The following is a 57,671-nucleotide window of genomic DNA, read 5'->3' on the forward strand; positions in this document are numbered from 1 at the left end:
CTAATTTAGAAGGAGAACTATTTGATTTGAAATTTGAAATTCCTGTCGCAAAATTAAAAAGTAATGAAAGGGTTCCAATAAAGACATCGTTGCAAAATCTAACCGATGAAAAAATTACTATTGAGCATGCTGCTGTAATGGCATTTATTTATGTCTATGATTTAAAAGGGAATGTCGTAAAGATCAATCCTGATACAATCCTCTCAATCGCTGTTGAAAAAACCATTAACCCTTCGGAGATATATGAGCCGGGTACAGAATTGCCGCCAGACGAACAGAGATCAATATCTCTATCTGGCACTGGAGAATACATTCTTCAGGCTAAAAGTGAATTAAGATTAAAGGGAATAATCGAAAACAAATATATCCCCTATACAGTTGTTTCAAAACCTATCTTAGTTGAGGTTTACTAAAAAGCATTTTGCTGAAATGCTAAACCTGGATTGTCAACAGTAAATCAGACAGCTTTTTTAAGGGCTGCATGGCGATACTGAATAGGCGTCATGTATTCAAGTGTCCCATGAATCCGATGCTTGTTAAACCAGTTAACATAATCGTATAGTTCCAGCTCCAGGTAACGAAGACTCTGGAAGTTCATCTGGTTCACGAACTCCGTTTTCATAATCTTGTAGGTCGCTTCCGCAACAGCATTGTCGTAGGGGCAGCCTTTCATGCTCAGGGATCGGCCAATTTCAAATGTCTCCAAAAGCGCATCCATCGTTTGATTTTTAAACTCGCTGCCACGATCGGTATGGAACCATTGAATCTGAGATCAATCACCTTGAACCGTTGCAAAGGCACGAGAAACCAACGCAGCATCCTTATGAGGACCTACGCTATGGCCGATGATCTCTCGATTGAACAGATCGATAAGTACACAAATGTAATGCCACTGGTTCTGAACTTTCACATACGTCAGATCACTGACAACGAATCGTCTAGCCTCCGTTTGATCGAATTCGCGATTCAGTGTATGGGCTGTAGACGCTTCATTGCATGCGCCCTTAAGCGGGTTATATTGGGACACGGTGTACGTGGAAACAAGCCCATGCTCTTTCATGATCCTACCCATTCGACGCCTGGAGACGACGAAACCACGTTCCTGGAGCTTGACTTTTATCTTGCGTGTACCGTAAACTTTTCGATTCTTATGGAAAATGTCCACAATCGCTTCGGTTACATCTTCTTCGTTCGTTTGTTCTTTCGCTTGATAGTAAAACGTGCTTCTTCCGATTTGCACGACGTCACACATTGCTGATACCGAGTATTTATCACGATTGTTCTGGATGATAGCTACTTTCGTCCCATGATCAGCGCGGCTTGCTTTAAAATATCCACCTCCATTTTCAAACGTTGGTTTTCTCTTCGTAAAGCAAGCAACTCATTTTCCTCTGACGAGTGATTGTCCTTCTCCTTGAAGGATCCTGTAGTCGTGGCTTGTTTGATCCAGCGGTCTAAAGCGGAGGCGGTAAGGTCATATCCCTCCACAATTGCTGCTCTGGATTTACCGCTTTCATATAGTCCCACCATTTGTTTTTTGAATTGTGCTGTAAAAGTACGTCGTTGTTGTTTTGGCATTGTAGAGATCCGCTCCTTAGGATGATAGGCAAGCCCTTATTTTTATTGTCCAACTAAGTGTATACGATCCAGTACTCCTATTTCGTGTATCAAGTGCTAATATTGATAATGTGTTATCTTAATAAGGAAACAGGGGCAATGAAGAAAATCGACCAAAATAATCACGTAATCAAATTTACAAAAAAATACATCCCAGCGTCGTCCGGGGAATAGGAACACAATCCACTCCTTTCATTTTTTAAGGACTTTTTTGAATCTGTTTGTGCATTTTGCTTCTGCTTTGAACGCTATTTATGAAAACCTGTCTTATAGACGAAGGGCAGTTGATACGGATCGGATGGGTCTCCAACAATTACTTTGTCCATGATGCTTTCAAATACATTTCGATCAAAAGAGGGAAGAATCTCGTTCGACTGAAGCAACTTGCGAAAAACTCTCAGCCGCTTGCCTAAGTCAGTACAGCGTAGCCGGTATATACCTAGGTGACGGATACACTGACCCATAAGGTGATCCCTGTCATCAAGGAAACCGCCTCATACCCAATGACCAGGTTGATCAGAAACTGTTGAAAATAATTCACCTCAACGGTTGATAAAAAATACAAGGGGTTGCTTTGTATGGGCAAATCCTGCCCAGCGCATAAAAAACGTACCTGGACGCAAGACCGACGTATCGGATGCTGAGTGGATTGCAAAACTTCTCAGGCATGGCTTAATTGAGCCCAGCTTTGTCCCTCAGACAGACCTGCGCGAACTCACCCGTCTTCGCAAGAAGCAAGTGGGTGGACTAACTGCAAAGAAAAACCGGCTTCAAAAGGTACTGGAATGCGCCAACATTAAACTTGGAACGGTCATTAGCGATGTTTTTGGCGTTTCAGGGCGCAATTTGCTCAAAAGGTTAATGGAGCAAGGATTTATCGATCCTAGCGATATTGAGGGCCGCGTCAAAGGCAATGTAAAGAAAAAAGTGCCTGAATTGGCAGATTCCTTGTTTGGGACACTGGATGAGCATCAAATGTTTATGATCCGGTTTCTGTGGAATGAAATCGCCTTTTACGAAGAGTCGATTCGTCAATTGGATGAGCGGATCGAGGAGTATCTAGTCAGCTACAAGGAAGAGATGGAGCTCATGCAAACCATGCCTGGTGTGAAACGAATAACCGCCGCCAGTATACTCGCTGAGATGGGCCATAACATGAATCAATTGCCTACGGCAGCTCACCTGACTTCTTGGGCGGGAGTATCACCAGGCAATCACGAAAGCGCAGGTCAAAAAAAGTACCCGCACAGTAAAAGGGAATCCTCACATCAAAACAGCTTTATGCGAGGCGGCTTGGGCTGCTTCTAAAACCCGTAACACGCGCTTATCAGCTAAGTTCTGGTCTCTAGCCTCCCGTCGTGGCAAGAAAAAAGCACTTGTTGCTCTTGCGAAAAAAACGGGCATTCTATTGCCATTTTTCTGCTATTCTTCAACTTCTAAGACGAGACCCACCATAGGTGTTTCTTTCTTTTCACAGAAAAAGTCTCTTATCACTCCGTAAATACTGCAAGGTTCGCCAACGTGGATCGTAAACCAACGTCATGATCTTCTTTTCGTATCCCTTCAGGAACATCCTCACAAATGACAGTCACTTTTGTTCCTTCTGAATGGGCTTCTAACAGCCATTTTTGGATCATCTCACCAGAGAATCGTGTGTCCTCTGAATGAAATTGAACGGTTTTAACAATTCGTTCATCTGGAATTAGCTCCAAAAATTCGCCTTCAGTGACATCTCTATTTTCTGAGGTTTTTCCCTGTATCTCTTCATCTCCTTCGTAGATAAGCGTCATTTTATAAACACCCCCTTCCCTTGCATCAAATGTATCGATTTGACCAGACATTCCTTCCGGTGGAAGCCATAAAGCGAGCGCTTCTGGATTCAACATTGCTTGATAAATTACTTGTGCTGACGCCCTAATGACTCTTGAAGCAGTATCAATTCTTTTGTTATTATTTGTATCTACCATGTAACTACCTCCTTAGTTCCCCTTTTTCTTCACCTATAAAAATAGGTTTAACAGGATACTCAATCCATTCATTTAATCGCATCATATTTAACATGGATAACTCTCGATTCCTTCATTTGATTCGAGCGTCACACTTCCCTGACTAATATGATCAAATAATCGTGTACCTTTCTCAAGCAATGTTGGCGCGGTATGAAGATCAAGTCTATCTAACAAACCTAATTCGATACATGTTGCAGAGGCCTGTGAGCGATTTGAAATCGTTCATGATCGAATCCCGCACAAAACGCCGAATAAGAACGAACGCCCACATGGAGTCACTCCACATCATACTGGAGTTGGAATGCTATAGACGTCATGAAAGTTACTAGCGTCTTTCTACGCAATCAGTCGAATAAGAAGTTCAGTACGTCCACGCGGGCGACCCCTTACCTCTCAGTCGTTATCCATTTATTCATTCTGCAAAACCTTGTCCATCGCAATAAGCATTCCTAGATGTGTACTTTCATGGGCAAGTAGAACATAAAAAAGTTCACCGATTACACTTGCTTGAAGAAAGTTGTTCTCATATGCTACAGGTTGCTCCAGCAGACCGTCATACTTATTGCATATTTCCACCATCTGATTTTCCAAATCCCTAAGAAGTATTTCAATCCCTGGCGGTTGCCCCGGCCAGCTTGAGGGACTTGTTCCTGAAGCAAAATAAGTTCTATAGTGCTGTGGAATCCTTGCCCCAACTCCCGAAAACTCAAATATTAAATCATCCGCTATCGTTAACACATGACCGACCTGCCAATGTAGATTGTTGTTGAAGCCTTTAGGAACGTGTTCCATTTGACCCTTTGACAGTCTTGTTATTACACTCAATATTTGTTTTCTAACATCTGCAAACAAATTAAATATATACGTATCGGACATGCTAATCACCTATCGCTTCTACGATCTCAATCCTGCCCCCGTATTGTAACTCCGGCCAATCTGAAGTTAATGAGACCACTTCCTCCAAAGAACCAGCTTCGATAATGGAAACGCCGAATATGTCTCCGGAGTAATCAGCAATCAAATCCTTCGAAATGCTTTTACGGCCGCTTCCCGCGAAACGTACCTTCTCATACCCTTTTTCCTTTAAATTGTCGAGCCATCCCCATAGTTCATTAATGTTACGATCAAGATGATCTTCTGGAACGACACCGCCTCTATAAACCAACAAAAATTTCAATTCCATCCCCTCCATTTCAGTTGCATTTTGAAACTGACTTAATTATAATTATAATCAATCTAGGAAGTCAAGGGAGGCCCTATGCAAAATTTCAAACCACATAGAAGATCGGATTGTCCGATCTCATTTTCTCTTGATCTGTTAGGCGACTCATGGTCATTGCTTATCATCAGGGATATCATATTTGCAGGAAAGAAAACGTTCGGGGAATTCCTTGCCTCGGATGAAGGGATTGCTAGAAATATACTAACGAATCGATTGTCTCGTCTTGAGACACTGGGCTTGATTACCAAGAGCCCCCATCCCAGTGACAAGAGAAAAGACCTGTACGCATTAACGGAGTCCGGGTTGGATTTATTACCGGTCCTGTGGGAGTTATCAACCTGGGGAGTGAAGCATGAACCCGAAACTGCAGATACCTTAGCATGGTTGAACGATATCCAGATGGACAAGGACAGTTTAATTCAACTTATACGGAAGACGGTTCAAAATGGCGGATCTGTATTCGCTGGTCCAGGGAGTGTAATTAAGCAAGTGGAGCAGCGGTAGTGGTTTTAGTAACATGTATGTATCTTGAGCGGGTGAATTTGTAAGGTGCTCCCCCTTTAGACCAATAAAAAACGCAACCTTTATTAGAATCCTCATTTATGCTGACGAAGCGTATTCGACAAGGACTTTTAGCGGTAGATTCAGACGGCGTGCTCCTACATTAGAAGTATTACTTCGAAGCCTATTCACTTCTTTCGTCCGCGCGGGCGAACCTATAGGGGTTCATCTCCCCCCCAGGCAATCCATACAAAAAAACGTCACCACTATAAGTGATGACGTTTTTTGTATGGAGCCTAGGGGGATCGAACCCCTGACCTCATCGCTGCCAGCGATGCGCTCTCCCAGCTGAGCTAAGGCCCCATGATATTTAATTCCTTCATTTTCTTGCCCTTGTTTAGCGACAAGAATGATAATACCATGGTGCTGCGGGCTTGTCAACGGTTGGCGGAAAATTAATTTTTCCCGCCATCACCGCCGACTTGGTGCTTGGATAACAGCCCGCTAAGCTCCTTCATGAACATATTGATGTCCTTGAACTGCCGGTATACCGATGCAAAGCGAATGTAGGCCACTTCATCGACTGGGTACAGCTCGGTCATCACAATCTCTCCGATGGCGCGGCTATCCACTTCGGCCTGGGCCGTAGTGCGGACCTGCTTCTCCACCTCGGATACAATCATTTCCAGACGCTCCAGCGGAACGGGGCGCTTCTCGCAGGCGCGAATCAGACCGCGCAGCATTTTCTCCCGGCTGAATTCCTCACGGCTTCCATCCTTCTTGATGACGATAAGGGGCGTTTCTTCAACCATTTCGAACGTCGTAAAGCGTTTCGAGCATTTCTCACACTCACGGCGGCGGCGTATGGACTTGTCTTCATTGGCGGAACGCGAGTCAAGCACTTTCGTTCCGGAATAATCGCAGAAGGGGCATTTCATGTAGTAATTCTTCCTTTCCTTTTTCCAAAGACTCCCTCACATGATGCCAAGCGAAACGAGCATAATAGGATTACCAACCGACAAGGAGGTGAACAGACATGGGTGCAGGTCAATCCCGCAGCAGCAACGCACTGGTCGTGCCACAAGCTAGCGCAGCGTTGGATCAACTGAAGTACGAGGTAGCCCAAGAATTGGGGATCGCAATTCCCCAAGACGGTTACTACGGTAACGTAGCTACTCGTGATACTGGTGCGATCGGTGGTCACATCACACGCCGCTTGGTACAAATCGCCGAGCAATCGCTTGCCGGTCAATACAAATAATACCACGTTTTGCTGAAAACGAGAAGAAGTGCCGGATATTCCTCCTGTAAGGGCGGCTTGTCCAGCGCTTCTTTCTCCATTTACTTCCATTCTTCTCCATATAGCTTATGATATTTATGGTAATAATACGTCACACGCTGAAGGTAATGGCGTGTCTCTCCATAAGGGATTTGCTGCGCATTAGACAAGGTACCATCCCACCGCTTCTCCTGCAGCCAGCGGCTGACCTTCCCATGCCCAGCGTTGTATCCGGCGATCATCGCGTACATATTCCCGCCGAATTGCTTGCTCATCCAGTTCAAATACCAGGCTCCGAGCTCAATGCTAACAGCAGGCTGATCAAGCTGATTACGGTATGTATCATCAAAGGCCGCCTTCTCGATAATCCATGATGAGGTATCCGGCATTAATTGCATCAAGCCATAAGCGCCCTTCTTCGATTCCATATGCGGCTGGTAGTTTGTTTCTACACGGATAACGGCAGCAACCAGAAACGGGTCAAGCTCATACTTCTTGGCGTATAGCCGGATTTCATGCTGATAGGAGATCGGATAGATATACCGGCCGACAAAGGAACTGCTTAGGAATAAGAAAACAAGAAAGGTCACCAGGAGAACGGCAAATACCCGTTTCTTGCGCCAAAACCTCATGAAAGTCCCCTTTCTATCCAAAACTGGTCCAGCTGTCTTTCCGTCTCCTCCAGCGAGCCTGTGTTGTCAATCAAGATGTCGGCGAGCCGCTTCTTCTCTTCAATCGGCATCTGGGCATTCAGGCGCTTCTCTGCCTGCTCCAGCGTCATGCCGTCTCTGGCGATCAATCTGGAGAGCTGTACCTCCCGCGGCACATAGACGACCAGCACCTGCTCCACCATCGCCTGCAGGCCGGATTCGTACAGAAGCGGAATATCTACGACGACCAGTTTGTCTGGATGCTCCTCTTGATAGCTTCGCATCCTCTCCCGCATCGTCGCGCGGATCGGAGGATGCAGCAGCCCCTCCAGATCGCGCCGGGCGGACTCGTCGCCGAATACCCGCTCCCCCAGCTTCTTGCGATTGAGCGAGCCGTCCGGCAGCAGCAGATCAGCGCCGAAGCGCTCGATCACCTGGGCGAGAACGGGCGTATGCGGCTCTACGACTTCCCGAGCGATACGATCCGCATCCACGAGCAATGCTCCGCGGCGGACCAGCATCGCCGCTACCGTGCTTTTGCCGCAGGCGATTCCTCCGGTTAATCCAATATTCATAAACCTGACTCCCCTACTTCATTCGTCATAGATTAGAACAGTTTCATAATACCCATAATAATAAGAAGAAATCCGGGAACCACGGATATCCGGCGCATCCACCAGACACCGGCGAATCTCAGGCCTATGCGCAGGCCAAGTCCGAGGAAAATACCGCTGGCCGCTGCGATGACAGCTGCCGTCAGCCAAGGCGTGAAGCCTAGCAAGGCGGCCCCTATGCCCGCGCCGAACGCGTCCAGAGATAGGGCCAGGCCGAGCAGTGTCGCCTCATACGCGGAGATCGTGCCGGAACGGTCCATGTCCGCGATGGAAGGCTTCCGCAGAATTTGAATAACAAGCCCGAATCGCTTCAGCTCGATATAGATAATCTCCTTGGTACTGGGGGACGCTAGAACGGCAGCCCCAGGATCAGGCAGTGAAGAGATGGTAACCTGCGGTTCGTCCGTAACGGAATCTTCCTTACGCTGCGCATAGAGCTGGTACAAGGCCCATAACCCGATCCCAACCAGAATCAGCGCGCCGATGTTCTTGGCCAGATCCGGGTGTACCCACCCGCTCATCCATACGCCGATCTGCATGGAGATAAATATGATGAACCCCGAGCAGCAAGAAATAATCGCAATCGAAATTAACGGAATCCTGATCTTGCGCAGTCCGTAGGTTACTCCTACGCCAAATCCATCCAAACTAACCGCCAACGCGAGCAGCAACAATGAAAAAACCGGCAGCATGTGCCCTTCCCTCCCAGCAACAAGAAACGCGTGCGACCGCTACTCCAGACAGACCAACGCGCTTCCGTTCATGTTTGCGCACAGCCTGATCGCTACATTTTGCATGGCGGGCACCGGGCTGGGCGGCTCATGGCTTACTATATGGGAGTTCTGGGCGGCTGGTGCATTATTTACGAATAATCCGTTGCTTCTTCGGCTTCTGGCAGTTCGGACAGAAGTGCGTCCCGCGTCCGGCTACAACTGTCTTCTCAATCGCTCCTCCACACCGGTCGCAGGCCTCTCCCTTGCGTCCGTACATGCGGAGCTGATGCTGGAACATGCCGGATTCACCTTGCCCGTTGACATAGGATTTGATCGACGAGCCTCCAACGGCTACGGCGCCCTGCAGCGTCGTCACGACCGCTTCGTGCAGCTTGGCCCATTCTGCGGCAGACAGCGTATTAGCCTCCCGTTCGGGATGAACGCCAGCCAGATACAAGGACTCATCCACATAAATATTCCCGAGGCCCACGATGTATTCCTGATTGAGCAGCAGCGGCTTAATCTTGGTCTTGCGCTTGTCCAGCTTGCTGCGAAATACCTCCAGCGTAAAGTTCTCGTCCAGAGGCTCCAGACCGAGCTTCACGAGCGGCTTCTCCAGCAGATCCTGGTCTTTATCGAAAATATGCATCGTGCCGAACTGGCGCACGTCCTTGTAACGCAGCTCGGTACCGTCTGTAAAATAGAAAATAACATGCGTGTGCGCCTCCACCGGCTCACCGGACGGATAGACGCCGTAACGGCCCTCCATCCGCAGATGAGAGACCAGCGTATAGTGATCAAGCATTAACCGGAGGAATTTCCCCCTCCGTTCTACGGAGCGGACCGTTTCCCCCGCCAGCAGCGCAGCGAACATCTCCGTGTCATCTGGCCGCTGAATAATCCGCGGAAGCGTCACCTTGACGCTCTCGATCTTCTTGCCCGCCACCAGCTGCTCCAGCGTGCGGCGGACGGTTTCTACCTCTGGCAATTCAGGCACTAGGAATCCTTCCTTTCTATATGAACGCAAGGAAACGAGCCTTACGGCCCGTCCCGCTTGCCCCTGTCCTACTTAGCTTCGTACCAGTTAACGCCGTCGTCGACGTCCACCTTGAGCGGCACGTCAAGCTTCAGCGCCGACTCCATCACCTCGGCTATCATCGCCTTCATCAGGTCAACCTCTTCCTCAGGCACCTCGAATACCAATTCATCATGCACCTGCAGCAGCATCCGGCTGCGGACGCCTTCCTCCAGCATCCGCTTGTCCAGCTGTACCATAGCGAGCTTGATAATATCTGCCGCCGTTCCCTGGATCGGCGTATTCATGGCCGTCCGCTCGGCGAACGAGCGCAGGTTGAAGTTAGAGGCCGTAATCTCCGGCAAATACCGGCGGCGGTTCAGCAGCGTCGTCACATAGCCGTCCAGACGGGCGCTCTTGACGATATCGTCCATATACTGACGGACGCCCTGGAAGACGGCGAAATACTGCTCGATAAACCTCGCCGCATCCTTCCGGGTAATATGCAGATTCTGCGACAAGCCATAGTCGCTGATTCCGTACACGATCCCGAAGTTAACGGCCTTGGCCTGGCGCCGCATATTGGAATCAACAGCGTCCTCGGACACCCCGAATACGTCCATCGCCGTCTTGGTATGAATGTCCATATTATCCCGGAACGCCTCGATCAGCTTCTCGTCCTGCGAGATATGGGCGAGTACGCGCAGCTCGATCTGCGAGTAGTCCGCCGTTACGATCCGCCAGCCAGGCTGAGACGGCACGAATACCTTGCGGATCTTGCGGCCCTCCTCCAGCCGGATCGGGATGTTCTGCAGATTGGGGAACTGGCTGCTGAGCCGCCCTGTTGCGGCGATCGTCTGCCGGTAGTACGTATGCACCTTGCCGGTGCCTGGGCGTACCTCCTTCAGCAGACCCTCTACATAGGTGGACTGCAGCTTCGCCAGCGTCCGGTAAAGCAGAATATGCCCGATCATCGGATGGTACGGCTCCAGCTTCTCCAGCACCTCAGCATCGGTCGAGTAGCCCGTCTTCGTCTTCTTCACGACCGGCAGCTGCAGCTTATCGAACAAAATCTCCCCGAGCTGCTTGGGCGAGTTGACGTTGAATTCCATCCCGACAGCAGCGTATACGTTCTGGATGATCTCTTCGATCCGCTTCCCGAGCTCCGCACCGTAAGCCTGCAGCTCTTCCTTGTCCACCTGGATCCCCTTGCGCTCCATCGAGGCCAGGACGACCGCGAGCGGAAGCTCCAGCTCGTAGAACAGCTGATGCATGGAGCTGGTCTCCAGCGCCTCCTCGAGCTTCGGAGTCAGCCGGTGCACAGCTGCGGCCTTCCGGCCCATGAATGCGCACAGTGCGTCTCGCTCAGGCAGCTTGAACTTCGCTCCCTTGCCGAATACGTCCTCGTCCGCCTGCAGAGCAGGCAGACCGTAGCGTGAGGTCAAGCCGCTCAGTGTCAGCGCAGACTCCGTCGGATCGAGCAGATACCCGGCCAGCAGCGCATCGAAGGCTACCCCGTGCAGCTCGATCTCTCTCCAATACAGCGCGATGATGGCACGATGCACATCATACACATGGATGGACTTGTCCTTGCTAGCCAGCCACTCCCGCACAGGAGCCGCGTCAGAAGACGCCAAAGCCTCATAGGGAACGTAATAGACCTTACCTTCATTTAACACAGAGTCCTCATCGGACGATTGGGACGAATCTGCCGCCGCATAGAAGGCGATGCCGAGCAATTCGGACGTGTGCGGGTTGTCCCCGATCGCTTCGACGTGCAAAGCGGTAACCGCAGGCAGCGCCTGAATCAGCTTGGACAGCCCGGCGGCATCCGCCGTCCATAGGCTTTCCACTTGTACGGCCTCTGCGGCCGTCCCGCCCTCCGTTTCCCCGGATTCTCCGCTGCCGACCCCATACAGATCCAGCCGCTCCAGCAGCGACTTGAACTCCAGCTTGCGGAATGCATCGGCGAGCTGACCCTTGTCGTAGCCACCGTAGACCAGCTCCGACAACGGGAAGTCCAACGGCACCTCGCGGTGGATGGTTGCCAGCTCCTTGCTCATTCGCGCGTCGTCAGCATGCGCCGCTACCTTCTCGCCCATCTTCCCTTTGATCTCGGCGGCATGCTCCAGCACCTTCTCCACCGAGCCGTATTCATGGAGCAGCTTAAGCGCCGTTTTCTCTCCCACGCCGGGAATGCCTGGAATATTATCGCTGGCATCGCCCATCAGACCCTTCAGATCGACGATCTGATGAGGCTGGAGCCCGTATTGCTTATCGATATGCGCCGGGTCGAACAGCTCGATCTCACTGATCCCCTTGCGCGTCAAGGCGATATTGACTTTCTCCGAAGCGAGCTGGAGCATGTCCTTGTCACCGGTCACGACAAGGGCCTCGTACTCGTCGCCGGCATCTACCAGCTTGGTAACCGTCCCGATAATGTCATCAGCCTCGAAGCCTTCCAGCTCATACTGGCGGATGCCGAAGGAGGTCAACAGCTCACGTAGCACCGGAAATTGCTCGGACAGCTCCGGAGGCGTTTTATCCCGGGTTCCTTTATACTCCGCATAGCCCTGATGACGGAACGTCTGCTTGCCCGCGTCGAAGGCAACCAGGAAGTGAGTCGGCTTATAATCCTCCATCAGCTTCAAAAGCATAGTCGTAAAACCATATAAGGCATTCGTATGAAGTCCCTTCGAATTGCTGAGCAGCGGCAGCGCGAAAAACGCGCGGTAAGCGATCCCGTTTCCGTCGATGACGATAAGCTTGGATTTGGACAACAAAGACACCCCATTCGTACATACTTTCCTGCTACCTCCATGATAGCATAGGAGCACCTTAGAAAAAAACATGGCAAAAACAAGCAGGAAGGAGGGGTGACCCGCCCTGCCGCCGCATAAAATGAATGGACTCGATCTTTTCCGGGCATGTCGCAGATAGAATGGGAGATGCCGGAAAATCGGAGGGATGACCGTGAATGAAACGATGCCGCTAAGCGGCAAGCAAGTGGTTTTCTTCGATGTGAATCAGACGCTGGTGCTGCAGGGGCTCAGCTTCGAGGGGTGCTTCCGGCAGGTATGGAGCCAGTATGCCGCAAGATGGAGCGCCGAGGAACCGGATGAGAGCGAGCAGCTGTGGCAGGCCTATATCAGCCGCTGGCATCAGCGCAAGAAGGCGAGGGCTACCTTCAAGCAGCTTGACGAGCTGCAGCAGCAGTGTCTGCAGGAAGCCTTCCTCGAGCGCAGGCTGCCGGTAGGTGGCGCGATGACCCGCGACTTCATGCATGAAGTGCTGCGGCTCCAGGTAGCCGCCAAGACCATGCCGCCGCGAACCCACGAAACGCTCTCCTTGCTGGCTCCCCGCTGCACGCTGGCAATCATCAGCAATAGCCCACGGGCCGAGGTGCTGCTGCTGCTGGAGCGCTTCCGGCTTCAATCCTTCTTCCCGCAGGAACGCGTCTATACGGCGACGAAGCCTGCGGACAAGAAGCCGTCCCCGGTGCTTTTCAAAACGGCGCTGAACGCCCTGAAGCTGGCTCCGCGCCAGGCCGTCATGGTCGGCAACTCCTGGAAGCATGATGTGTGCGGCGCCGTGAAGGTCGGGATGGACGCCATCTGGCTGCATGAGAACGGACGCGAGCACGTCCGGGATGACAAAAAAATAGCCCAGCAGCGGCTGGGCAAACGCAAGGTGTACTTGCTTAATCGCATTGATCAGATGCTTGAGCTGCTGCCTCCTTTTTCTTGAGACACCGCCCCGTAAGCAGCAATCAGGATTCAGGCATACCGATGAAGTCGCAGTAGTAAATGCTGCCTCGGTGTGCCTTGGATTTCTTTTTGAGTTGAGCGGCCGCCTGCGAGATCTGCTCGGTCGTCACATTGCGTCCCGTTTCGCAGATCACCAGCGAGAGAGACAGTGTCAGGCCCTCGCTCTCTACCCGGTTGCCGTCACGGTCCTCTACATAGGTCCAGTCTTCCGTCTCATAGAAAGCACTCACACCGCTGTCGAAATGGCGAAGAAGCTCGGCGCACAGCTTCTCGGGCTCACTGCTGGACGTTAACACAATAAAATCATCGCCGCCGATATGCCCGACAAAATCCGACTCCGTGCCCAGCAAGCGAACCGAGCGTCCCAGACATTCTGCCGTGTACTGGATCAGTTGGTCTCCTCTGTGGAAGCCAAAGCGGTCATTGAACCACTTGAAATAGTCCAGGTCCGCATAAACCACCGAGAAGTTTCGTCCTTCCGCAAGCCGCCGGTTCAGCTCCCGGTTGATCTGCAGATTTCCCGGCAGGCCGGTTAGCGCGTTGGCTACCCTTGCGTTTTCCATCTTCGCATTCGTAATACACTCCAGCATCGCCCGAATCGATACCGTCCCATGCATCTGGCCTTGCGCGGTCACGATGACCAGATCGTACAGATTGCGGATATCCCGTGACGTGGCAAGCCGCGATACGGTCTCCACTGTGGAATGCTGGTCCGCGATCAGCGGGCTGTCATCCATCAGCTGCTCAATCGGACGGTTCCAGAACAGCGAGTAGCCGTATTGTCCGGCGAGCTGCTGAAACAACCGTTCTCTCATGATGAGCCCGACGGGCACATTTCCTGTCGTAATAACGGCGCCCAGGGCCGTTTCTATCTTATTGAAATGATCGGCGACCACCGAGATTGGCGTCTTTACATCGAAGCACTGGCACGGAGTGGACAGGTCTCCGATATTGATCACATAGCTGATCGCATCCCGCCGCTTGCCATGCTCGAGCATGCGGCTGACCAGCTCACGCTCCACCTGGGCGGCTTGCGCCTGCGGTCTGCCGAGCAAGTAGCCCTGTCCGTAATGCACCCCCATTCCCGCCAGCTTCAGCAGCTCCTCCGGCTTCTCGATGCCTTCGGCCACCAGCGAGATGCCAAGCTTCTCCGCAAAGGTCAGCAGCGTCTCGATGATGCTTTCTTTGGTCTTGGACTGGTGAATGTTGCTGATCAGGGAGCGGTCCGCCTTCAGGAAGTCCGGTTGCAGCTCGGCGATCGCCTGAAGCGACGAGTACCCGGCCCCCGCGTCGTCGATGGCGATTCGGTAGCCCTGCTTGCGGTAATGCTCCAGCACCCGCCGGGCGGCGTCAAAATCATCGATTGAGCTGCGCTCCGTAATTTCCAGCACCACATTAGCCGGGGACAGCCCTTTTCGCTTGAGCAGCTCCAGCGTCTGTCCGGGGACGAACGACGGATCGTTCAAAATCTCCGCAGACAAATTCAAAAAAAGCAGCTGCTTCGGATGCGTCAGCACCGCATGGCTTATGGCACTCTCCCGCGCCAGTCGGTCCAGGGGGTACAGCAGCTGCTCGGCTGCAGCGAGTCCGAATAAGGACAACGGCCCTTCTAGCCCGCTCCCGCTCGGTCCGCGGGTCAAAGCCTCATACCCTCGGACGACTCCGTCGCTAAGCGAGACGATCGGCTGGTATACGGTATGTATGTTTTTCATGCGCAGTATATCAAGCAATTCTTCACGGAGCGCCTGACGATGCTGTGGCGTCCCGGTGTTGCCGCGCTCTGTGGCCATATGATCCCTACTCCTGGCAATCTAGTCTTAGCTACTTTTTTACTATAGCATAGGACTTTTATCTCCGTGTTAAATCTTACCACTCCCGATTGTAAATTTTCTGTAAACGTAAGCGAAACATAAAAACACACAACTCGTCAACGGAGCTGTGTGCTTCTATACGGACATATCAGATATTCAGATCCTTACGCTTGCCGGTTACCATGTAAATAACGCCTTCGCCGATATTCGTCGTATGATCCGCCACACGCTCCAGGAAATGCGCAGCCAAAATCAGCTGCGTGATTTGACGGTTCCTTACCAGCTCCGAGCCCATCAGCAGATGCAGCTCGTTGACGATTTCACTATAGAGCCTATCGACCTGATCGTCCTTCTCCGCCAGCGAGGAAGCACGATGTACATCCTTCTCCGTATAGGCGATCAGACTTTCACGGAGCATCTCGATCGTCAGCTCCGCCATTTTCGGAATATCCACCAGTGGCTTCACATGCTCCTGCGACCCGATGCGCAGGCAGATCTTGGCGATGTCCACTGCATGATCCGCGATTCTCTCCAGATCCGTAGCCATCTTGATCGCCATGCTGATGATACGGAGATCGCCGGCCATCGGCTGCTGCAACGCGATCAGACGAAGCCCATCCTCCTCAAGCTCCAGTGTGAGCTGGTCGATCACATCGTCCTTCTCAATGATCTGCTTCGCCGTCTGCTCATTGTGGTGCACCAGCGCACCGACTGCCTGCTGAATCGCTTCCTCCGTCAGCTTGGCAAGGACGAGCAGGTCCTCCTGCAATTTCTGAATCGTCTGGTGATAGTTAATTCTATTATCCATCTGCTGCCTCCCTGAATTAACCGAAACGACCGGTAATGTAATCTTCTGTGCGCTGATCCGTCGGATTGGTGAAGATTTTATCCGTTTTGTCCGACTCGACCAGTATTCCATTTAAAAAGAACGACGTGTTATCCGAAATACGGGCAGCCTGCTGCATGTTGTGCGTGACGATGATGATGGTGTACTTTTCCTTCAATACTTGGGTGAGCTCCTCCACCTTGAGCGTGGAGATCGGATCCAGCGCGGATGTCGGCTCATCCATCAGCAGAACATCGGGTTCTACGGCCAGCAGACGGGCGATGCACAGACGCTGCTGCTGTCCACCGGACAAGCCCAGGGCTGATTTGTTCAGACGGTCTTTAACCTCATCCCACAAAGCCGCTTGAACCAAGCTTTTTTCGACGATTTCGTCAAGTACGGATTTTTTCTTGATGCCGTGGATCTTAGGGCCGTACGCGATGTTTTCGTAGATGCTCATCGGGAACGGATTCGGACGCTGGAACACCATGCCTACCTTCTTGCGCAGGGAGACCACATCGGAATCTTGGCCGTAGATGTTCTGACCGTCAACGAAAATATTGCCGGTAATCCGCACATTGTCGATCAGATCGTTCATCCGGTTCAAGGTGCGGAGGAAGGTCGACTTCCCGCAGCCGGATGGACCGATCAAGGCGACTATTGAGTTATCCTCAATAGTCAGCCCGATATTATGAAGGGCATGATTCTCCCCGTAATACAAATTAAGCTGTTCTACTTTGATTTTTGTCTCGACCGGTGCTTGAACTGCCATAGGTTATTTGCCTCCCGATAATTTTTTGGACAACATGCGGCTTGGAATGCCGATCAGCAGGTTGAAAATCAAGACGATGATAAGCAGCAGCGCGGCGCTGCCTTTGGCGATATCCTTGGCATCCGGCACGATGGCTTCGGATTGGACATACCAGAGATGCACGGCCAGCGTCTCACCCATGCTGAGCGGGTTCAAGTCCGGGAAGAACCGGGATACCGACAGTCCCGCGGTATAGATCAAAATCGCCGATTCGCCGAGCGCTCTACCCGCTACAAGTGTTATACCTGTGATCAGACTTGGCAGTGCCGCGGGAAGCAACACGCGGGCAATCGCCTGCCAACGGGTCGAACCGAGAGCCAGGGAAGCCTCCCAGTACGATTCGGGCACTGCACGGATCGATTCCTCCGTCACACGGACGAGGACAGGAAGATTCAACAGCGCTAGCGTCGCGGCACCGCCCAGAATCGAGAATTTCAAGCCCATCCAGTTCACGAACAGCAGGAAGCCGAACAAACCGAATACGATCGAAGGAACAGAGGATAAAGCTTCAACCGAGATGCGAACTATATCGGTGAATTTGTTTTGCTTGGCATAGATCGATAAGTATACACCTGCTCCGAGTCCGATAGGGAGCGAGAACAGTAAGGATAAGAACAGGATATAGAAGGAGTTGAACACCATCGGCCCTACGCCGCCCCCGGCCTGAATCTCCGAAGGCTTGCCGGTAATGAAATTCCAGCTTAGCATATGTAGGCCATCGCCTAGAATGCGGTATAGAAACCAGAACAGAATGATCATGATGAGGAAGCCTGTTCCCCAGAAAAAATAAGTCGCTGCCCGGTCCGTCGTTCTGCTGGTCATTTCAGTTCACTCCTTTTTGCAACAAATCGAATGACGATGATGAGGGAGAGGGAAATTAACAGCAGCAGCAAGGCCATCAAGAACAGCGCATTGTTCCAGGTGCTTCCGAAATGAGTATTCCCCATATCCTTAACGATCGCCGTAGTCAGTACCGTTGCCGAATCAAGCAGTGACTTCGGCATCTGCGGAGAGTTACCGATGACCATGAATACCGCCATCGTCTCACCGATCGCGCGACCCATGCCGAGAATAATGCCCGTAATAATTCCCGGTCTGCAAGCCGGGATCAGAACCCGCCATATCGTCTGCCAGCGGGTGGCACCCAGCGCCAAGGAAGCTTCTTCCAGTCTGCCCGGGAGCGCGCGGATCGCATCCTCCGAGATGGCCAGAATCGTCGGCAGGATCATAACCGCCAAGATGATGGCCGCAGGCAAGATTCCGTAGCCGAAGCCCTCGTTAAATTGCGCCAGCCAGGGAACGATGACCGTCAGACCGATTAAGCCGTATACAACGGAAGGAATACCGACGAACAGGTCCGTAGCAGGACGCATGATTTCCCGCACCCATTTAGGGGCGATTTTCGCCATGAATACCGCTCCTGACAGCGCAAGAGGTACGGCGAAGATGACAGATAATCCGGTTAGCAACAAGGTGCTAAAAATAAAGGAAAAGGCGCCGAATTGATTTTGGCTGGGCGTCCAATCCAGCCCGAAGAAGAAATGAAACGGCGTAATGTCTGCAAATGTTTTGACACCTTGCACGCCGACAAAGGCAATGATGGAGAAGATAATCAGCGTTACCGTAACGGCGCTTGCGACGAATACAAATCTCATCAAGCGGTCCAACTGATTTTGGTAGCCTGTCCACCGATTATTCTTCGGGTTCCTTTCCTTTTCCGTTTTGTTCGTGTCTGTGAATTTCTCGGCTATAGTATTCAAGCCCGAACCTCCCTGCTACTGATTGTCTCTTAACTCCTATCCTAAGCGACAAATGTAATGACAGAACCAAAGAAATGTTAAGCTAATGTAAAATTTATATTTTTTTATCTGGGGATTCTGGTCTCGTCATATCCACGGCAAAAAGGCATGTGAATGATTAAACTCATCCACATGCCACTTTGATGTTATTCCGCCGGCTGGACGCAGCGGATTCTAGGAGGTCTTACTTCTTCAGCAAGTTGGCTGGCAGGAACTTAAGCTCTTCAACCTTCTTATCTTGGAACTCAGGGCTCATGATGTAATCGAGGAATGCTTTAGCCGCACCCTTAGCTTCGCCCTTCGTGTACATATGCTCGATACCGTACAGCGGGTATTTGCCTTCTTTGATTGTTTCTTTGCTGAACGCAACGCCGTCGAATTTAACAGCTTTGATCGTATCGTTCAGGTAAGGTGTGTCCACGTAACCGATCGAACCGGCTGTTTGACCAACCGTTGTAGCTACAGCGCCGCTGGACTCTTGCGTTACGCCGTCTTTCGTGAATTCTTTGCCGTCCAATACGATTTGCTTAACCAGCGTTTTCGAGCCGGAGCTGTCTGGACGATGAACGACGATGATCTTTTGATCTTTGCCGCCGACATCTTTCCAGTTTGTAATTTTACCCATGAAGATATCTGTCGCTTGCTGCTTCGTCAGGTTGTCTACGCTAACTTCCTTGTTCACGATAATCGCGAAAGGTGCGATAGCTACGATGTGGTCAACCAGACCTGCATCTTTATATTCAGGGCCAGCTGCAACGTCAGAGTTCCCGATGTCGGACGTGCCGCCGGCTACGTTCTTCAAGCCCGTGCCAGAACCGCCAGCTGTAGGGTTAATCGTTACTTTAGGGTTTTTCTTCATGAATTCGTCTGCTGCTGCTTTAACCAGAGGAAGCAGGGCGCTGGATCCGGAAGCTGTTACTGTGCCTGTAATTTCTTCGGTCTTAGGCGTTTCAGCAGGCGTGTTGCTCTTAGGTGCTTCTGCTTTAGGCTGGCTGGCATTGGTCGATCCATTCGCTGCTGGAGTCGGTTCTGCTTTCGTTCCACACGCGGACAATACCCCTGTTAAAAGTACAAGTACCATTGCAAATGTAAATCCTTTTTTCGATAACCGATTGAACATGTTCAGCATGTCCTCCCTTTTATGTTATATCATTCTCTCAACTCCTTAAGCATACCAAGCGTTTGTTAAGCGAAAACCTACGAAACGTAAACTGCATGTAAATTTTATTTTTCGTTTTATTTTTACAAAAGGCTAACAAAAGAAAGCTTTTCCATTAATACTTTAGCCCTATATTAGAAGACATAGATAGATCCTAAATTTGGAGGGGAAAAACCATGAAGCTGTTGAATCGTATGTCGATACGACAAAAGCTGCTGTGCGGACTGTCTGGTATGCTGCTGTTCTTTATAGCGGTCGCCTCGTTCAATCTGTACCAAGTGAACCAGATTCAGGCAGAGCTAGACACCCAAAACGATAAAGTAGATCTCAAGCTGATGGCACTGGAACTCAAGGAGATGGTCCAGGAGCTGAATATCATTGCTTCCGGCCTAGAGATCTCCAAGAATACAGATTTTATTCCTAAGTATAATGAGAAGCGAGCAACCTTCGAGCAGATGGTCAAACGCGTGGGAGAGACGGCCGATACCGACGAGAAAACCTTCTGGCGAAGCAAGCTCATTCTGTTGACCGGCGAATATACCAATACCTTTGACGTGGCCGCCAAAGTCATCAAGGACCCGAACCTTTCCAAAACCGATATCGAGAAAAATATGGAGTACCTCTACACGGAATCTCAGGCTTTGATGCACGAAATCTTTATATATGTGGATAACTTCTATAATTCTTACTCTGGGGATGCTGCCGTGGCTGTGGAGAACACACAGAACAAGCTGAATAGCACCGTTTACATCATGATCGCGGCAATCGTCGCTATTGTCTTGATCAGTTTGGCTATCGCCGCTACGCTGATCCGAGCGCTGATCCCTCCAATCCGCCGTCTTCAGTCGGCCGTCCAACTGGTAGCTTCTGGAGATCTGCGGGTCCGTGTGAACCATCAGGGGAATGACGAACTCGGGGCGCTAAGCCGGGATTTCGACCGGATGACGGAACAGGTTCAAGCGATGCTGACCAGCACGCAATCGATTGCGTCCTCCCTATCCTCGCACTCGAGCTCGTTCAAATCATTCTCAGGCTCAACGGCTAGCTCCAATAAAGAAATACTAAAATCCATTCAGGAAATCGCCGTCGGTGCCAGTCAGCAAGCCAGCTACATGGAGCTAAGCACCACCATCATCGGGGAGCTTTCTGAGCAAGTTCGCGGGATTTCCGCAGCGACAGAAACGATGCAGCAGAAGAACCGGATCGTGGCCTTTAATACACATACCGGCTCCAAATCGATGGATGAGCTGAGACAAGCTGCTCAGCACTCCGAGGGCGTGCTGCAGCAGGTGTTCGAGGCCATGAGTACCTTGAACCATAGCTCCTCACAGATCGGAAGCATCGTGGCCAGCATCTCCGAGATTTCGAATCAAACGAATGTGCTTGCCTTGAATGCAGCTATCGAAGCGGCACGCGCAGGGGTCCATGGCAAAGGCTTTTCCGTCATTGCCGAGGAGGTAAGGCAGTTATCCAGTCAGACCCGAGATTCTTCGAAGCAGATCATTCTCATCGTGGGGTCGCTGCAGAAGCAGATCAAGGGGCTGGAGCACAATCTCACGGAAGCGAAGGAATCGCTGGATCTCCAGAACGGCAAGATGAACGAAAATCAGGCGGCCTATAGCGAGATCAGACATTCCATGGACGAGCTCTCGGATCAGATCAGCTTGATTCACGAAAGCATGGCATCCATGGAAGGGAAAAATAATAAAATTGTAGAAACGATCCAGCACGTAGCGGCCATTGCCGAAGAAACGGCTGCCGGCGTACAGGAGGTCAGCGCATCCTCCCAGCAGCAGGACAGCGCTATTCATCAAATTGCCACGGAATCCGACGATATTCTGCAGCTTGCTCAGCAGCTCTTCGCCGAGATTAATCAATTCAAGATTACGGAGCTAACGGATGAGTCGGAAGCGGCGCTGCCCCCTTCCTCGCCTGCAGCGGGTAAACCGGAACCTGAACGTACGGCCTCCCCGATGAGCCAAGCAGAGCAAGAACAGCAAACCGCCGCTCATCCTGTCAACGAGAAGACCAAGGTGAAAGATCCGGCAGCAGCAGCGGACCCGTCGGCGGTACAAACCGAGCAGACGCACACCGAGGAGAACGGCGCAGATTCTAAGACGTCTGAGAAGGATAAAGAAAAAGAAGATGAGAAGAAGCTGCAGCTTGTGTAAGCGAGTCTAAACTTCTGTATGACAAAGAACCCCTGCCTTCGGCGGCTAAGCTCGCCTGAGGCAGGGGTTCTCTATATCGCACGTCTTATGCTTCGTTCAAATAGACAGCCTTACCGGTGCGGGAAGATTCATAGATGGCTTCGAGGATTTCCGATACGACGCAAGCCTGCTCTGGCGTCACGACCGGATCGGTATCGTTCTCGATCGCTTGCAGCCACAGCTTGGCTTCCAGATCAGCCGGACTTTCCTTGGAGCCGTCATAGAAGTCCACACCCTTGGCATCCAGCTGAATTTCGTTCGAGAACAGGCGGCTGTGCTTCTCTCCGTTAATGCGCAGTCCGTCCCACATATCGGCTCCGCCCTCGGTTCCGCACAGTGTCGTCTTGGCCTCTCCTGTCTGCAGCAGGTTGATCGCCCAGCTCGACTCCAGTACGATCGTCGCACCGTTCTCCATCGTGATCATGCCGAATGCCGAATCCTCGACAGTGAATTGCTTCGGATCCCAAGGTCCCCAGGCATTAGCGGCATTCTCACGCTGAGACAGCTTGTGGAAGGCAGTACCGAGTACGGCTTTGGGCTTGTAATTGTCCATCATCCACAGAGTCAGGTCGAGGGCGTGCGTCCCGATATCGATCAGCGGACCTCCGCCTTGCTTCTCTTCGTCCAGGAATACGCCCCAGGTCGGTACGGCGCGGCGGCGAATAGCATGCGCCTTGGCATAGTAAACTTCTCCCAGGTCTCCGTCCTCACAAATGCGCTTCAAATATTGGCTATCTGGACGGAAGCGATTCTGGTAACCAATCGTCAGCTTCTTGCCTGTCCGCTTGGCCGCTTCGACCATTCGTCTTGCATCGGCTGCCGTCTTGGCCATCGGCTTTTCGCACATGACATGCTTGTCCGCCTCGAGGGAAGCGATCGTAATCTCCGCATGGGAGTCGTTAGGCGTGCAGATATGAACAACATCAAGACTGGCGTCATTCAGCAGCTCCCGGTAATCCGTATATACCTGCGCTCCCTCAGCCCCAAACTTGGCAGCCGCATCGCGCGCGCGATCCTCTTCAATGTCGCAAAAGGCGACCATCTGGGCATTCGGCTGATTCTTCAACGCTGGCATATGCTTGCCGTTCGCAATCCCCCCGCAGCCGATAATTCCGATTCTGAACACTTTAGACATCCTGGCTCCTCCTTCGCTTGAAACCGATAATAGATGCACCGCCTGATCACACAGCGCTTTACGTTTAGTATAGACAACCGTGGCAGAAAAAAGATATGCCGGATTTGGCTTTGTTTGCATCCGATTCTGTCATAGATAGGTGAAGAAAGGGCTATCCTGACTGCCATCATCGATGGCAGTCAGGATAGCCCAGACCTTGGATATGGCTCCGTTTATGGAGCGCTCGTGATCGCGAACTCTTCCCAGAGGGACACAGCATCTCTATCCGCATAGAGTATATAGCCCTTGTTTCCGTCTGCACTCACATACTTACTGTTGGCTACGGATTGTAAAGCGACCTTACCGTTGCCGCGGTCGATGAGACGGAACTTTTCCCATTGCTGGATGCTCGTTCCGCGGGCCAGGAGCTGGGACTGCTCATCAATAACAGCCGTTACATATTTGTTATTGGCCGAGGAGAGCAGCGAAATCGTGCCATCTGTGTTATTCACGACTGTGAACTTCTCCCAGCCGCCGACCGTGGTACGGTTCGCTACCAGCGGGCTGTTTCCAGTGTTCTCGGCACTCACATACCGGTTGTTGGCCGACGCTTGAATACTCGAAGTGCTGGTTACCGGATTATTAGCCGGCGGCTGCGAGGAATACTTCTTGATCACATTGATAAGTCCGGTATTGGTCTGGAACTTGGAAGTTACGAATTGATCCCACTTGGACTTGATCGTAGCTGCACTGTCATTGTAGATGTCCGGCAGCGCATTGTTGTTATTGTTATAATACCCCCAGTTTCCTCCGCCTCTTACTTTGTATGACCAGTTGGACCACGAAACATTCAGCGCATTCAGCCCGGACAGCCACTTCTCCCACAGATCCAGTTGTCCGAATGCGAACTCCCCGGAATATACCGGAACATTCCATGCCGTCTGATACTGGGCAATCTTGGCCAGCCATGTATTCATCATGTTGTTGGTTACATTCCAATCGTCGAACTGGGCAAAGTTGTAGTTATGCGTCTCATACACAACGTTCGTCCAGCCGTAAGTCGAAGGCGGAAGCGCTTGCTCGAAATCAAAAAACGCCGCCATTATGAGGATATGATTAGGGTCCTTCGCACGAACCGCATTGTACAGCCGGTTGAAGTAATTGAATTTCTGCTGGATCTGAGCGGCATTCTCCCCAGCACCGCTAGTGAGCAATGGTTCATTCAACAAATCGTAAGCCGCGATGGTCGGGTTCCCGTTGTAGTGGGTGGCGATACGCTCCCAGATCTGGACGGTGCGATCCTGATAGGTGGAGTTGGTCCACAGCTGATTGGAGTTTTCGATACCGCATGAATGCCATGGGCAAGCTCCGCCTTGAACACCGTGGAAGTCGATAATCACATACAGATTTCTTTGCGAGCCTTCGGCCACGATCCAGTCCAGCTTGCGGAAGGAGATCGAATCCGGCTTCATCGTGCCGTCAGGATTCATGAAGTCTTCCCAGTAGATCGGCACGCGTACCGTATTCAGTCCCATGCTCTTGATATTATCCAGATCGCTGGCCTGAATCCAACGGTCCTGATAGTATTGCTGCAGCTCATGATTGACGTCCGTCCCGAAGCGACTCCATAGCGTCTTCGTCAACGTATACTGGTCAGGAGTATTCATAGCCGACATCCATTGCTCCTGCAGCAGCCAGCCGCCCAGGTTGGGCCCGCGCAAGTTCACGATATTTCCCGACCCGGAGTTATTCTTAATCACCTTGCCGCTTGTTTTCAGGAAATCGGAGGGGCCAAACGCAGCCTCAGCTTTGGGCTGCAGGTTGCTTGACAGTAAGGCTCCAACTAAGAACACAAAGGACAGCACAAACGTAGTTACTTTTTTGATCATCATCATTCCTCCTTCAAAATGAGAGTTCAGCCTGCCTTCCAAAGACACCAGCTTCTGCGGAATCCATGAAGTTGTGTGCGGCCACCTCCATTCCATGAAATGAAATCGATTTCAAAAACTTCATCTATGATAAGCTCCGTAACATGTGGAGCGAATCACCACATTCCTCAAGCTCAATAAAATTGTGTTAAACCAAAAAAAGAAAATCGATTTCATTTTAAGTTGAGAACCCTTACAATTTGTCTTCATTATAACAAAACATGTTGAAAACGCAACCATTATTACCCATTTTAGTCCAAATGAACCTGTACAAACCTGCTTCTGCATGGATAAGCAACACAACTTGCGCTTGCATGTTATTAATCCTCTTTACGAGAATACTTGGCTCGTCCCCTCATCCGGATAACTAGACAAACCTACCAGCAGAAACAGAACGTAAAGAGCCCCTTTTCAACGAAAAAGGGCTCTTTCCTTCCAGACCAGACATCCATCCTATCAGGCCTTCTTGACCGGCGTTGTCACCAGCTTGTAGCCAACGCCGCGGATCGATTCGATCTGCACGGACTGCTGATTCATCTCCAGCTTCTTGCGCAGAGAGCTGACATGTACGTCTACGGTGCGCTGGCCTCCGATATAGTCGAAGCCCCAGACGATATTCATCAGATCATCCCGGGTAATCACGACACCAGGCCGCTGCACCAGGTACAACAGCACCTCGAATTCCTTGGGCCGGAGCGGAATCGACTCTCCTCCGAGCACGACTTCGTACTTCTCCGGATAAATATGGAGCTCGCCTGCGGTAATGACCTTCTCTCCGCTAGGCGCCTTCTCCTGCAAGGCTTCATCCGAGACCGTCCGACGCAGCACCGCCGAGACGCGAGCCAGCAGCTCCGCCACGCCAAACGGCTTCGTGATGTAGTCGTCGGCCCCGTACTTCAACCCCTGGACGACCTCTTCCTCAGCATTGCGAGCAGTCAGAATGATAACCGGCGTGCGGTTTCCCTTCTGCCTCAGCTTGGACAATACCTCGAATCCATTCATTCCGGGAAGCATGATATCCAGGACGATCAGATCGAACTGCTGCTGAAGCGCTACCTGCAACCCGTCGCTTCCGTGATCCACGACCTTGGTCTCATACCCTTCCTGGGACAGGTTATAAGAAAGCAAGCGCGCTAAAGTAGGCTCGTCCTCAATCACTAGTATCTTATGCGGCATGAGTATCCCCCGACTCCCTAATCTTTATCTCAAGCTTAACATAGCGTGTAATTATTGACAAACTGTAAATAGAAGCCGGCCTCCTTAATGAATCAACGGCATATCGATGCGGAAGGTGGAACCTACGCCAACTTCGCTTTGTACACGAATAGTCCCTTTGTGCAGATCAGTCAGATGCTTGACGATCGACAGTCCTAGACCTGTGCCTCCGGAAACCCGGGAACGGGCCTTATCCACCCGGTAGAACCGCTCGAAAATACGCGGGATATCCTTCTTCGGAATGCCGATGCCCGTGTCGCTGATCGTGAACCGGACTTGATCCGCCTCAGCGAGACCATCCGCGCTTGGAACATGCCGCACGCTGATACTGACCTGGCCGCCTTCCGGCGTATAGCTAATCCCGTTGGACAGCAGATTGATCAGAATTTGCCGGAGCCGGTCTTCGTCCGCCTCGATAAAGAGATCCGACGGGACATCCATGCTGAGCTTGATGTCCTTGCTCGTGGCTTGAGCATTCAGCACGTTCAGGCAATTGGTGACGAACGGCTGGAGATGAATCGGCGAGAATTGCAGCGGAATTCGCTTGGATTCAATCTTGGACAGCTCCAGAAGGTCGCCGATCAGCCGGTTGAGCCGCTCACTCTCGTCGAAAATAATCTGAAGGAACGATCTGGCCGTATCCTTATCGTTCAGTGCGCCGGCCAGCAGCGTCTCCGCGAACCCTTTGACCGCCGCGATCGGGGTCTTCAGCTCATGAGATACGTTGGCGACGAACTCGCTGCGCATCCGCTCCAGGCGTCTGATGGCCGTGATGTCATGCAGCACGATCAACAGGCCTGACCAGTCCTGACCGGATTGGGAGATCGGATTCAGGTTAATCTCCAGAATACGCTCGGATGGAAAGTAGAATACGACTTCATCCCGGATATGCTCCCTCGACTCGATGCACTCCTGGATGAGCTGTGTGAACTCATACTGCTGCTTCGCCTGGTCAAACCGCTTGCCTAGCAGCTCCTGGGACGAGAAGCCAAGAATATCCTCGGCGGACCGGTTCAGCAGCACAATCTGGCCTTCCCGGTCGATCATCACGACACCGCTGATCATATTCTCCAGGACGCTCTTCAGTCGGCTCTCATCCTCCAGAATACGCTCCATCTGGAGCTGCAGGCTGTCGGCCATCCGATTGATGGCTGTACCGAGCTGACCGATCTCGTCCTTCTTATTCACGGTTACCCGGTACTTGTAGTTCATATCGGTAATCTGCTGGGCTACGCTCGTAATCAGCTCGATCGGACGGGTTACGTTGAACGCAATCCGGTAGCTGATGAGTCCGGCCAGCACAAACACGGCGGCCAGTCCGCCCAGCAGTACGAGCCATACGTTACGGATCGAGTTTTCAATTTCGGTGAGTGACATCGACAGGCGGATATATCCGACATTGTCACCACCCTGTTGAACGGGCAGCGCGACATACATCAGATTCCGTCCGACCGATTCGCTATAACGAGTGGCATAGCCGATACCTTCGCGGCCAGCCTGGACAATCTCCTCCCGGCCTGCATGGGATTCCAGCTCGGACGCAGGACGGTCCGAGTCGCCCAGCACCTTCCCGTCCGCACGGAGGAAGGTTACACGGGCATCCGCCGATTTCTTCAGCAGCTCAGCCTGCTTCGTATAGAAGGCCGTCTTCTCCTGATCGGAGCCAGATTGCTGCATATTGACCGTCGTCATGATAACCCTCAGCTCGCGTTCCATGTTGACCTTGAGCGAGTCCATGTACGAATTGCGGAGCACGTTGGCCATGAAAATGCCTACAGCCAATACCGATGCGCCTATCAGGGCCATAAAAATTAAAGTCAGTCTTGCGCGAAACATATTCATCGTGAATGGGTCCCTCCATGCCAGTTAACCTGCTTAGCTTGTCCCGCAAGAAACCATTTTTACTCAATATCGTACCTGTTCGGCGTGAGGAACACCAGTTATTTTTTTGTAAAGGTCCGTCCGCATGAATGCCTTCATGAACACATGATTCAGCGTAGCGAACGGCTGCTGGATTAATATCGCCAGCACTACCGGTACGGCCGTCAGCGGACTGAAATAGGCAAGCGCGAGCACAAGCCCGAGCGAGATGTTGCGCATACCGGAGCTGAACGTGATAGCGATCATCAGGTCCGGCCTGCGAGTCCACAGGGAGCCCGCGAAGCCGACCAGGTAACATAGAATGACCAGCAGCACGACAAGCGGCACGACGACGATCATATCGTTCTTCAGCTCCACGACATAGGGCGCGATGGCGGCGGCATTGATCATGATCACCGTGCAGAGCGCGACCTTGGAGGAGGGGCCGCATACCGGAGCGGACCATGCCTTGAAGCGGTAACGGGATAGTTCATTGACCAAGACGCCCAGTATCGTCGGCGCAACCATGATCAGGAAGAGATCTGTCAGCATACCTGCATGATCCAATTCGATAGAGGCACCGAACATCGACTCTAGCGCGATCGGGATGACAAATGGACTGAGCGCCGTATCGATCACGATCATAGCCAGCGTGAATGGCACATGCCCTTGAGACAGTGATACCCAGATGACAGACGATACGCCGAGCGGAATGACCGCGAACAGCACGAAGCCTACGACATATGGCGACTCCGCCCCGAAGATCCAGGCCCCGATCCCGTACGCGATCAGCGGTGCCACCACATGCGTGAGTGCGAACGTCAGCAGCATAGCCCCAGGCATCCGCAGCGCATCGCGGATTTGCTGGAGGCTGCAGCCGGTGGCCATGACGAAGGTCAGATAAGCGAACAGCCAAGGTATAGCGTGAGTCCAGGACTTCATAGCTCCAGACAAAAGAAACCCGAGTATCAGCGATACCGGGGTCAAGATGAATAAATATTGCTCAAGCAGCCGGTTCAAACGGTTCCCTTTCTCTCTCATAGGGGTCGCCGCCGTCCGTTACGCAAAAACCGGTTCTTTGAACTGCTCGAGCTTCGCGCGAGAGTCGCTTTCGACATCAGCATGGAGGCTGTTGCCATGCGAGTCCATCGTGACGATTGCTGCGAAGCCTTCGGTTTGCAAGTGCCACATCGCTTCTGGAATACCGAATTCCAAGAAATCGACACCTTCCACCTTCTTGAAGCATTCCGCATAATATTGCGCGGCCCCGCCGATGGCATTCAGATAAACGCCGCCATGCTCCTGCAGCGCCTTGAGCGTCTTGGCTCCCATACCGCCCTTGCCGATAACAGCGCGAATGCCGAATTTCTTGATGATATCGCCCTGGTAAGGCTCCTCGCGGATACTTGTCGTCGGGCCTGCAGCCTTCACGACCCAGCCGCCCTCGCTGTCCTTGGCCATGACCGGACCGCAGTGATAGATCGCAGCGCCGTTCAGATCCACCGGCGAATCATGATCCATCAGATACTTGTGCAGCGCATCGCGGCCTGTATACATCGGTCCGTTGATGATCACCACATCACCTACGCGCAGCGTTCGGATCTGCTCCTCGGATACCGGCATCTGCAGCACGATCTCGCGGCGCTCCGCTCCCTCAGTCACAGCAGCCTCGGCCGGCTCGTCCTTCTGCATCGGCAGCTCATTGCCTCTGCGGTACACCCATTCCGTAATCTCGCCTGTACCCGCATCGATCAGCACGCCTTGACGACGGAATGCCCAGCAGTTATAAGCCACGGAGACGTAGAAGCTGGCTGGCAGACGATTCATCACGCCTACTTTACAGCCGAGCAGCGAAACCTGTCCGCCGAAGCCCATCGTGCCGATCCCCAGCTTGTTGGCATTCTCCATGACGTAATCTTCCAGCTTGCGAAGCTCTTCGTTCGGGTTTACATCGTCAACAGTACGGAACAGCTGATGCTTGGCGAGCTCGTAACCGGTGGTCCGGTCGCCTCCGATCCCTACGCCGATGAAACCCGCGCTACAGCCTTGGCCCTGCGCCTGATACACCGCATGCATGATGCATTTGCGGATGCCGTCCAGATCGCGGCCGGCTTTTCCGAGGCCTTCCAGCTCTGTAGGCAAGCTGTACTGAATGTTCTTGTTCTCACAGCCGCCGCCCTTCAGGATCAGGCTTGCTTCGATCTCAGGACGCTCCCACTGCTCGAAATGGATCACCGGCGTGCCGGGTCCGATATTGTCCCCGCTGTTCGCGCCAGTCAGACTGTCGACGGAATTCGTCCGCAGCTTGCTGTCCTTGGTCGCTTGTGCAACTGCTGCGATAATTGCTTTCTTCATCTCGATCTGATTCGCGCCTACCGGTGTATGCACGATGAACGTCGGCATTCCGGTATCTTGACAGATCGGCGATACATTGCATTCCGCCATGCGGATATTATCGGCGATCGTGGAGAGCGACAGCGCAGAGCGCGTACCGGCATCCTCCTTCGCACGGGCATCCTGAATCGCCTCTCGCACATCGGCGGGCAGGTTGGTGGATGTCTCAACGATCAGGTTATAGATACTCTCTTGGAACTGCTGCATAATGAATGAAGACTCCTTTCGGTCACTGAACTGTAAGCAAGTCATACGATTCTATCATACCATACCGCCCCAGACAGCGGCACACTTTTCGTAAGCGGAAGTCGGGGTTTAGCCAGCTGTCCACAAATTGTCACGGAGGTTTTACAATTTCTCTGGCGCATTGGTCACCCGAATCGTGTATAATTCGTTCTGCGGCCTTGTTTCGCTAGTAACCAGTAAGGATGATGATCTTTGAACAGCCATTTTTTCGCTTATATGTACAGACTGCGCTACATTGAGCGCTGGAGCCTGATGCGCAACGTGATGAGAGAAAATGTCGCCGAGCATTCCTTCCATGTCGCGATGCTGACCCATGCTCTGTGCACCATCGCCAACACCGTGTTCGAGCGCAATGTGCCGACGGACCGCATCGTCAGCATGGCGCTGTTCCATGATGCTACAGAGGTGTTCACCGGCGATATTCCGACTCCGGTCAAGCATCATAATCCGAAGATTTTATCCAACTTCCGCGAGATCGAGCAGCTTGCCGCCGAGCGCCTGCTGGATATGATTCCCGAGCCTCTGCGTCAAATCTACGATCCTCTGGTCGATGTCAAGAAAAATGAAGAGAATGCCGCATACAAGCATTATGTCAAGGCGGCCGATCTGCTTGATGCGTATCTCAAGTGTGTGACCGAGCTGTCCGCTGGCAACCGCGAATTTGCTACGGCCAAGAAGCAGATCGAGGAATCGATCACGGCATTGGATATGCCTGAGCTGGGCTATTTCCTAGAGCATATGGCCCCGAGCTTCGAGAAAACGGTTGATGAGCTGTAGAGGACCCTCTCTGCGTTAATCGCCTTTGCTTATGACTAAGAGCCAGTACGGAAGCTGCTTCCGTCTGGCTCTTAGTCATGGACCCGTCTTTGTGCCGGGGTGATCCTTGAGGCCTATTAGCCGAATAACGTAGGAAATTTCATCAACGTAATGATCAGGAAAAACACAATACCATTGATCAGAGCCAAAGTCTTGATCGAGCCAAGCTGAGCCGCTACGGAATTCCCTGAAGGCTCACCTACAGCCAGACGCATACGCTTACCCATAATGCCGGTCAGGGCAGCCAGGGCCAGGAACAACACAACGGCCAAGATCATCCATACGACCGTATAGCTGCCCTTGCCGACCATATAACCGCCGGTCAGGAACGCCAGAATCAGCGCAAATTGGCCCACCCGATTGGTCGTAAACAGCACGCTCAGAAAGCCGACCTTGGAGGCACCAGATTGAAGCTTGTCCACACGTCCGACCAGAAATGGCAGGACCAGGTAAATCCCCATCAAAATGGCGCTAAGTACATGCAAATACAACAATACTCCCCACACAATGAAGCCACCTCTCTACCTCGAATACGTTCACCCTCAGTATACCGGAAGCGCTTGCCTCTATCAAACCGAACCTGTAAATATTGTGTGAACATGTACAATTTGTCACAGACAAAAGCCTTCTGCCGCAGCGTGCTGCAACAGAAGGCTCGATGGAAAAGGGAATTACACCGTTACGCCGTTACGACCTTGATCACGTTACGGACGGATTCTGCGGATTTGTCGAGCGCCGCTTTCTCTTCGGGAAGCAGCTCCAGCTCGAAAATCTTCTCGATGCCATCTCCGCCCAGCAGCGTAGGCACGCCCATAAACAGGTTATCGTAGCCATATTCGCCTTGCAGCAGTGCGATGGATGGGATGATCCGTTTCTTATCCTTCAGGATCGCTTCGGTCATTTGCACGAGCGAAGCTGCCGGAGCATAGTAAGCGGAGCCGTTGCCCAGCAGGTTGACAATCTCCCCGCCACCCGTGCGTGTCCGCTTCACGATCGCCTCGATGCGCTCGGCCGGAATCAGCTTCTCAATCGGGATACCGCCAACATTGGAATAGCGAACGAGCGGAACCATGTCGTCGCCATGGCCTCCGAGCACGAAGCCGCGGACATCCTCAACGGATACGTTCAGCTCTTGGGCGATGAATGTACAGTAACGAGCCGTATCCAGCACGCCGGATTGGCCAATTACGCGGTTTTTCGGGAAGCCTAGCGTTTGAAAAGCGACATAGGTCATCGCATCCACCGGGTTGGAGAGAATGATGACGATAGACTGCGGGCTCGTTCTCTTGATGTTTTCACAGACGGATTTCACGATGCCTGCATTCGTGTTAACCAGGTCATCGCGGCTCATGCCCGGCTTGCGCGCGATACCGGCTGTGATGATCACGATGTCGGAGTTCGCAGAGTCGTCGTAATCAGACGTACCCGTGATGTTTGAATCAAAGCCTTGAACGGGGGAAGCCTCCAGCATGTCGAGCGCTTTACCTTTGGTCGGGTTTTCGAGCTGCGGGATGTCGAGCAATACGACGTCGCCCAGTTCTTTTTGCGCCAGCATTAAAGCAGTCGTTGCACCTGTGAAGCCTGCGCCTACAACCGTAATTTTCCTGCGTTGGATAGCCATTAGAAAATCCTCCTCGGAACGTTTAGTCGTCTTCTTCCTTTAGGCTTTACCATTTCCGCTGCCTCAAACCCTTGCGTACAAAGCTTTTACGGGGAGGCTCCCGGATAAGTTACTCCGGACCGCCTCCCCGCTATGCACGCTGTAAGACACCCTCTGCCTGGACGACTGGCCGTTAGGCTCAGTCACCGGGCAAATGGCGCTCCCATCACATGTGTCTATCAATTAGAAATTTTTAATGATCTCGTTCGCAAACTCAGAGCACTTCACTTCAGTCGCGCCTTCCATCAGGCGTGCGAAGTCGTAAGTAACGGTCTTGTTGTTGATCGACGTTTCCAGACCTTTGTAGATCAGGTCAGCCGCTTCTTGCCAGCCCAGGTGCTCAAGCAGCATAACGCCGGACAGGATAACCGATCCTGGGTTAACCACGTCAAGACCTGCATACTTAGGAGCGGTACCGTGCGTAGCTTCGAAGATCGCGTGGCCAGTTACATAGTTGATGTTCGCCCCTGGTGCGATACCGATACCGCCGACTTGAGCAGCCAGAGCGTCGGACAGGTAGTCCCCGTTCAGGTTCAGCGTAGCGATTACGTCGAAGTCCGTTGGACGCGTCAATACTTGTTGCAAAGCGATGTCGGCGATCGCATCTTTTACGATGATTTTGCCAGCAGCTTCAGCGTCTTTTTGAGCCTTGTTAGCAGCGTCCGTGCCTTGCTCTTCTTTGATTCTATCGTATTGTGCCCAAGTGAAGGTTTGCTCGCCGAATTCTTGCTCAGCCAGCTCGTAGCCCCAGTTCTTGAATGCACCTTCGGTAAATTTCATGATGTTGCCTTTGTGAACGATCGTCACGCTCTTACGGTTGTGCTGGATCGCATAGTTGATAGCCGCGCGAACCAGACGCTGGGAACCTTCACGGGACACAGGCTTAACCCCGATACCGGAAGTTTCAGGGAAACGGATTTTCTTAACGCCCATTTCGTTTTGCAGGAACTCCAGTACTTTCTTCACTTCTGCGGAGCCTTCAGCCCACTCGATGCCAGCATAGATGTCTTCTGTGTTCTCACGGAAGATGACCATGTCGACCAATTCAGGACGCTTAACCGGGGAAGGTACGCCGTCGAAGTAGCGAACAGGACGGGAGCACACATACAGGTCCAGCTCTTGACGAAGCGCAACGTTCAGGGAGCGGATACCGCCGCCGATTGGCGTAGTCAGTGGTCCTTTGATCGCTACGATGTACTCGCGGATCGCCGTCAGCGTGTCAGCCGGCAGCCAGTTGTTGTATTTATTGAAAGCTTTTTCGCCGGCATAAACTTCGTACCAAGCGATTTTTTTCTCGCCATTGTAGGCTTTCTCAACAGCTGCATCCAGTACGCGCTTGGAAGCTGCCCAGATGTCAGGACCCGTGCCGTCGCCCTCGATGAACGGGATGATCGGTTGGTTAGGTACGTTCAGTTGTCCGTTAGTGATCGTGATGCGCTCGCCTTCAGTAGGCAGTGCATATTGCTCGAATTGTGCCATGTTTATAAAATCCTCCTCGTAAAAGTAGAGTCAGCACGTGCTGACTCAAGAATGAATATACCTCTATAAGACATACGGGAGCCGCCGCAGTCCTCCCTATCCCGTAAGGGTCAGGCGGACTGCCGCAGACAGCCCGTGCGGGTAACGAATGTAAGCTCCATCATCGACGGCATGATTAGCGGTTGTCGATAGGCACGTAAGCCTGGTGGGAAGGCCCTGTATATTCAGCGCGCGGGCGGATCAGACGATTGTTCTCGTATTGCTCGAGAATGTGGGCTGTCCATCCGGATGTGCGGCTGATCGCGAAGATCGGCGTAAACAGATCGCGCGGGATTTCCAGGGATGTATACACGGATGCCGAGTAGAAGTCAACGTTAGGCTTCAGACCTTTTTGTCCGGTTACGATTTCTTCGATTTGGATCGACATGTCGTACCAGTTCATGTTGCCTGTCAGCTTGCCGAGCTCCTGCGACATCTTTTGGAGATGCTTGGCGCGCGGATCGCCGTTTTTATAAACACGGTGACCGAAGCCCATGATCTTCACTTTGTTCTCCAGCTTGTCATGGATATAGCTGGTTACGTTATCGGCTGTGCCGATCTCTTCCAGCATCGCCATCACGGCTTCGTTCGCTCCGCCATGCAAAGGGCCCTTGAGCGCACCGATCGCGGAAGTTACGCCGGAATAGATGTCAGACAGCGTAGCTACTGTGACGCGGGCAGCGAACGTCGAAGCGTTCAACTCGTGGTCAGCATGGAGCACGAGAGCTTTGTCCAGCGCTTGGATGGCAATTTTCTCAGGGTCTTTGCCCGTGAGCATAAACAGGAAGTTCTCTGCAAGGCTTGCGCCGGCTTTTGGAGCGATAGGCTCCAGACCTTTGCGGATGCGGTCGAACGCAGCCACGAGGGTAGGAAGCTGTGCTTGTAATTTGATAGCCTTGCGCAGATTGGATTCCGGAGTCATATCGCCTGCTTCGGCATCGTACAAAGCAAGGCTGGAAACGGCGGTACGAAGAGCCGCCATCGTATTCACATTTTGAGGGTACAGCTTAATTTGGTTGAGTACTTCGGCAGGAACGGAAGCGTTGTCGCTCAGATCCTTAATCAATCCCGCAAGCTCGGAGCGATTTGGCAGCTTGCCGTACCATAACAAATAGACAACTTCTTCGAACGTAGCGTTCTCCGCGAGGTCGTCGATATTGATGCCGCGGTACGTAAGCACACCGTCAATGATGGAGCTAATGGAAGACGTGGTAGCTACGATTCCTTCCAAACCTTTGGTAGCAGTCAAGATAATCTCTCCTTTTGCGTTCAATTCACATATGTCTACTATAAAGGATTTACCAATCAAAGTGAACAAAGTTACACATAAAAGTTGGTTATCGGCTTCATAAAAGATACCTATCCGGGCTTGTTTTTCTGAATATTCAGGGGTTGTCACGAGCCTTCAATATACCTTGATATGACTCACAAAATCAAGCATTCCCATATTTATAAGTATTGATGCCACGTCATGTGTATTCAGAAGTTTTCAGGAGTTTTCACGGGTTTTCAGGGTTAAATGTGGGTAATTTGTGGGAAAACAAACAAGTATACCTGCACACAAGCCATCTAAGATGCATCTTGTTAGGAAGATTCTTATCCTTATCATCTCCGGGGTCATCTTTCATGCGCTATGCTTTCTTTTCCTCGTGAATTTCGAACGCCTTTATTCGGTTTTAGGGTAAATGGCGTATAATAAGTCGCAACATCCCTTTTCCTCACGAAAGTCCGGCCTTCTATTATCCATAATCTTTCTCATGTTCGACTCACCAGGACCTAATATGCAAAGTGAATCAGGGACAGTCCTGTGCTATAATAAATCAATCGTGAAACACCGGGCCTGCAACTTTCTTCGGAACCACACATATAAAGGAATAACCTAAAGAAATGATTGCTTGGCCATGCTTGCCTTACAGTTACGCGCAGACGGGAGGACACACTATGAACAACAGCCGCATTATTGCGATCATTGATATCGGCTCCAACTCCATTCGGCTTGCCATCTATGAATTAACGCCTGCCGGAGGCTACCGGGTCGTGGGTGAATTCAAGGAATCGGCACGCCTCAGCAGCCGAATCAGCCCTGACGGTTCCCTGCCCGAAGAAGAAATTCAAGGACTGGTCCGCATCCTGAATCGCTTCAAGCGGATCGGAGATATGTATAAGGCCTGCGAATATCGCGTAGCGGCTACAGCCGCAGTCCGCAATGCTTCCAATGTGGGCCAAATCCTCGAGATCCTTCGCCGGGATACCGGACTGCCGGTCGAAATTTTGCCCGGCGAAGACGAGGCCCGCATCGGCTTTCTCGGCATGATCCGTACGATGGATATAGCGGATGGCTTTCTCGTTGACATTGGCGGCGGCAGCACCGAGGTCAGCCTGTTCCGGGAGCGCAAGCTGGTCCGCAGCGTTTCCTTTCCGTTCGGAGCCGTGAACACGACACGCAAATTTTCCACCGATGGAGAATTTACAGACGAACAGCTCCAGGGCATCCGGCAAATGGTCAAGGATGCGGTGGAGGCGGAGCCGTGGATCAAGGAAGAGGCCGGCTTACCGCTGATCGGCCTCGGTGGGGGAGTACGCACGCTTTGTAAAATCAGCCAGCGCCGCCGCCGCTATTCGTTCCCGCAAACCCATCACTATATCGTGCAGCCTGAGGAGATGGACGAGCTCGCCGCCTGGCTTCCTTCCTTGTCCGGGGAGAAGCGCAAGAAGGTCGACGGCTTATCCAAGGACCGCAGCGACATCATTGTCCCCGGTGCCCTCATCTTGCAGACCGTATTTCAATTAACCGGCGCGACGCATTATATAGTCAGCGGAGCAGGCTTGCGCGACGGATTGTTCTTTGAATCCTTCGCTCCCGCTCAGCCCCAAGCTGCCGAGGTTGCTGAGAACAGTGCAGCGAACCTTCTGGCGCTGCATTCCACCGCTCCGGCCGCGCATATCCGGCAGGTGCGCTCTACTGCACTGAAGCTCTATGACGTACTGGCCGATGCGGGAGGCCATCGTTTCCCTGAGCGAATCCGGCTTTGCTTCGGCATTGCGGCCATGCTCTACCGGATCGGTGCCTCGCTCCAGTATTACCAATACCCGCGGCATTCGTTCCACATCATCGCTCAAACCCGTATCGACGGGCTGACACACCGCGAGATGCTGCTATGCGCCTTCATAGCTTCGTATAAAACGAAGAGCCGCACTCAGCAGACCATGTCCGGCCACAGCGATATTTTACAAGAAGGGGATCTGGATCTGGTATCCAAGCTCGGCGGGCTGCTTCAGGTAGCCGTCGCTCTGGATGTGAGCGAAACGCAGGCGCTGGAGCTGATGTCTGCCGACTTGCTGGATTTCTCCCTCTATCTGGGTCTGAAAACAAAACACGACCCCTCTGCGGAATACAGAGAGGTCGAGTCGCTGCAAAAAGACTTCAGAAAGCTATGGGGCCTACAGCTCAACCTTCACGAACCGTCGTTTTCCACGAGCTGATGCGCATCGCCTCGAATTGGCTGCGGATCGGCTCGTCCCCTGCAGCCTCTACCCTTTCATAAAGCCCGTTTGGCTGAAGCCGGCGGGCTTTTACATTATCTCTCAAGCTTAGCTGCAAGATGTTGATCACCGTCTCCTGAATGTTCGTATCGAATACCGGACACATCAGCTCAACTCGGCGCGTCAGGTTGCGCGTCATCCAGTCCGCACTGGCGATATACATCTCCGGATCGCCGCCGTTCTCGAAGTAGAAAATACGCGAGTGCTCCAAGAAGCGGTCCACGATGCTGCGTACCGTGATGTTCTCGCTCAGCCCCGGAACGCCCGGCCTCAAGCAGCATACGCCGCGAACAATCAGATCAATCTTCACGCCAGCCTGCGAAGCCAGGTAAAGCTCGTCAACCATATCCTGGTTGGACAATGAATTGAACTTCGCGATAATGCGGGCAGGCTTGCCCTTGGAGGCAAACTCAGCTTCGCGGCGGAACTTGCCGATTAGCTTCTCCATCATATCCGTCGGCGCTACGCCGAAGGCCTTCCAGTTATGGGGAGCGGAATAGCCGGTTACTTCGTTAAACAACGCGGACGCATCCTCGCCGACATCCTTGTGAGTCGTAAACAACCCGATATCCGTGTATAGCTTGGCGGTATTATCGTTATAATTGCCTGTGCCGACATGCACGTATCGCCGGAGGCCATCCTGCTCCTGACGGACAACCAGCGTAATCTTCGCATGCGTTTTGAGTCCCACCAGCCCGTAGACGACATGACAGCCGGACTGCTCCAGCTTGCGCGCCCAAGCGATGTTGCGCTCTTCGTCGAAGCGTGCCTTCAGCTCCACAACGACCGTGACCTGCATCCCCGACTCGGCGGCACGTGCAAGAGCCTGGATGAGGGCCGAATTACCGCTTACGCGGTACAATGTCATTTTGATTGCAAGTACCTGCGGGTCATAGGCAGCCTGACAGACGAAATCCGTCACGGCATCAAATGATTCATACGGGTGATACACGAGAACGTCCCGCTGACGGAGCTTACTGAACAGATCGACGACATCGTCCAGCTCTGCCGGATAAGCCTGCTTGATCGGTGCGTAGCGGAGCTGATCAAATCCCTTGATCGTTCCGGCCAGCTTCATCAGATAGCTGAGGTCAAGCGGTCCATCGATTTCGAATATGTTGTCGGTAATCTCAAATTCGTCCATGAGCTGTGCCAGTGCATACGGATGCATGCCCTTCTGGACCTCAAGACGGACTGGAGTTCCCCAGCGGCGGCGGCGAAGCTGCAGCTCGATCTCCTCGAGAAGATCCTCGGCACCCTCCTCGTTCAGCGTCAGATCCGCATTCCGCGTCAAGCGAAAAGCCTCGACGGAAACAGCTTGGTAGCCGCTAAACAACGTTTGGATATGCTGCTCGATCAGTTCTTCGATGAGGATGTACTCGCGTTTCTTACTGTTGGCCCTCACAGGGACTTCGATAAACCGCGCCAGATTGGACGGCACCTGAAGGATCGCAAAGTACGGTTCTTCCTCCGGATCTTCATCCTCCTTCATCAGCACCACAGCCAGATAAACACCCTGGGTATGTACGAGCGGGAAAGGCCTCGCCTGGTCTACCGCCATCGGAGTCAGAACTGGAAATACGATATCATGGAAATATTCATCCATTGCTTTGCGTTGCGTGACATTCAAGTCCTCGTACTCCGTGAAGTAAATGCCTTCCTTGCCCAGCGCCCGGCAAATCTCGCGATAGGTTTTATATTGCTCTGCAACCATCCTCGATGCCCGTTTCATCACACGCTTGAACAGTCCGGCCGGCGAATATCCCGTAAAATCTTTTTTCATGTATCCCGCTTTGATCTGATCGATGATTCCTGCTACCCGGACACTCATGAATTCGTCCAGATTGGACGACACGATGGATAAAAACTTCACACGCTCGAGCAATGGTGTCGTCGCGTCCTGAGCCTCCTCCAGTACCCGCCGGTTAAATTCAAGCCAGCTCAAGTCGCGATTCAGATAATGATTGACCGTCTCCTTGACAGCCGTTTCTCGGGTTGCCGTCTCACTCATTGGTACCTATACCCCCATGTCAAGCTTCATTGTCCAATTTTTTCTTGCAGGGTTCTGCTTCCTTCATCGTAATTCGACAATGTTAAGAGACAATGCTCCTTTTGTTAATTTTATGTAAACAACGCCGAGATAGACAACTTTTTTTATTTTTTCCACTTTGCTGTCACAAGTTTTAAGGTTTATCCCTGTGAATACGCCAAGTCTAACTCATGAAGAAGCAGCAGTCTGCTCAAGCAAGGCATACAAATCGGCTGCTTCCCGGTCGATCCGTACCGGCTTCCAGCTTCGGTTCACCCATACGTGCCGGGTGCCGGCGCTGACCAGCAGCTCAGGGCCGCGCTTGACCTCATATGCGAAATGCAGCCTCAGATGACTGAACGATTCCAGACGCGTATGCACCGTTACCAGATCGTCATACCGAGCAGGCTGTCTGAACTTAAGATCCGCTTCCACAACAGGCAGCAGCAGCCCCCTTGTCTCCAGTGACTCATAGGAAATGCCTAGCTCACGAATCATTTCCGTTCGTCCCACCTCCAGCCAGGTCAAATAATTGGCATGATATACGACGCCCATTTGATCCGTTTCCTGATAGCGTACCCGAATTTCATGAGAATACCACATGGAATGCTTCACCTCCTATTACCGCAAAAAAACGAAAGGAGCGAAACCGATATTCGATTTCGCCCCTCCCTTTATGATGCCCGAAATGCCTACAATACCCGTGCGCGGCCGGAGTAAATCACGCCCACCTCAGGATAAATGGAAACCTCGGCTCCGTCCTTCAGGATCGTGAGCGCATTTTCAACGCCTACGATCACCGGCTTGCCTAGGCTAATGCCGACTACCGCTGCATGAGAAGTAATGCCTCCGGTTTCGGTGATGACAGCTGCAGCCTTCTCGAATGCAGGCATGTATTCCTTGTCCGTAGTCGGCGTAATCAGAATGCAGCCTTCCGTCGCTTTGGCAATCGCTTCTTCAGCGCTGCGAGCTACGATGACCTTGCCTGTCGCGTTCTGCGTGCCGATGCCCTGGCCCTTGGCGATCATCTCGCCGACCTGATGCACCTTGATCAGGTTTGTCGTTCCGGAGCGGCCTACTGGCACTCCTGCCGTGATCACGACGAGGTCGCCCAGGCTAACATGCCCGTGCTTCACGCTCGCATCGACTGCCATCTCGAACAATTGGTCCGTAGACGTGCAGGATTCGCCGATCAATGGAATAACACCCCAGACCAGAGACAATCTGCGCAATACGCGCTCATCCGGTGTGACGGCAACGATCGGTGCCTTAGGACGGTATTTGGATACCATACGTGCCGTATAACCACTCTCCGTAGCCGTGAGGATCGCACGGGCCTGCAGATCCAGCGCCGAGTTAGCAACCGCTTGGCTGATCGCTTCAGTTACAGTCGTTTGTTGAGCATTGCTCTGACGAACGAGGATTTCACGGTGCTCCAGCGCCGTCTCCGCGCGCTCAGCGATGCGGGCCATCGTCTGTACGGATTCAATCGGATATTTCCCTGCAGCCGTCTCACCGGACAGCATCACGGCATCCGTGCCGTCGAAGATCGCATTGGCCACGTCGCTCGCTTCCGCACGGGTCGGACGCGGATTGCGCTGCATGGAATCCAGCATCATCGTAGCCGTGATAACCGGTTTGCCGGCCTGGTTACACTTCTTGATCATCGCCTTCTGTACGATTGGCACGTCTTCAGCCGGAATTTCTACGCCAAGGTCTCCACGTGCGACCATCAAACCGTCGGAAACTTCCAGAATTTCGTCGAGGTTGTCGACACCTTCCTGGTTTTCGATCTTGGAAATAATTTGAATATGGTTGGCGTTATGACGCTCCAGAATCTCACGGATTTCGATGACGTCGCTCGCTTTGCGGACAAAGGAAGCGGCGATGAAGTCTACGCCTTGTTGAATACCGAAAATAATATCGTTGGCATCCTTCTCCGTAATCCCCGGCAGGTTGATCTTGACGCCAGGCACGTTCACGCCCTTCTTACCGCCAAGCAATCCGCCGTTCTTGATGCGGCATACGATGTCTGTGCCTTGGATATCTTCGACCGTCAAACCGATCAAGCCGTCGTCAATGAGAATCGTCGAGCCGACACGAACGTCCTTGTACAGATCGCGATACGTAATGTGGACGCGCTCGGCATCCCCAACGATCTCTTCCGTCGTCAGCGTGATGAGCTGATCCTGTACGAGTTCGACCTTCTGGTCATCCTTCAGCTTGCCGGTACGGATCTCCGGACCTTTGGTGTCGAGCAGGATCGCAACGTCGCTGCGTCCCAGTTCCTTACACGCTTCACGGACGTTCTTGATCCGGTTGCCGTGCTCTTCGAAATCACCGTGGGAAAAGTTAAGACGGGCTACGTTCATCCCGGCTCCGATCAGTTTCTTGAACATCTCCAGCGATTCGCTCACTGGACCTATGGTGCACACAATTTTCGTTCTACGCATGGTTTCCCTCCTGGATGGTTGTAAATCTACCTATTTCTCTAAACTTGCGGTAACGGTCTTCGACGAGCTGCTCCTCCGACATGGATAATAGCTCCTGCAGATGCTGCCACAGCGTCGTCTTGATCGATTCTGCCTGCAACGCAATATCCCGATGGGCGCCGCCCTTCGGTTCAGGGATGATGGCGTCGATGACGCCCTGCTTCAGGATTTCGTCGGCGGTGATCTTCATCGCTTCCGCCGCTTCCATCGACTTGGAAGCATCTTTATACAAGATGGAGGCCGCGCCCTCGGGACTTATAACCGAATAGATCGCATTCTCCAGCATAAATACACGGTTGCCGACGCCTAGCGCGAGCGCACCTCCACTTCCGCCCTCGCCGATGACGACGCAAAGAATCGGTACCCGCATCCCTGCCATCTCCAGCAGGTTACGAGCGATGGCTTCGCCTTGACCACGTTCCTCGGCTGCATTGCCGGGATAGGCGCCCTTGGTGTCGATCAAAGTAATGATCGGCCGCTTGAATTTATTAGCTTGCTTCATCAAGCGGAGCGCCTTGCGGAAGCCATCCGGATGGGGAGAACCGAAGAATCGGGCGATGTTCTCCTTGGTGTCTCTGCCCTTCTGGTGGCCTATGACGGTAACTGGAATTCCGTTGAAACGGGCAATACCGCCCACGATGGCAAGATCATCGCCATAGAGACGGTCACCGTGAAGCTCCATGAAATCCGTAAACAGATGCTCGATATAATCCAGCGTCGTCGGCCGCTGCGGATGGCGCGCGACCTGCATCTTCTGCTGGGTGGACATGCTCTCGTACAGCTCGCCCTCTAGCTGAGCCAAACGCTGCTCCAGACGGGCAATCTCCTCGGAGAAGTCGATCTGCTTGTCCCGGCTGAACTTGCGCAGCTCCTCAATCTTGGCGCGAAGCTCCGCAAGCGGGAGTTCAAAAGGCATCTCACTGGCCATGAACGACTTCCTCCTTTACCATGTGCATGCTGAGCAGCTTGGACAACATGCCGCGCAAATCCTTGCGGTGGGCGACGAGATCCACTTGTCCGTGCTTCAGGTTGAACTCGGACGTCTGGAAATTATCCGGCAGCTTCTGCCTAATCGTCTGTTCGATAACGCGACGGCCGGTAAAACCGAAGGCCGCACCCGGCTCGGCGATAATATAATCGCCCAGCATCGCGAAGCTGGCCGACACGCCTCCGAAGGTCGGGTCCGTGATGACCGAAACGTACAAACCGCCCTGCTCGTTCAGCTTGGACAAGGCCGCACTCGTCTTGGCCATCTGCATCAGGCTGAGGATGCTTTCCTGCATCCGCGCGCCGCCCGAGGTCGAGAAAATAATCATCGGCTTGTCCGTCTCCATCGCATACTCAATCGCACGCGTGACTTTCTCACCGACGACCGATCCGAGCGAGCCGCCCATAAAGTCGAAGCTCATGACGGCCATGACGACAGGATAACCGCCGATACGCCCCTCACCCGTGATGACGGCGTCCTGCATACCGGTGGATTCCATCGCCTTGTTATACTTGCTCGCATAATCCGGGAAGCTCAGTGGGTCCTCCGAGATCATCTCGCTGTCCAGCTCCGTAAACTCGCCGTCGTCCATCGTCATCTGGATGCGCTCCACCGCGCTCAAGCGGTAGTGGTAGTCGCAGGACGAGCATACCTTCAGGTTTTTGTCCAATTCCTTATTGTATTGAATCGTCCCGCATTTCGGGCACTTGTTCATCAAGCCTTCGGGAATTTCACGTCTTGGCCTTTCTTCAGGCACGTCAATACCGCCGTCCAAGGGTCGATCGACGGCTGGTCTGTCCGTACTGGGGACGGTCGCATATTTTCTTTTTTTCTGAAACAGGTCTTTAAATTGCACGACTACACCTCGCCTTACGTTGTTAGACTTGTCCGTGCGCATCGCGGCTGTTCGCTATCCGCTCAATCAGGATCTATGCAAAATGGTATTCAACACCTCTTGAACTTCTTCCACTTCGCCCTCGGGAACGAGGATTTCAAACTGATTCTTGGTCATGTTAATAGCCCGAACCTGTACCAAAAAGCCTTCTTCGGTCAACTTCAGCTTGATTCTATCGGCTATTTTCGCCGTAGGTGCGATATAGATCACGGTCCACATGAAAAAAGACCTCCCGAACATAATGGAATAATGATATCATAACTCCACTTTTTCCCGCAACCGAGTTCAGGAGGGTCGGTATGATGAGCAATAGGGCGAAAATAAGCGAATTTGCGCGAAATAAGGGGGCTGACTTCTACGTTTGACGGTCCAGATCATCCTGCTGCCGGTGGGCGATTCGGGCAGAAGCCGCGGCCGCAAGGCCTGCAACCAGGTCGTCCAGAAACACGTGAATGCCGCTTGCCTGATCGTTCAGATCGCGAATGATGCCGATTTTATTTTTATCCAAATAGCCGAAGCTTGTCAATCCGATCATCCCATATACGTGCACAATGCCGAGCGCCAGTGTCTCGTCGACCCCGTACAGCGAAGCGTCCGTCTCCATCAAATTCTGCAGCGGCTCCGGCAGCAGCTTCTTCTCAGCCAGCTCATCGAGTGCAATTCCCGTGTAGAGTACATACTGAACCTCACGCTTTCTCAGCACGGTCAGCACGCTCTCCTCGCACGCAGACTTGGATAATGACGGGTTGTAGGGAGACTGCAGCTCGTAGACGATGTCTGCGATCCGCTCCACAGTGACTCCGCGCTTCTCCAGGTAGCCAACGATTGCTTGATGAGACATAACAACAACGCCTCCTTCGATTCATTCGTAACACGCGACAGGTGCATCAGCCGCTCGTTCAAGCGGCCGACAATGGTTCGGGTTACTAAATGTATGCAGAGGAGGCTTGCATTATTTCACCTTTACACTCTGTTTCCCCAGCAGCTCTTCGATTTGTCCGAACAGCTCGGGCGACGGCTTCACATTGAATTCTCCGCTCAGTCCGAGCGTCTTCTGTGTCTTCTCATAGTATAGCACAATTGGCAGCGGGCCGCTGTGCTGAGCGATGAGCTGCTTGAGCGCTGTCAGTACCGCAGGCTGCTCACGCTCGGCCGCAATGCGCACATATACGCGCTGGCCGGCTGGCTGTGAGGCCCTGCCCGGCGAGACTGGCGGAGCCGGGGAGGTACGGCCTGCCCCGCCACCGCCATCAGGAGCGACCGATCGCTCTCGGCCGTTATCCAGGTAGGAGGAAGCTGCGAACGTGCGGTCTGACTCTCGGCCTTCTTCGGAAGGAGCCTTAGCCGCATACTCTGTCCCTCGGCCTCCTGCGGAAGGAGAAGTTACCGCCGGTCTTGGCGGACGGGTTGCGGCCGCCGCAGCGCCCGCAGAACGCGGTGCGGGCCTGCCGTTCTGTTGCCCTGCACCTCCTGAGCCACCGCCGCCCGTTACGGCTGCGGCAGACACCTCGCGCTGGGAACCTGCACGTCCGGCCCTGGAATAGCCTCCCGAGACGGAGCCGGAACGCCCGCCAGCCGATTGGCCCGGCTGAATAGCACTCTTCACGGCCTTCAGCTCGACATGAGGATCGCTAAGCGCCACGAGCCGATCAGCGAGCAGCTTGATCTGCTCGTCCCCGTGCTGGAGCTTCGCAATAACCACCACAGGATTGCCCTTCTGCACCAACGGCGCAGCATGCTTCCATACCTCAGGGAACAGGACGACCTCCGCCTTGCCGACACGGTCTTCCAGCTCCATGAACGCCATAGGCTGGCCCTTCTTGGTGACGATCGTCTTGTTGGACACGACGAGACCCGCCACCATTACCTCGCTGCCTTCGGCATACTCCGGCAGCAGAGCCATCGTATCGAGCTCCAGCTTGCGCAGCAGCTCCTCGTAATCGTCCAAGGGGCTGCCGGAGATGTATAAGCCGAGCAGCTCTCGTTCCAGCTCCAGCTGCTGCATCAGCGTATACGGGGAAATCGCCGGATATTCCAGCTCCCAGGTCACCTCTTCATCAAATCCGTCCAGAACGAGCTGCAGCGCCTCCCGGTCCTTGCGCCACTTGACGGCGGCATCGACCGCTTCCTCCAGCATCGCAAGCTGCTGGGCGCGATGGCCTGGCAGCCCGCCCAGCGCTCCTCCCTGAATCAGCGATTCCATCACGCGCTTGTTGCACACCCGCAGATCAATTCGGCGGCACAGATCGCTCAAGCTATCGTAGGGACCGTCCTTGCGCTCCGCGATAATCGACTCAATCGCATGGGTGCCGACGTTCTTGATCGCCGCTAGTCCGAAGCGGATCGCCGGGGTATCCCCCCCAAACGCGGGCGTGAATAGAAAGCCGCTCTCGTTGACGTCCGGCGGCAGTACCGGAATGCCCATCCGGCGGCATTCATCCACGTACTCCGCCACCTTATGGTGGCTTCCGGTTACGGCAGTCAGCATCGACGCCATGAATTGAACCGGATAATGCGCCTTCAGGTAGGCCGTCTGGAACGCAAGCACGCCGTATGCGGTCGCATGGGCGCGAGGGAAGCCATAGTCGGCGAATCGGACGATCATGTCGTATACGCGGTTGGCATCCTGCTCCGTATACCCTTCCCCCAGGCTCCCTTCGACGAAATGAGCTCGCTGCTCGTCCAGCACCTCGCGCTTCTTCTTACTGACCGCTCTGCGCAGGAGGTCCGCTTCGCCGAGATTGAATCCGGCCATCCGCGATGCGATCTGCATGATCTGCTCCTGATACACGATGATCCCGTACGTATCACGCAGGATCGGCTCCAGATCGGGATGGGGGTACTCCACCTCCGTCTCTCCATGCTTGGAGCTGATATACTTGGGAATAAACTCCATCGGACCCGGCCGGTACAGCGCCACAACCGAGATGATATCTTCAAAATGCGATGGCCGCATGTCCTTCAGCACCCGTCTGACCCCGGGCGACTCTAGCTGGAATACGCCCGTCGTGTCGCCCTTGCCGAGCAACTCGTAAGTCAGCGGATCGTCCGTCGAAATACCGGTCCAGTCGATCGATGTTCCCGTCTGCTCGCGCACCCATGCCAGAGTACGCTCGATGATCGAGAGCGTCCGCAGGCCGAGAAAGTCCATCTTCAACAGGCCGATCGCTTCCAGATGCTCCATCGTGTACTGCGTGAGCGCCGTCTGCTCGTTGCCCTCCTGCAGAGGCACATACTGCGTGAGCGGCTCGCGGGAGATGATGACACCCGCCGCATGGGTGGACGCATGCCTCGGCATGCCCTCGACCTTCATCGCGAAGCGCAGCAGCTCCGCCGTCTTCGGCTGCTTGGCCGCCAGTGTCTGCAGCTCGGGACTGACGCGCAGCGCCTCCTCCAGCGTCATCCCCAGCTGATGGGGAATCGCCTTGGCCGCCCGATCCACCTCCTGATACGGCACGTTCAGCGCACGGCCGACATCGCGGACGGCAGCCTTGGCCGCCATCGTCCCGAAGGTAATGATCTGCGCGACCCGGTCGCGGCCGTATTTGCGGACGACGTAGTCAATGACCTCGTCGCGCCGCAGATCGCTGAAGTCGATATCGATATCCGGCATCGACACCCGCTCCGGGTTAAGAAACCGCTCGAATAGCAACCCATACTTGATCGGATCGACATCCGTAATTCGCAGTACGTAGGCTACAAGACTTCCAGCGGACGAACCCCGGCCTGGTCCGGTAACGATCCCTTGTTCGTGGGCGAAGCGGATGAAGTCCCATACGATCAGGAAATAATCCGAATACCCCATCCGTTCAATAACGCCCAGCTCGTAGGCGAGCCGGTCACCGGCTCCGCTGCGCCACTGCGTATCCTGCCATTCCGGCAATTGCGCGTAACGAGTCTCCATCCCCTGACGGCACAATTCTGCGAGATATTCGCCTGCCGTCATCCCGGCAGGGATCGGATCGAATTGCGGCAGTATGGAGCGGCCGAATTCAAGCTCGACCTGGCAAGCCTCAGCGATAGCTGCGGCATTGCCGACGGCCTCCGGCACGCGGGCGAACAGCTCGTTCATCTGCTCCGCACTCTTCAGATAAAGCTGGGATGTGCCCATCTTCAGCCGGTCTTCATCCTCCACCGTCTTCCCGGTCCCGATACAGATGAGAATATCCTGCACCTCATGATCCGGCTCACGCACGTAGTGCACATCGTTGGTCGCAACCATGCGGATGCCTGTCTCCGCGCTGAGGCGGAGCGTCTCCTGCAGCACCTTCTTCTGCTCGGTCATCCCGTGATCCTGAATCTCCAGATAAAAGTCGTCGCCGAAAATTTGCCGGTAGCGCAGCGCTGCGGCCTTCCCTTCCTCGTAGCGGCTGTGCAGCAGATGCTGCGACACCTCGCTGCCCAGACAGGCGCTCGTGCAGATAAGCCCTTCCGAGTAGCGCTCCAGATGCTCCAGGTCGATCCGCGGCTTGTAGTGAAAGCCCTCCAGATGAGCCACCGAAACCAGCTTCATCAGGTTCTGGTAACCGGTCAGGTTCTTCGCCAGCAAAATCAGATGATAGATCGGCTGGTCCTGGCGGCTTCCCTTCTGCCGCAGCGATCCGGTGGTGATATATACCTCACAGCCGATAATCGGCTTGATGCCTTTTGCCCGGCAAGCCTTGTAAAAAGGAATCGCGCCATACATTACGCCATGGTCCGTCAGCGCGAGCGCCTTCATGCCCAGGGCAGCCGCCTGCTCGACCAAATCGTCGATGCGCGCGGCACCATCGAGAAGACTGTATTCGCTATGTACGTGCAAATGGACAAAATCGCTCACGCGCCCGACGCCTCCCCGTTCATAATCCATTATGTATAGTTTAGCATAATACGAACAAGTGTGCCATAAGATGTAGAGTACCATCCGGCGGTCAAGCCCCGGCTTGGACTCCCGGCGGCCCTGCGCTTACGCCCGATGCAAACAGGCAGCCGCCGCCCCTGAGAGGGAATGGCAACAATCCAACGAATAGGAAGGGTGTTTGTACGTGGCCGCATTTTTGTCCAAATGCATGCTGGATTTCTTTATTGCCTTCGGGGTCGTGCTGGGGGGAACGATGCTGGCCGGCATCTCCTCCGTCATCACCCTGGACCCTCCCGTCCACCGAATGCTGACGGTAGCCGAGCAAATCAAGATTTGGGCCATGGTCGCCGCGATCGGGGGCACGATTGATCCAATCCGGGCGATCGAGACGCATTTTCAGGACGGGCATATTTCTCCAGCCATTCAGCAGATTCTGTATATTGTGTGCGCCTTCGTAGGCGCCCATATGGGCACGACACTGATTCAATGGATCTGCCGGGGAGGGACCAGCGGGTGAGAGTTCCGCAATACGAGCCCGGCTACAGACTTCTGCAGGCTATCGGATTAGTCATCGCCGGGATGGTGATCGGCGCCGCCCTCTTTCTAAGCATCTACAACGAACGGCTGAACATGGTGATCGAGCAGAACCGCAAGCTGATCACAGAGAAAAGCCGGCTGGAGGGCGATGTCACCGACCTGCGGAAAACCAAAAACCAGCAGACCACGATCAATCTGCTGAATGTGTATATAACTCCCGCCGAGCATACGGAAATCGACAAGCTGACGGAGAGCGAGCTGCAGCGCAGGGTTCATGCTCAGCTCAAGCCCGTCGTGGTCGGCCGCAAAATTTCGGAATTCGCTGCCATGCCGGAAGTCTACGAGCAGATCCTGAAGGAAAAGCCGCTGCTCGGCGTGCTGGAGAAGGACTATCTGGTCCAGTCGGTCAAGTGGATCGTCCTGACCCAATCGGAGCTGAAGGTATGGGTGACGGTGAAGGAATGGAAACGAATTCCCGTCTCCCTGTCAGGAGGTTGATTTTCCGGTCGCAGATGGGCTACAGTGTATACAGACACTTGTCCATAAGGATGTGCTTGCCCAATGACTCTGCAAACCGTTCAGCTCTCGCTCAGCACGCTGATCGTGATCGCTGTCGCATTCTCCGTCTATTACAGCTTCCGGTACCGCCGGCAGCTCGACCCGGTCAAGCGGGGAATCCTGGCTTCACGGATGAACATCGCGATGGGCCTGATGCTGATTCTTATTGCTTTGACTCAATTGTTCTTCTTCACCGATTCGGTGACGCGCCGGATCTTCGGAACGATCTGTCTGCTGCTCGGCATCTGGAATTTATTTGCCGGGCTCCGCAATCACCTGCATTACAACCGCAAGGCTTAGCCCGGAGTAGCGCATGCCGGTTCAAGCGCGCAAAAAACCTGACAGTCTGGCTCTGTCAGGTTTTTGTCATGCGGGCCTAAAGTTCCGGCAGCACTACGCCGGTTCGATGACCTGGGCCGTCAGCATCGCCTTGGCAACCATCGATCCATTCAGAAACATCTCCACATCCAGCTTGCCAAACTTGCGGCTCACCTCGATGATTTTGGGCCGGATCTCTACGGTGCTGTCAATCTGCAGCGGCTTGATGAAGTACGACGACATGTTGTCGACCACAAGGTCCACCTTCTTCATGTCCTGGATCGCATGATAGGCAGCCTGGGTCAGCAGCACCGTCAGTACGCCCTCAGACATGGTGCCGAGTCTTCCGGTCATCTGCGGGGTGATCGCCCCCCGGAAAACCAGCTGCCCGGAGGCATCCTTATCCTGGGTGAACCCCGCCCAGATCAGATCCTCGAAGGTCTCTGCGTGCTGCGGCTGCCTCTGCGCATGCTGCATCGCCTTCAGGACATCCTGGCGGCTGATGACGCCGGTGATTTTACGTCCGGCATCCACGATCGGCAGCAGCTCGATGCCCTCCCATACCATCAGATGGGCGGCAGAAGCTACGGACGTATTCGCGAGCGCCGTTACCGGGCCACGCGTCATTAGCTTATCGATCGTCTGTCCGGTTGAAGCGCCGATCAGATCCCGCGGGGTGATCATCCCGATCACCCGGTTCCACTCGTCCACGACCGGGAACCGGCTGTGCCCGGTCTCCTCATGCAGACGCTGCCAGTCCTCCATGACCTGATTGCTTCTGAGCGTATACACCTGCATCGGCTGGACGATAATGTCGTCGATCAGCAATATTTTTTTCTTGATCAGCCGGTCATAGATCGCGCGGTTGATCATCGAAGCTACCGTAAAGGTATCATAGCTGCTGGAGATAATCGGCAAATTCAACTCATTCGCCAGCGTCTTCACCTCTTCACTCGTGCCGAAGCCGCCGGTGATTAGCACGCCAGCGCCCTGCTCCAAAGCACACAGATGTGCCTTGGCCCGGTTGCCCACAATCAACAGGCTCCCGGGATCGATGTAGCGCATCATGGCATCCTGCTGCATCGCGCCGATCACGAACTTATGCAGCGTCTTCTCCAGCCCGTCCCGGCCTCCGAGCACATCGCCGTCCACCATATTGACGACCTCCGCGAAGGTAAGCTTGTCCAGCTCGTCGCGCAGCTTCTTCTCCACACGCACGGTGCCGACCCGCTCCTTGGTCGCCACGAGTCCGATCGCATCGGATTCCTTGATCGCCCGGTAAGCCGTCCCTTCGCTGACACCCAGCTTCTCGGCAATTTTGCGGACCGATATTTTACTCCCGATCTTCAGGCCCTCGATGTATTTGATAATCTGCTCATGCTTGGTTGCCGCATCATGCATAACTGGCTCGAAATCCTCGCCCATCTGTTCTACCTTCCTCATGTTCACTGTATTAGTTCTGTATTATTATCATCATACCATGTCCTGCCTGTAAAATGAACCTCCAGCCTGTCTGTTATTACGGACATATGCGATATAAAAGCTCGCGCCCCGCTACTTTCCTGTCCGATTGACGCCCTGACCAAAAAATTTACCCATAGAGACAAGCAGCACCGCATAGGATGAAAGGAGTTCAATCTTTACGGGAGGTGTTCTGTCCATGTCGAATGCGCCTTTTACCGGGCAACACCAGTCGATTTATGAGCTGGATTCCAAGGAACTGGAGCTTCTGCACAAATGCAAGCAAAAGGTTCATTCCATCTGCTCACAGCATCTGCATAAGCCCGTCCGCGTCCAAACGATCGACGGCAGTACGCATGAAGGAGTCATCGTCCATGTGGACCATACCCATGTGTACCTCCAGATGCCGGCCACGCATACCCGCGCTTTTTTCCCGGGTGCGTATGCGCCGTTCAATCCCTACTACAACAATGTCGTGCTGCCTCTGGCGCTCTTCAATCTGCTGGCCATCGCGTTGCTCGTCTGATCTGTCCTCCGTCAGACCGACTAGCCCAAAAATCCCCAGTCCGCCTCGATTTGAGGCAGGCTGGGGATTTGTCCAAATCTGATACGGCCGCACGCAGGCTGTCAACGTCTTACCTGCAGCACCCTGCGTTTGCCAGTGACTGCCTGCTGAAGCTGCCAGCGCTTCATCCGCTTGATGCGCAGAAGCTGACGCTTCTTCTCTTCCTCCACGCCAAGCAGCTCATGCAGATGAGCCGCCACAATCAACAGCGCGAAGACCATCCATACCACACCAAAGATCGTGCTCAAGCTCGTCCAATCGGTCAGGTGGATCTTCGGTACGGCAACTGCCATCATACCGAGCGCCAACGCCATGTACACGATATTTTTCCAGCCTTTTCCCATCGGCATCCTCTCCTCTCCGCAACCTTTACCCTATATATATGTGTGGACAGGCCGGATTAGCACTTATTTATCCGATTTCCGGTTTGGGGACCGGTCTGACGGGCTTGCGCCGCACAAGCTTCATTACGCGCTGATAAGCGTACACAAGCAGCCAGGGAAGCGCCAAGGTCAGCACGAAGCCTCCCAGCGTATAAGCATGATATAGGAGTATCGAGCCTCCGTCATAATGATACCGGAGACGGTAATACGTCAGCACCGCCGGGTGCATCAGATAGATGCCGAACGACACGGAGCCCAGCGCGAACAACATCTTCGACAGCGTCTTCCACCGCTCGACCACGAGCTGTCCGATCCGAATGAGCGTAAGCGAGACGAGAGCCGCATATCCGAAGAATAGCGCCTGGTATACATAAGGATTCACCTGCAGCTCTACCCTTCCTTCGGCCAGAAAAATGCTGGTGAATGCGGCACCGGCTGCTACCGTAGCGGTCAATACGACGGCAAAGCGACGACGGAGCCAGGCGGAGAATGAGGCGTAGTGCAGCCCGATCCACCCTCCCAGCGCAAACACGCTGAAATAATTGAAACAGAGTGAGGCCATATGCTCGAACGGCTCAACCCAATAATGATACGAATAAAACGCAACCTGTACGGCCAGACCGATCCACCCCAGCCACCGGCGGAACCATGACCAGCGGCACAGCCACATCAGCAGCGGGAAGAGCAGATAGAACTGGACGATGATCACCATGAAATACAGATGGTACCAGGCGTCCGCCCATGGAAGAAGCTCCCAGAACGCCGCCCAATCCAGCTTAAGATCAGGCCGCAAAAACAACCACTGATAATATAAATAATAGAACAGGGACCAAGCCACATAGGGGATCAGAACCTGCCTCACGCGCTTCACATAGAAGGAAAAAGCCTGCTTGCCGCTGAAATCCCCCTGATAGCGGTAAAAGAGGACGAGGCCGCTCAGCAGCAAAAACACGGGAACAGCAAAATTGTTGAGCTTATTGATGATGACATAAAGGGTCTGGGACCCGCTTCCCAGAGACAGCTCGCCGATCGCGTCGGACGAGTTATGGATGGCGAGTACGGCCAGTATCGCGATAGCTCGGACGATATCGAGCTCCAGCAGCTTGGGCTGCGACATTTTCTTCGATGACAATCGATTCGTTCCTTCCTGAACATGTTGTTACAAGAAAGGTATCACAAATCACGCTCCTAGCCAACTCTATTCATCATCCGCCCTTCCGCCGCTGGCCAGCGGCGCCGTACCCAATCCGGCTGAAGCAATTGATAGATCCGATCCAGCAGCTTCGGTGAATCTCAAGGTGGCACCGCCAGTATGAAATCCGGAAAACTGCACACTAATAAAGCATGAACTGTTAAGGAAAATTCCGGTATCTTCGGTGAAGAGCAGGAGCGTGAGCCAGACGATGAACAAACAGCAAAGAGGCAAGACCGGCAAGCAAGGGAGCGGAGCTGCCTCACGTCAAACCGCCATAAGCTGGTGGCAGCTCTCCCTGCTCGGCGTAGCCTGCACAATCGGGACGGGTTATTTCCTCGGAGCTGGTATCGGGCTCACGATAGGGGGGCCTGCTTTCCTTGTCGCTTTCCTGCTGGCAGCAGCAGGCACTTACTGTGTCTTCGACGCCTTGGCCCGGATGACTGTCGCCGACCCGCAGCAGGGTTCCTTCCGCTCTTATGCGAAGCTCGCCTTCGGGCGGTGGGCCGGTTTCGGCAGCGGCTGGGTCTACTGCTGCTCGGAGCTGATGATGATGGGGAGCCAGATGACGGCGCTTGCGCTATTTTCCCGGTTCTGGTTTCCCGGTATCCCCATCTGGCTGTTGTCCGCCGGGTATGCGGTACTGGGGCTCGGTGTCATTCTAACCGGTACCCAAGGGTTCGACCGCGCTGAAAATCTGCTCGCCATCGTCAAGGTCGCCGCGATCGTGATGTTTGTCCTGCTGGCCTCAGCCATTCTGCTGGATATAATCGGATGGACCGCGCATCGGCCTGCACTCCCCGGTAACTGGCTGCCGGCAGGCGGACTGGGACTGTGGTCTTCACTCATCTACGCCTTCTATGCCTTCGGTGGCATCGAGGTGATGGGCCTTATGGCCGTCCGGCTCAAGAACCGCCGTGACGCGCCCCGCTCCGGCAAGGTGATGCTTGCCGTACTGGCCGTCATCTATACGCTCTCCCTGGGGGCAGCACTGACACTGGTTCCCTGGTCCTCCTTCCTTCCGGAAGAGAGCCCGTTCGTCATCGCGCTAAGCGACCCTGGGCTGCCCTGGGTGCCTCATATGTTCACAGGAGTATTCATTGTCGCAGGCTTCTCCACGATGGTAGCGGCCCTCTTCGCCATCATCAGCATTCTCGTCTCCTTGGCCGAGGAACAGGATGCGCCAGTTGGGCTCGCACGGAAGGGCTGGCGCGGATTGCCTATGCGGGCGGTCGCTTTCACAGCGGGAAGTATGGTTATCTCCATCCTGCTATCGCTGCTGCTTCCTGAGCGTTTGTACGAGCTTGTCACCACTGCCGCTGGCTTGATGCTGCTCTACAACTGGCTGTTCATCCTGCTGTCTTCGGGCCGACTGCTTCAGCCGTCCGCAGGGGGGCGGTTCAAGCGGATCATAGGGTTATTCCTGATCGCACTGGCCGTCGCCGGGACGATGCTGCATCAAACTACGCGGCCTGGCTTCTGGCTCAGTCTCGGATTCATGCTCATGATCAGTTCCGTTACGGTCCTCATGCAGCGGAAGTGGACCCACTCTTCGCTCCGTCAGGAAGAACCTGCCGTCTGGGAGATTCAGAGAGACTCTCAAGACAATCGGACGTGGATATTCGAACTGGAGCCGAAGCGTGGTGAATAAATCCAGCGGGTCCGTTCATACTAAGGGAGCGACGACCCTATGATCTCAAAGGAGGATTACCCTCATGCAGTCCAACGTATCGTACCAGCAATTTCTCGAGCAGCAGCAGCAGCAGCGGCTGCAGCAAGCCCAAGAAGCCCAAGCTGCCCTGGCCCAATCCGGTCTAAGCAATAATTCCCAGAAGCTTCGCCAGCTTCAGCAGCAGTTCGTCCAAGTTCAGGCGGATCTTCAACAAGCTCAGTCTCAGGTGGAAATCCAGATGCAGGCCCAGCAGCGGCGCATCCAGGAAATTCAAGGCAGACTGCAGCAGTGTATTCAGCAGATGGACTCGGTCATTCAGACTTCCCAGATCCAATCTTACGGCTCCCAGCCTCACACACTGATGTAAAGCCTCCTATCCGGTAAGCTCCCGAATGTCCCAAACCCTGAGTCAGGGATGGGACATTCGGGAGCTTTTTTCTGTGGTAATGAACGACCATATTTTTGTTGACTAATGATTCTTATAAAGATATAGTTTGATTCACATTCAATAGTAAAAAACAAAGCAATGAAAAGATATTTTTTAGAATAACGATTCTTTAAAATAGTGGAGTTTCATTGTTTGATCTGTGAGGAGCTGAAAGCTGTGCCGCAAGAACGTCCATCTTCATCCTTTTATTATGGATGGATCATCGTATCCATCGCTTTCCTGACCTTGCTCCTATCGGCTGCAATCAGCTCCGTTCCCAGCGTGCTGATGCAGACCTGGGAGCAGGAATTCGGCTGGGACCGCAGCGCCGTGTCAGGTGCCATGTCCATCCGTATTTTGCTGTACGGCTTGATGGGCCCCTTCTCGGCTGCGCTCATGTCCAGATTCGGCATCCGGCGGGTGATGGTAATCTCCATCCTGCTGCTGGTCGTCAGCCTGATCCTGACGCCCTTTATGACCGCGATCTGGCAGTTATTCCTGCTCTGGGGCATCGTCGTCGGGGTCGGGACCGGTTCGCTGGCCAATGTACTGGGCGTAACAGTGGCTAACCGCTGGTTCGTGAAGCACAAAGGGCTGGTTATCGGCATGCTGACCGCCAGTGCAGCTACCGGACAGCTGCTGTTTCTGCCGCTGATGGCCAAGATCTCGACGGAGATCGGCTGGCGGTACGCCATCCTGACGGTCGTCATTGCGCTGCTAGTGCTAGCGCCGATCGTAGCCATCTGGATGCGCAATCATCCCTACGATGTCGGCAAGGCTGCTCTAGGCGCAACGGCAGTCACGGCGCCTCCGGCGTTTACGGGCAATCTGTTCCTCGCCCCGATCCAGGCGCTGGGGTCCGCTACGAAGAGCGGCACCTTCTGGCTGCTGGCCGGGACATTCTTCTTCTGCGGCTTTTCAACCAATGGCCTGATCGGTACTCATCTGATCCCGGCCTGCGGAGACTTCAACATCCCGATCGTGATGGCTGCCGGACTGTTGTCTCTGATGGGCTTG

The 57,671-nt window shown here is 53.5% G+C and carries 51 protein-coding genes, 1 tRNA gene and 1 pseudogene (2 of these 53 cut by a window edge); 15 read left to right on the forward strand and 38 right to left on the reverse strand.

What is annotated here, in order from left to right; translation table 11 throughout:
• Positions 1–413 carry the 3' portion of a hypothetical protein gene (locus tag WMW72_RS02385; protein ID WP_341413798.1) on the forward strand. The gene continues 163 nt to the left of window position 1, outside the view, so only the last 413 of its 576 coding nucleotides appear in the window; its start codon lies beyond the left edge, outside the window; its stop codon occupies positions 411–413.
• 44 nt (positions 414–457) lie between these two features.
• On the opposite strand, the pseudogene WMW72_RS02390 reads toward WMW72_RS02385, so the two are convergent.
• Positions 458–1,578, reverse strand: a pseudogene (locus WMW72_RS02390) (IS3 family transposase).
• A gap of 588 nt (positions 1,579–2,166) precedes the next feature.
• On the opposite strand from WMW72_RS02390, the gene WMW72_RS02395 reads away from it, so the two are divergent.
• Positions 2,167–2,925: an IS110 family RNA-guided transposase gene (locus WMW72_RS02395; protein ID WP_341413799.1), complete on the forward strand. Its 759-nt coding sequence runs from the start codon at positions 2,167–2,169 to the stop codon at positions 2,923–2,925.
• A 182-nt stretch (positions 2,926–3,107) separates the two neighbouring features.
• Here WMW72_RS02395 and WMW72_RS02400 read toward each other — a convergent pair whose 3' ends face one another.
• From WMW72_RS02400 to WMW72_RS02410, 3 genes are all read right to left on the reverse strand, one after another.
• On the reverse strand, positions 3,108–3,584 hold the full coding sequence (locus tag WMW72_RS02400; RefSeq protein WP_341413800.1) for an SRPBCC domain-containing protein: 477 nt from the start codon (positions 3,582–3,584) through the stop codon (positions 3,108–3,110).
• A gap of 450 nt (positions 3,585–4,034) precedes the next feature.
• Positions 4,035–4,502, reverse strand: a complete 468-nt coding sequence (locus WMW72_RS02405) for a DinB family protein (RefSeq protein WP_341413801.1) — start codon at positions 4,500–4,502, stop codon at positions 4,035–4,037.
• A 1-nt stretch (position 4,503) separates the two neighbouring features.
• Entirely contained in the window at positions 4,504–4,809 is a 306-nt protein-coding gene (locus WMW72_RS02410; protein ID WP_341413802.1) for a YciI family protein, read from the reverse strand.
• Positions 4,810–4,884: 75 nt separating this feature from the next.
• On the opposite strand from WMW72_RS02410, the gene WMW72_RS02415 reads away from it, so the two are divergent.
• A complete protein-coding gene (locus tag WMW72_RS02415; RefSeq protein WP_341413803.1) occupies positions 4,885–5,352 on the forward strand; it encodes a winged helix-turn-helix transcriptional regulator in 468 nt (155 codons plus the stop codon).
• A 287-nt stretch (positions 5,353–5,639) separates the two neighbouring features.
• Here the strand turns inward: WMW72_RS02415 and WMW72_RS02420 are convergent.
• Positions 5,640–5,712 (reverse strand) — tRNA-Ala (locus WMW72_RS02420).
• Positions 5,713–5,804: 92 nt separating this feature from the next.
• Positions 5,805–6,287: a transcriptional regulator NrdR gene (gene nrdR, locus WMW72_RS02425; protein WP_341413804.1), complete on the reverse strand. Its 483-nt coding sequence runs from the start codon at positions 6,285–6,287 to the stop codon at positions 5,805–5,807.
• Positions 6,288–6,385: 98 nt separating this feature from the next.
• Between nrdR and WMW72_RS02430 the strand changes: the two genes are divergently transcribed.
• Complete coding sequence (locus WMW72_RS02430; protein ID WP_341413805.1) at positions 6,386–6,610, forward strand: alpha/beta-type small acid-soluble spore protein; 225 nt, start codon at positions 6,386–6,388, stop codon at positions 6,608–6,610.
• Between the two features lie 80 nt (positions 6,611–6,690).
• Here the strand turns inward: WMW72_RS02430 and WMW72_RS02435 are convergent, their stop codons facing one another.
• The 5 genes from WMW72_RS02435 to polA form a co-directional block, all read right to left on the reverse strand.
• Positions 6,691–7,260 (reverse strand): lytic transglycosylase domain-containing protein, encoded by a 570-nt coding sequence (locus WMW72_RS02435; RefSeq protein ID WP_341413806.1) that lies wholly within the window; start codon positions 7,258–7,260, stop codon positions 6,691–6,693.
• Complete coding sequence (gene coaE / locus WMW72_RS02440) at positions 7,257–7,853, reverse strand: dephospho-CoA kinase (protein WP_341413807.1); 597 nt, start codon at positions 7,851–7,853, stop codon at positions 7,257–7,259. Before coaE ends, WMW72_RS02435 begins: the two co-directional genes overlap by 4 nt.
• A gap of 32 nt (positions 7,854–7,885) precedes the next feature.
• Positions 7,886–8,584 (reverse strand): sporulation membrane protein YtaF, encoded by a 699-nt coding sequence (ytaF, locus tag WMW72_RS02445; protein ID WP_341413808.1) that lies wholly within the window; start codon positions 8,582–8,584, stop codon positions 7,886–7,888.
• Positions 8,585–8,750: 166 nt separating this feature from the next.
• Positions 8,751–9,602, reverse strand: a complete 852-nt coding sequence (mutM, locus tag WMW72_RS02450) for a DNA-formamidopyrimidine glycosylase (RefSeq protein ID WP_341413809.1) — start codon at positions 9,600–9,602, stop codon at positions 8,751–8,753.
• Positions 9,603–9,670: 68 nt separating this feature from the next.
• Positions 9,671–12,472 carry a DNA polymerase I gene (gene polA / locus WMW72_RS02455; RefSeq protein WP_341413810.1) on the reverse strand — a complete coding sequence of 934 codons (2,802 nt, stop codon included), beginning with the start codon at positions 12,470–12,472 and terminating at the stop codon, positions 9,671–9,673.
• 121 nt (positions 12,473–12,593) lie between these two features.
• Here polA and WMW72_RS02460 point away from each other — a divergent pair, with 121 nt between their 5' ends.
• The gene (locus tag WMW72_RS02460; protein WP_341413811.1) at positions 12,594–13,367 is read left to right on the forward strand and encodes an HAD family hydrolase; all 774 of its coding nucleotides are present in this window, start codon (positions 12,594–12,596) and stop codon (positions 13,365–13,367) included.
• Positions 13,368–13,389: 22 nt separating this feature from the next.
• Here the strand turns inward: WMW72_RS02460 and WMW72_RS02465 are convergent, their stop codons facing one another.
• The 6 genes from WMW72_RS02465 to WMW72_RS02490 all read right to left on the reverse strand — a co-directional run bounded on the left by WMW72_RS02465 (position 13,390) and on the right by WMW72_RS02490 (position 19,754).
• Positions 13,390–15,177, reverse strand: coding sequence for a bifunctional diguanylate cyclase/phosphodiesterase (locus WMW72_RS02465; RefSeq protein ID WP_341413812.1), 1,788 nt, complete (start codon positions 15,175–15,177; stop codon positions 13,390–13,392).
• Between the two features lie 169 nt (positions 15,178–15,346).
• Complete coding sequence (gene phoU / locus WMW72_RS02470) at positions 15,347–16,006, reverse strand: phosphate signaling complex protein PhoU (protein WP_341413813.1); 660 nt, start codon at positions 16,004–16,006, stop codon at positions 15,347–15,349.
• A 16-nt stretch (positions 16,007–16,022) separates the two neighbouring features.
• The gene (pstB, locus tag WMW72_RS02475) at positions 16,023–16,796 is read right to left on the reverse strand and encodes a phosphate ABC transporter ATP-binding protein PstB (RefSeq protein ID WP_341413814.1); all 774 of its coding nucleotides are present in this window, start codon (positions 16,794–16,796) and stop codon (positions 16,023–16,025) included.
• Positions 16,797–16,799: 3 nt separating this feature from the next.
• Entirely contained in the window at positions 16,800–17,657 is an 858-nt protein-coding gene (gene pstA / locus WMW72_RS02480; RefSeq protein ID WP_341413815.1) for a phosphate ABC transporter permease PstA, read from the reverse strand.
• Positions 17,654–18,490, reverse strand: coding sequence for a phosphate ABC transporter permease subunit PstC (pstC, locus tag WMW72_RS02485; RefSeq protein ID WP_423227510.1), 837 nt, complete (start codon positions 18,488–18,490; stop codon positions 17,654–17,656). The genes pstA and pstC overlap by 4 nt, the downstream gene beginning before the upstream one ends.
• Before the next feature lie 328 nt (positions 18,491–18,818).
• Positions 18,819–19,754, reverse strand: a complete 936-nt coding sequence (locus WMW72_RS02490) for a phosphate ABC transporter substrate-binding protein (RefSeq protein WP_341413817.1) — start codon at positions 19,752–19,754, stop codon at positions 18,819–18,821.
• A 215-nt stretch (positions 19,755–19,969) separates the two neighbouring features.
• Here WMW72_RS02490 and WMW72_RS02495 point away from each other — a divergent pair, with 215 nt between their 5' ends.
• Complete coding sequence (locus tag WMW72_RS02495) at positions 19,970–21,964, forward strand: methyl-accepting chemotaxis protein (RefSeq protein ID WP_341413818.1); 1,995 nt, start codon at positions 19,970–19,972, stop codon at positions 21,962–21,964.
• An 85-nt stretch (positions 21,965–22,049) separates the two neighbouring features.
• Here WMW72_RS02495 and WMW72_RS02500 read toward each other — a convergent pair whose 3' ends face one another.
• The 6 genes from WMW72_RS02500 to WMW72_RS02525 form a co-directional block, all read right to left on the reverse strand.
• A complete protein-coding gene (locus WMW72_RS02500) occupies positions 22,050–23,138 on the reverse strand; it encodes a Gfo/Idh/MocA family protein (RefSeq protein WP_341413819.1) in 1,089 nt (362 codons plus the stop codon).
• 212 nt (positions 23,139–23,350) lie between these two features.
• Positions 23,351–25,012 carry a cellulase family glycosylhydrolase gene (locus WMW72_RS02505; protein ID WP_341413820.1) on the reverse strand — a complete coding sequence of 554 codons (1,662 nt, stop codon included), beginning with the start codon at positions 25,010–25,012 and terminating at the stop codon, positions 23,351–23,353.
• 489 nt (positions 25,013–25,501) lie between these two features.
• Positions 25,502–26,221, reverse strand: coding sequence for a response regulator transcription factor (locus WMW72_RS02510; protein WP_341413821.1), 720 nt, complete (start codon positions 26,219–26,221; stop codon positions 25,502–25,504).
• 84 nt (positions 26,222–26,305) lie between these two features.
• The gene (gene pnpS, locus WMW72_RS02515) at positions 26,306–28,102 is read right to left on the reverse strand and encodes a two-component system histidine kinase PnpS (protein ID WP_341413822.1); all 1,797 of its coding nucleotides are present in this window, start codon (positions 28,100–28,102) and stop codon (positions 26,306–26,308) included.
• A 63-nt stretch (positions 28,103–28,165) separates the two neighbouring features.
• Positions 28,166–29,161, reverse strand: a complete 996-nt coding sequence (locus tag WMW72_RS02520; protein ID WP_341413823.1) for a bile acid:sodium symporter family protein — start codon at positions 29,159–29,161, stop codon at positions 28,166–28,168.
• An 18-nt stretch (positions 29,162–29,179) separates the two neighbouring features.
• Positions 29,180–30,721, reverse strand: coding sequence for a fumarate hydratase (locus WMW72_RS02525; RefSeq protein ID WP_341413824.1), 1,542 nt, complete (start codon positions 30,719–30,721; stop codon positions 29,180–29,182).
• A 231-nt stretch (positions 30,722–30,952) separates the two neighbouring features.
• Here WMW72_RS02525 and yfbR point away from each other — a divergent pair, with 231 nt between their 5' ends.
• Positions 30,953–31,537: a 5'-deoxynucleotidase gene (gene yfbR / locus WMW72_RS02530; RefSeq protein ID WP_341413825.1), complete on the forward strand. Its 585-nt coding sequence runs from the start codon at positions 30,953–30,955 to the stop codon at positions 31,535–31,537.
• 116 nt (positions 31,538–31,653) lie between these two features.
• Here yfbR and WMW72_RS02535 read toward each other — a convergent pair whose 3' ends face one another.
• The 4 genes from WMW72_RS02535 to citZ all read right to left on the reverse strand — a co-directional run bounded on the left by WMW72_RS02535 (position 31,654) and on the right by citZ (position 36,003).
• Positions 31,654–32,082, reverse strand: coding sequence for a hypothetical protein (locus tag WMW72_RS02535; protein WP_341413826.1), 429 nt, complete (start codon positions 32,080–32,082; stop codon positions 31,654–31,656).
• Positions 32,083–32,255: 173 nt separating this feature from the next.
• On the reverse strand, positions 32,256–33,197 hold the full coding sequence (mdh, locus tag WMW72_RS02540) for a malate dehydrogenase (RefSeq protein ID WP_341413827.1): 942 nt from the start codon (positions 33,195–33,197) through the stop codon (positions 32,256–32,258).
• Positions 33,198–33,419: 222 nt separating this feature from the next.
• Complete coding sequence (icd, locus tag WMW72_RS02545) at positions 33,420–34,715, reverse strand: NADP-dependent isocitrate dehydrogenase (RefSeq protein ID WP_341413828.1); 1,296 nt, start codon at positions 34,713–34,715, stop codon at positions 33,420–33,422.
• Between the two features lie 175 nt (positions 34,716–34,890).
• On the reverse strand, positions 34,891–36,003 hold the full coding sequence (gene citZ / locus WMW72_RS02550; RefSeq protein ID WP_341413829.1) for a citrate synthase: 1,113 nt from the start codon (positions 36,001–36,003) through the stop codon (positions 34,891–34,893).
• Positions 36,004–36,695: 692 nt separating this feature from the next.
• Between citZ and WMW72_RS02555 the strand changes: the two genes are divergently transcribed.
• Complete coding sequence (locus WMW72_RS02555) at positions 36,696–38,237, forward strand: Ppx/GppA phosphatase family protein (protein WP_341413830.1); 1,542 nt, start codon at positions 36,696–36,698, stop codon at positions 38,235–38,237.
• Here the strand turns inward: WMW72_RS02555 and ppk1 are convergent.
• The 8 genes from ppk1 to WMW72_RS02595 all read right to left on the reverse strand — a co-directional run bounded on the left by ppk1 (position 38,203) and on the right by WMW72_RS02595 (position 49,520).
• Positions 38,203–40,308: a polyphosphate kinase 1 gene (gene ppk1, locus WMW72_RS02560; protein ID WP_341413831.1), complete on the reverse strand. Its 2,106-nt coding sequence runs from the start codon at positions 40,306–40,308 to the stop codon at positions 38,203–38,205. The two genes, WMW72_RS02555 and ppk1, sit on opposite strands and share 35 nt — an antisense overlap.
• A gap of 207 nt (positions 40,309–40,515) precedes the next feature.
• Positions 40,516–40,929 (reverse strand): acyl-CoA thioesterase, encoded by a 414-nt coding sequence (locus WMW72_RS02565; RefSeq protein ID WP_341413832.1) that lies wholly within the window; start codon positions 40,927–40,929, stop codon positions 40,516–40,518.
• A gap of 89 nt (positions 40,930–41,018) precedes the next feature.
• Positions 41,019–42,779: a pyruvate kinase gene (gene pyk, locus WMW72_RS02570; RefSeq protein ID WP_341413833.1), complete on the reverse strand. Its 1,761-nt coding sequence runs from the start codon at positions 42,777–42,779 to the stop codon at positions 41,019–41,021.
• The gene (locus WMW72_RS02575) at positions 42,772–43,746 is read right to left on the reverse strand and encodes an acetyl-CoA carboxylase carboxyltransferase subunit alpha (RefSeq protein WP_341413834.1); all 975 of its coding nucleotides are present in this window, start codon (positions 43,744–43,746) and stop codon (positions 42,772–42,774) included. Before WMW72_RS02575 ends, pyk begins: the two co-directional genes overlap by 8 nt.
• Positions 43,736–44,662 (reverse strand): acetyl-CoA carboxylase, carboxyltransferase subunit beta, encoded by a 927-nt coding sequence (accD, locus tag WMW72_RS02580; protein WP_341413835.1) that lies wholly within the window; start codon positions 44,660–44,662, stop codon positions 43,736–43,738. Before accD ends, WMW72_RS02575 begins: the two co-directional genes overlap by 11 nt.
• A gap of 66 nt (positions 44,663–44,728) precedes the next feature.
• Complete coding sequence (locus tag WMW72_RS02585) at positions 44,729–44,920, reverse strand: glutamate decarboxylase (RefSeq protein WP_072330275.1); 192 nt, start codon at positions 44,918–44,920, stop codon at positions 44,729–44,731.
• 136 nt (positions 44,921–45,056) lie between these two features.
• A complete protein-coding gene (locus WMW72_RS02590) occupies positions 45,057–45,542 on the reverse strand; it encodes a phosphatidylglycerophosphatase A family protein (protein WP_341413836.1) in 486 nt (161 codons plus the stop codon).
• A gap of 111 nt (positions 45,543–45,653) precedes the next feature.
• Positions 45,654–49,520 (reverse strand): DNA polymerase III subunit alpha, encoded by a 3,867-nt coding sequence (locus WMW72_RS02595; RefSeq protein ID WP_341413837.1) that lies wholly within the window; start codon positions 49,518–49,520, stop codon positions 45,654–45,656.
• Positions 49,521–49,725: 205 nt separating this feature from the next.
• Between WMW72_RS02595 and WMW72_RS02600 the strand changes: the two genes are divergently transcribed.
• The 3 genes from WMW72_RS02600 (at position 49,726) to WMW72_RS02610 (ending at position 50,936) form a co-directional block, all read left to right on the forward strand.
• Complete coding sequence (locus WMW72_RS02600) at positions 49,726–50,058, forward strand: YtrH family sporulation protein (protein ID WP_341413838.1); 333 nt, start codon at positions 49,726–49,728, stop codon at positions 50,056–50,058.
• Positions 50,055–50,576, forward strand: a complete 522-nt coding sequence (locus tag WMW72_RS02605; protein ID WP_341413839.1) for a sporulation membrane protein YtrI — start codon at positions 50,055–50,057, stop codon at positions 50,574–50,576. The genes WMW72_RS02600 and WMW72_RS02605 overlap by 4 nt, the downstream gene beginning before the upstream one ends.
• 63 nt (positions 50,577–50,639) lie before the next feature.
• Complete coding sequence (locus WMW72_RS02610) at positions 50,640–50,936, forward strand: YtpI family protein (protein ID WP_341413840.1); 297 nt, start codon at positions 50,640–50,642, stop codon at positions 50,934–50,936.
• 93 nt (positions 50,937–51,029) lie between these two features.
• Here WMW72_RS02610 and WMW72_RS02615 read toward each other — a convergent pair whose 3' ends face one another.
• A complete protein-coding gene (locus WMW72_RS02615) occupies positions 51,030–52,397 on the reverse strand; it encodes a DRTGG domain-containing protein (protein ID WP_341414091.1) in 1,368 nt (455 codons plus the stop codon).
• Positions 52,398–52,614: 217 nt separating this feature from the next.
• Between WMW72_RS02615 and WMW72_RS02620 the strand changes: the two genes are divergently transcribed.
• Positions 52,615–52,941 (forward strand): hypothetical protein, encoded by a 327-nt coding sequence (locus WMW72_RS02620; protein WP_341413841.1) that lies wholly within the window; start codon positions 52,615–52,617, stop codon positions 52,939–52,941.
• A gap of 101 nt (positions 52,942–53,042) precedes the next feature.
• On the opposite strand, the gene WMW72_RS02625 is transcribed toward WMW72_RS02620, so the two are convergent.
• A complete protein-coding gene (locus tag WMW72_RS02625) occupies positions 53,043–53,324 on the reverse strand; it encodes a hypothetical protein (protein ID WP_341413842.1) in 282 nt (93 codons plus the stop codon).
• 67 nt (positions 53,325–53,391) lie between these two features.
• Entirely contained in the window at positions 53,392–54,495 is a 1,104-nt protein-coding gene (locus WMW72_RS02630) for an acyltransferase (protein ID WP_341413843.1), read from the reverse strand.
• A gap of 271 nt (positions 54,496–54,766) precedes the next feature.
• Here WMW72_RS02630 and WMW72_RS02635 point away from each other — a divergent pair, with 271 nt between their 5' ends.
• The 3 genes from WMW72_RS02635 to WMW72_RS02645 form a co-directional block, all read left to right on the forward strand.
• Positions 54,767–56,206 (forward strand): amino acid permease, encoded by a 1,440-nt coding sequence (locus WMW72_RS02635; protein ID WP_341413844.1) that lies wholly within the window; start codon positions 54,767–54,769, stop codon positions 56,204–56,206.
• 64 nt (positions 56,207–56,270) lie between these two features.
• On the forward strand, positions 56,271–56,594 hold the full coding sequence (locus WMW72_RS02640; RefSeq protein WP_341413845.1) for a hypothetical protein: 324 nt from the start codon (positions 56,271–56,273) through the stop codon (positions 56,592–56,594).
• A gap of 237 nt (positions 56,595–56,831) precedes the next feature.
• A protein-coding gene (locus WMW72_RS02645) for an MFS transporter (protein WP_341413846.1) crosses the window boundary here: on the forward strand, positions 56,832–57,671 show its 5' portion. It continues 429 nt past the right edge of the window; 840 of the gene's 1,269 nt are visible here — the first part of the coding sequence; its start codon is at positions 56,832–56,834; its stop codon lies beyond the right edge, outside the window.

Source organism: Paenibacillus filicis, assembly GCF_038070315.1.
Classification (GTDB): domain Bacteria; phylum Bacillota; class Bacilli; order Paenibacillales; family NBRC-103111; genus Paenibacillus_G; species Paenibacillus_G filicis.

Bases quoted from the DNA above. Each gene is read 5' to 3' on its own strand.
- pstC (WP_423227510.1), bottom strand. From the start codon at position 18,490: ATGAGATTTGTATTCGTCGCAAGCGCCGTTACGGTAACGCTGATTATC.
- ytaF (WP_341413808.1), bottom strand. From the start codon at position 8,584: ATGCTGCCGGTTTTTTCATTGTTGCTGCTCGCGTTGGCGGTTAGTTTG.
- WMW72_RS02400 (WP_341413800.1), bottom strand. From the start codon at position 3,584: ATGGTAGATACAAATAATAACAAAAGAATTGATACTGCTTCAAGAGTC.
- WMW72_RS02610 (WP_341413840.1), top strand. From the start codon at position 50,640: ATGACTCTGCAAACCGTTCAGCTCTCGCTCAGCACGCTGATCGTGATC.
- polA (WP_341413810.1), bottom strand. From the start codon at position 12,472: ATGTTTTTTTCTAAGGTGCTCCTATGCTATCATGGAGGTAGCAGGAAA.
- WMW72_RS02465 (WP_341413812.1), bottom strand. From the start codon at position 15,177: ATGGCCACAGAGCGCGGCAACACCGGGACGCCACAGCATCGTCAGGCG.
- WMW72_RS02510 (WP_341413821.1), bottom strand. From the start codon at position 26,221: ATGCCGCATAAGATACTAGTGATTGAGGACGAGCCTACTTTAGCGCGC.
- WMW72_RS02635 (WP_341413844.1), top strand. From the start codon at position 54,767: ATGAACAAACAGCAAAGAGGCAAGACCGGCAAGCAAGGGAGCGGAGCT.
- phoU (WP_341413813.1), bottom strand. From the start codon at position 16,006: ATGGATAATAGAATTAACTATCACCAGACGATTCAGAAATTGCAGGAG.
- WMW72_RS02565 (WP_341413832.1), bottom strand. From the start codon at position 40,929: ATGTGGTATTCTCATGAAATTCGGGTACGCTATCAGGAAACGGATCAA.
- pstB (WP_341413814.1), bottom strand. From the start codon at position 16,796: ATGGCAGTTCAAGCACCGGTCGAGACAAAAATCAAAGTAGAACAGCTT.
- WMW72_RS02520 (WP_341413823.1), bottom strand. From the start codon at position 29,161: ATGAGAGAGAAAGGGAACCGTTTGAACCGGCTGCTTGAGCAATATTTA.
- coaE (WP_341413807.1), bottom strand. From the start codon at position 7,853: ATGAATATTGGATTAACCGGAGGAATCGCCTGCGGCAAAAGCACGGTA.
- WMW72_RS02625 (WP_341413842.1), bottom strand. From the start codon at position 53,324: ATGGGAAAAGGCTGGAAAAATATCGTGTACATGGCGTTGGCGCTCGGT.
- nrdR (WP_341413804.1), bottom strand. From the start codon at position 6,287: ATGAAATGCCCCTTCTGCGATTATTCCGGAACGAAAGTGCTTGACTCG.
- WMW72_RS02415 (WP_341413803.1), top strand. From the start codon at position 4,885: ATGCAAAATTTCAAACCACATAGAAGATCGGATTGTCCGATCTCATTT.
- WMW72_RS02435 (WP_341413806.1), bottom strand. From the start codon at position 7,260: ATGAGGTTTTGGCGCAAGAAACGGGTATTTGCCGTTCTCCTGGTGACC.
- WMW72_RS02525 (WP_341413824.1), bottom strand. From the start codon at position 30,721: ATGCAGCAGTTCCAAGAGAGTATCTATAACCTGATCGTTGAGACATCC.
- mdh (WP_341413827.1), bottom strand. From the start codon at position 33,197: ATGGCTATCCAACGCAGGAAAATTACGGTTGTAGGCGCAGGCTTCACA.
- WMW72_RS02555 (WP_341413830.1), top strand. From the start codon at position 36,696: ATGAACAACAGCCGCATTATTGCGATCATTGATATCGGCTCCAACTCC.
- WMW72_RS02505 (WP_341413820.1), bottom strand. From the start codon at position 25,012: ATGATGATGATCAAAAAAGTAACTACGTTTGTGCTGTCCTTTGTGTTC.
- WMW72_RS02495 (WP_341413818.1), top strand. From the start codon at position 19,970: ATGAAGCTGTTGAATCGTATGTCGATACGACAAAAGCTGCTGTGCGGA.
- pstA (WP_341413815.1), bottom strand. From the start codon at position 17,657: ATGACCAGCAGAACGACGGACCGGGCAGCGACTTATTTTTTCTGGGGA.
- pyk (WP_341413833.1), bottom strand. From the start codon at position 42,779: ATGCGTAGAACGAAAATTGTGTGCACCATAGGTCCAGTGAGCGAATCG.
- WMW72_RS02430 (WP_341413805.1), top strand. From the start codon at position 6,386: ATGGGTGCAGGTCAATCCCGCAGCAGCAACGCACTGGTCGTGCCACAA.
- icd (WP_341413828.1), bottom strand. From the start codon at position 34,715: ATGGCACAATTCGAGCAATATGCACTGCCTACTGAAGGCGAGCGCATC.
- ppk1 (WP_341413831.1), bottom strand. From the start codon at position 40,308: ATGAGTGAGACGGCAACCCGAGAAACGGCTGTCAAGGAGACGGTCAAT.
- WMW72_RS02615 (WP_341414091.1), bottom strand. From the start codon at position 52,397: ATGAGGAAGGTAGAACAGATGGGCGAGGATTTCGAGCCAGTTATGCAT.
- WMW72_RS02590 (WP_341413836.1), bottom strand. From the start codon at position 45,542: ATGTCTCATCAAGCAATCGTTGGCTACCTGGAGAAGCGCGGAGTCACT.
- WMW72_RS02405 (WP_341413801.1), bottom strand. From the start codon at position 4,502: ATGTCCGATACGTATATATTTAATTTGTTTGCAGATGTTAGAAAACAA.
- pnpS (WP_341413822.1), bottom strand. From the start codon at position 28,102: ATGAATATGTTTCGCGCAAGACTGACTTTAATTTTTATGGCCCTGATA.
- WMW72_RS02490 (WP_341413817.1), bottom strand. From the start codon at position 19,754: ATGTTCAATCGGTTATCGAAAAAAGGATTTACATTTGCAATGGTACTT.
- WMW72_RS02640 (WP_341413845.1), top strand. From the start codon at position 56,271: ATGCAGTCCAACGTATCGTACCAGCAATTTCTCGAGCAGCAGCAGCAG.
- WMW72_RS02500 (WP_341413819.1), bottom strand. From the start codon at position 23,138: ATGTCTAAAGTGTTCAGAATCGGAATTATCGGCTGCGGGGGGATTGCG.
- WMW72_RS02620 (WP_341413841.1), top strand. From the start codon at position 52,615: ATGTCGAATGCGCCTTTTACCGGGCAACACCAGTCGATTTATGAGCTG.
- WMW72_RS02575 (WP_341413834.1), bottom strand. From the start codon at position 43,746: ATGGCCAGTGAGATGCCTTTTGAACTCCCGCTTGCGGAGCTTCGCGCC.
- WMW72_RS02585 (WP_072330275.1), bottom strand. From the start codon at position 44,920: ATGTGGACCGTGATCTATATCGCACCTACGGCGAAAATAGCCGATAGA.
- WMW72_RS02410 (WP_341413802.1), bottom strand. From the start codon at position 4,809: ATGGAATTGAAATTTTTGTTGGTTTATAGAGGCGGTGTCGTTCCAGAA.